Annotated in this window: 41 protein-coding genes, 1 tRNA gene and 1 pseudogene (1 of these 43 running past the window's edge); 15 read left to right on the forward strand and 28 right to left on the reverse strand. The window is 46.3% G+C overall.

What is annotated here, in order from left to right; genetic code table 11:
- Positions 1–239: 239 nt before the first annotated feature.
- The 4 genes from NC994_RS13755 to NC994_RS13770 form a co-directional block, all read right to left on the reverse strand.
- Positions 240–410, reverse strand: coding sequence for a hypothetical protein (locus NC994_RS13755; RefSeq protein WP_190667726.1), 171 nt, complete (start codon positions 408–410; stop codon positions 240–242).
- Positions 411–423: 13 nt separating this feature from the next.
- Positions 424–495 (reverse strand) — tRNA-Gly (locus NC994_RS13760).
- Positions 496–612: 117 nt separating this feature from the next.
- The gene (locus NC994_RS13765; RefSeq protein ID WP_190435575.1) at positions 613–2,271 is read right to left on the reverse strand and encodes a DUF1565 domain-containing protein; all 1,659 of its coding nucleotides are present in this window, start codon (positions 2,269–2,271) and stop codon (positions 613–615) included.
- An 87-nt stretch (positions 2,272–2,358) separates the two neighbouring features.
- Positions 2,359–2,505 carry a hypothetical protein gene (locus NC994_RS13770; protein ID WP_190427467.1) on the reverse strand — a complete coding sequence of 49 codons (147 nt, stop codon included), beginning with the start codon at positions 2,503–2,505 and terminating at the stop codon, positions 2,359–2,361.
- Between the two features lie 170 nt (positions 2,506–2,675).
- Here NC994_RS13770 and NC994_RS13775 point away from each other — a divergent pair, with 170 nt between their 5' ends.
- Complete coding sequence (locus tag NC994_RS13775) at positions 2,676–3,230, forward strand: alpha/beta hydrolase (RefSeq protein ID WP_190413334.1); 555 nt, start codon at positions 2,676–2,678, stop codon at positions 3,228–3,230.
- A gap of 50 nt (positions 3,231–3,280) precedes the next feature.
- Here the strand turns inward: NC994_RS13775 and NC994_RS13780 are convergent, their stop codons facing one another.
- The 7 genes from NC994_RS13780 to NC994_RS13810 form a co-directional block, all read right to left on the reverse strand.
- Positions 3,281–3,487: a hypothetical protein gene (locus tag NC994_RS13780; protein ID WP_190413336.1), complete on the reverse strand. Its 207-nt coding sequence runs from the start codon at positions 3,485–3,487 to the stop codon at positions 3,281–3,283.
- A gap of 337 nt (positions 3,488–3,824) precedes the next feature.
- On the reverse strand, positions 3,825–4,490 hold the full coding sequence (locus NC994_RS13785) for a low-complexity tail membrane protein (RefSeq protein ID WP_190435578.1): 666 nt from the start codon (positions 4,488–4,490) through the stop codon (positions 3,825–3,827).
- Between the two features lie 112 nt (positions 4,491–4,602).
- Positions 4,603–7,665, reverse strand: coding sequence for a translation initiation factor IF-2 (infB, locus tag NC994_RS13790; protein ID WP_190435581.1), 3,063 nt, complete (start codon positions 7,663–7,665; stop codon positions 4,603–4,605).
- Positions 7,666–7,940: 275 nt separating this feature from the next.
- Positions 7,941–8,285: a YlxR family protein gene (locus NC994_RS13795; protein ID WP_190413342.1), complete on the reverse strand. Its 345-nt coding sequence runs from the start codon at positions 8,283–8,285 to the stop codon at positions 7,941–7,943.
- A gap of 50 nt (positions 8,286–8,335) precedes the next feature.
- On the reverse strand, positions 8,336–9,664 hold the full coding sequence (gene nusA, locus NC994_RS13800; RefSeq protein ID WP_190413344.1) for a transcription termination factor NusA: 1,329 nt from the start codon (positions 9,662–9,664) through the stop codon (positions 8,336–8,338).
- 118 nt (positions 9,665–9,782) lie between these two features.
- On the reverse strand, positions 9,783–10,244 hold the full coding sequence (rimP, locus tag NC994_RS13805) for a ribosome maturation factor RimP (RefSeq protein WP_190428614.1): 462 nt from the start codon (positions 10,242–10,244) through the stop codon (positions 9,783–9,785).
- A 615-nt stretch (positions 10,245–10,859) separates the two neighbouring features.
- Positions 10,860–12,275 carry a hypothetical protein gene (locus tag NC994_RS13810; RefSeq protein ID WP_190435584.1) on the reverse strand — a complete coding sequence of 472 codons (1,416 nt, stop codon included), beginning with the start codon at positions 12,273–12,275 and terminating at the stop codon, positions 10,860–10,862.
- A 398-nt stretch (positions 12,276–12,673) separates the two neighbouring features.
- Between NC994_RS13810 and NC994_RS13815 the strand changes: the two genes are divergently transcribed.
- Positions 12,674–13,375 carry a peptidoglycan-binding protein gene (locus tag NC994_RS13815; RefSeq protein ID WP_190435587.1) on the forward strand — a complete coding sequence of 234 codons (702 nt, stop codon included), beginning with the start codon at positions 12,674–12,676 and terminating at the stop codon, positions 13,373–13,375.
- A gap of 163 nt (positions 13,376–13,538) precedes the next feature.
- Here the strand turns inward: NC994_RS13815 and NC994_RS13820 are convergent, their stop codons facing one another.
- Positions 13,539–14,429, reverse strand: coding sequence for a hypothetical protein (locus tag NC994_RS13820; RefSeq protein WP_190435590.1), 891 nt, complete (start codon positions 14,427–14,429; stop codon positions 13,539–13,541).
- Positions 14,430–14,606: 177 nt separating this feature from the next.
- Positions 14,607–15,998 carry a malic enzyme-like NAD(P)-binding protein gene (locus NC994_RS13825; protein ID WP_190435592.1) on the reverse strand — a complete coding sequence of 464 codons (1,392 nt, stop codon included), beginning with the start codon at positions 15,996–15,998 and terminating at the stop codon, positions 14,607–14,609.
- Positions 15,999–16,150: 152 nt separating this feature from the next.
- On the opposite strand from NC994_RS13825, the gene NC994_RS13830 reads away from it, so the two are divergent.
- Positions 16,151–16,585: an SRPBCC domain-containing protein gene (locus tag NC994_RS13830; RefSeq protein WP_190413358.1), complete on the forward strand. Its 435-nt coding sequence runs from the start codon at positions 16,151–16,153 to the stop codon at positions 16,583–16,585.
- Between the two features lie 340 nt (positions 16,586–16,925).
- Entirely contained in the window at positions 16,926–19,517 is a 2,592-nt protein-coding gene (locus NC994_RS13835; protein WP_190435595.1) for a CHAT domain-containing protein, read from the forward strand.
- 31 nt (positions 19,518–19,548) lie between these two features.
- Here NC994_RS13835 and NC994_RS13840 read toward each other — a convergent pair whose 3' ends face one another.
- Positions 19,549–20,295, reverse strand: coding sequence for a DUF6816 family protein (locus NC994_RS13840; RefSeq protein WP_190435598.1), 747 nt, complete (start codon positions 20,293–20,295; stop codon positions 19,549–19,551).
- An 86-nt stretch (positions 20,296–20,381) separates the two neighbouring features.
- Positions 20,382–20,789 (reverse strand): ChuX/HutX family heme-like substrate-binding protein, encoded by a 408-nt coding sequence (locus NC994_RS13845; RefSeq protein WP_190435600.1) that lies wholly within the window; start codon positions 20,787–20,789, stop codon positions 20,382–20,384.
- Positions 20,790–21,485: 696 nt separating this feature from the next.
- Here NC994_RS13845 and NC994_RS13850 point away from each other — a divergent pair.
- The 6 genes from NC994_RS13850 (at position 21,486) to NC994_RS13875 (ending at position 37,645) form a co-directional block, all read left to right on the forward strand.
- Positions 21,486–23,783: a filamentous hemagglutinin N-terminal domain-containing protein gene (locus NC994_RS13850; protein ID WP_190435603.1), complete on the forward strand. Its 2,298-nt coding sequence runs from the start codon at positions 21,486–21,488 to the stop codon at positions 23,781–23,783.
- 317 nt (positions 23,784–24,100) lie between these two features.
- Positions 24,101–26,599, forward strand: coding sequence for a CHAT domain-containing protein (locus NC994_RS13855; protein WP_347276943.1), 2,499 nt, complete (start codon positions 24,101–24,103; stop codon positions 26,597–26,599).
- Between the two features lie 471 nt (positions 26,600–27,070).
- A complete protein-coding gene (locus NC994_RS13860; protein ID WP_190430016.1) occupies positions 27,071–27,844 on the forward strand; it encodes a DUF928 domain-containing protein in 774 nt (257 codons plus the stop codon).
- Between the two features lie 218 nt (positions 27,845–28,062).
- Positions 28,063–33,669 (forward strand): PAS domain S-box protein, encoded by a 5,607-nt coding sequence (locus NC994_RS13865; protein WP_190435607.1) that lies wholly within the window; start codon positions 28,063–28,065, stop codon positions 33,667–33,669.
- Between the two features lie 4 nt (positions 33,670–33,673).
- Positions 33,674–35,647: an adenylate/guanylate cyclase domain-containing protein gene (locus NC994_RS13870; RefSeq protein WP_190435609.1), complete on the forward strand. Its 1,974-nt coding sequence runs from the start codon at positions 33,674–33,676 to the stop codon at positions 35,645–35,647.
- 15 nt (positions 35,648–35,662) lie between these two features.
- On the forward strand, positions 35,663–37,645 hold the full coding sequence (locus NC994_RS13875) for a diguanylate cyclase (RefSeq protein ID WP_190435625.1): 1,983 nt from the start codon (positions 35,663–35,665) through the stop codon (positions 37,643–37,645).
- 59 nt (positions 37,646–37,704) lie between these two features.
- Here NC994_RS13875 and NC994_RS13880 read toward each other — a convergent pair whose 3' ends face one another.
- From NC994_RS13880 to NC994_RS13890, 3 genes are all read right to left on the reverse strand, one after another.
- The gene (locus tag NC994_RS13880; RefSeq protein ID WP_190435756.1) at positions 37,705–39,249 is read right to left on the reverse strand and encodes a GH3 auxin-responsive promoter family protein; all 1,545 of its coding nucleotides are present in this window, start codon (positions 39,247–39,249) and stop codon (positions 37,705–37,707) included.
- A gap of 102 nt (positions 39,250–39,351) precedes the next feature.
- On the reverse strand, positions 39,352–39,960 hold the full coding sequence (locus tag NC994_RS13885) for an acyl transferase (RefSeq protein ID WP_190435628.1): 609 nt from the start codon (positions 39,958–39,960) through the stop codon (positions 39,352–39,354).
- Positions 39,961–40,019: 59 nt separating this feature from the next.
- Positions 40,020–40,751 (reverse strand): sterol desaturase family protein, encoded by a 732-nt coding sequence (locus NC994_RS13890; protein WP_190435631.1) that lies wholly within the window; start codon positions 40,749–40,751, stop codon positions 40,020–40,022.
- A 139-nt stretch (positions 40,752–40,890) separates the two neighbouring features.
- Here NC994_RS13890 and NC994_RS13895 point away from each other — a divergent pair, with 139 nt between their 5' ends.
- Entirely contained in the window at positions 40,891–41,076 is a 186-nt protein-coding gene (locus NC994_RS13895) for a hypothetical protein (protein WP_190413389.1), read from the forward strand.
- A 33-nt stretch (positions 41,077–41,109) separates the two neighbouring features.
- On the opposite strand, the gene NC994_RS13900 is transcribed toward NC994_RS13895, so the two are convergent.
- The 7 genes and pseudogenes from NC994_RS13900 to NC994_RS13930 form a co-directional block, all read right to left on the reverse strand.
- Positions 41,110–42,132 (reverse strand): Rieske 2Fe-2S domain-containing protein, encoded by a 1,023-nt coding sequence (locus NC994_RS13900; protein ID WP_190435634.1) that lies wholly within the window; start codon positions 42,130–42,132, stop codon positions 41,110–41,112.
- 55 nt (positions 42,133–42,187) lie between these two features.
- A complete protein-coding gene (locus NC994_RS13905; RefSeq protein ID WP_190435637.1) occupies positions 42,188–42,487 on the reverse strand; it encodes a 2Fe-2S iron-sulfur cluster-binding protein in 300 nt (99 codons plus the stop codon).
- 158 nt (positions 42,488–42,645) lie between these two features.
- Positions 42,646–43,653 carry an aromatic ring-hydroxylating dioxygenase subunit alpha gene (locus NC994_RS13910; RefSeq protein ID WP_190435759.1) on the reverse strand — a complete coding sequence of 336 codons (1,008 nt, stop codon included), beginning with the start codon at positions 43,651–43,653 and terminating at the stop codon, positions 42,646–42,648.
- A 139-nt stretch (positions 43,654–43,792) separates the two neighbouring features.
- Positions 43,793–44,995: a P-aminobenzoate N-oxygenase AurF gene (locus NC994_RS13915; RefSeq protein ID WP_199299619.1), complete on the reverse strand. Its 1,203-nt coding sequence runs from the start codon at positions 44,993–44,995 to the stop codon at positions 43,793–43,795.
- Positions 44,996–45,024: 29 nt separating this feature from the next.
- Positions 45,025–45,942: a ferritin-like domain-containing protein gene (locus NC994_RS13920; RefSeq protein ID WP_190435640.1), complete on the reverse strand. Its 918-nt coding sequence runs from the start codon at positions 45,940–45,942 to the stop codon at positions 45,025–45,027.
- Positions 45,939–46,787 (reverse strand): SDR family oxidoreductase, encoded by an 849-nt coding sequence (locus NC994_RS13925; protein ID WP_190435641.1) that lies wholly within the window; start codon positions 46,785–46,787, stop codon positions 45,939–45,941. Before NC994_RS13925 ends, NC994_RS13920 begins: the two co-directional genes overlap by 4 nt.
- Positions 46,788–47,062: 275 nt before the next feature.
- Positions 47,063–48,079, reverse strand: a pseudogene (locus tag NC994_RS13930) (aromatic ring-hydroxylating dioxygenase subunit alpha); the annotation flags it as partial.
- Between the two features lie 393 nt (positions 48,080–48,472).
- Here NC994_RS13930 and NC994_RS13935 point away from each other — a divergent pair.
- Positions 48,473–49,942, forward strand: a complete 1,470-nt coding sequence (locus tag NC994_RS13935) for a hypothetical protein (RefSeq protein ID WP_190435649.1) — start codon at positions 48,473–48,475, stop codon at positions 49,940–49,942.
- Between the two features lie 155 nt (positions 49,943–50,097).
- Here NC994_RS13935 and NC994_RS13940 read toward each other — a convergent pair whose 3' ends face one another.
- Both NC994_RS13940 and NC994_RS13945 read right to left on the reverse strand, forming a co-directional pair.
- Entirely contained in the window at positions 50,098–51,729 is a 1,632-nt protein-coding gene (locus NC994_RS13940; RefSeq protein WP_190435651.1) for a cyclic peptide export ABC transporter, read from the reverse strand.
- 105 nt (positions 51,730–51,834) lie between these two features.
- A complete protein-coding gene (locus NC994_RS13945; protein WP_347276578.1) occupies positions 51,835–53,574 on the reverse strand; it encodes a phospholipase D-like domain-containing protein in 1,740 nt (579 codons plus the stop codon).
- Between the two features lie 292 nt (positions 53,575–53,866).
- Here NC994_RS13945 and NC994_RS13950 point away from each other — a divergent pair, with 292 nt between their 5' ends.
- The 3 genes from NC994_RS13950 to NC994_RS13960 all read left to right on the forward strand — a co-directional run bounded on the left by NC994_RS13950 (position 53,867) and on the right by NC994_RS13960 (position 56,487).
- Positions 53,867–54,247 (forward strand): hypothetical protein, encoded by a 381-nt coding sequence (locus NC994_RS13950; protein WP_190413403.1) that lies wholly within the window; start codon positions 53,867–53,869, stop codon positions 54,245–54,247.
- 66 nt (positions 54,248–54,313) lie between these two features.
- Positions 54,314–55,504 carry a cysteine desulfurase family protein gene (locus NC994_RS13955; RefSeq protein ID WP_190435654.1) on the forward strand — a complete coding sequence of 397 codons (1,191 nt, stop codon included), beginning with the start codon at positions 54,314–54,316 and terminating at the stop codon, positions 55,502–55,504.
- Between the two features lie 230 nt (positions 55,505–55,734).
- A complete protein-coding gene (locus NC994_RS13960; RefSeq protein ID WP_190435656.1) occupies positions 55,735–56,487 on the forward strand; it encodes a DUF1995 family protein in 753 nt (250 codons plus the stop codon).
- On the opposite strand, the gene NC994_RS13965 is transcribed toward NC994_RS13960, so the two are convergent.
- Positions 56,484–57,671, reverse strand: partial view of a diguanylate cyclase gene (locus NC994_RS13965; protein WP_190435659.1) — the end only. The gene runs 1,323 nt beyond the window's last position; the window shows 1,188 of its 2,511 coding nt (coding positions 1,324–2,511); its start codon lies beyond the right edge, outside the window; the stop codon is at positions 56,484–56,486. The two genes, NC994_RS13960 and NC994_RS13965, sit on opposite strands and share 4 nt — an antisense overlap.

The raw sequence follows: 57,671 nt of genomic DNA on the forward strand, positions 1-57,671 counted from the left end.
GTTCGACAATGAATATGATTTAGCCCTTGCTGTAATGGACGGCATGGAATCACGGAGTGAACAAGGGGGATATACGTTAGAGCGTTTTAGGTTTAAATCATCCTAGCTACTTATCAATTATTGACTGTCTAGATAAAAAACTATACTTAAAATAGCCCTAGCAAATTCTGTACTATTGAAGCAATAACAGCAATCAGCATTTATAAGCCACTTTCCGGCGAATCCTCAAACCTACTCATCTACCGCTCAAAGCTTTTGAGGTTCTCAAGGCAAGCGTTGATGAATGCGATCACTCCAAAACGGCACAACAAGCGACCACTGATCGTTTTCATTGCCAAACCCCTGTCAAAATCCACCAACTCAAGCAGTTGCTTCTGAGAATCTGGCAGCAACATCAAGCAGTTGTACATAACTTTATATAAAAGCGGGTAATCGGACTCGAACCGACGACATTCACCTTGGGAAGGTGACGTTCTACCACTGAACTATACCCGCATGTCGAGGTTAACCATCAGCAGACGGCTGAAACCTAACGTCTATTATACGACTTATAGAGCGCCAGCATCCAGTAGTTGGAAAACTGGCGCGATACATCTTAACGTTGAGTCGCGATTATGGAGCCTTGACTAGATAAGGTGAAGAAATCGCCTCAGCACGACCGGCATTCACCAGCGCCTGGTAGACAAAAGCGGCGACTTCAGCACGGGTGGCATCACGACTAGGATTGAGCTGAGCCAGTGTGGGATAGTTGACCACCAGCTGTTTCTGAGTTGCGCCAGCGATCGCTGTGCTGGCCCAGCTAGGAATCTGGGTGGCATCGTTGTAAACAGACAGCACATTTGTATCCTCAGAGCGCAACTTCAAACCACTCGCTAAAGAAACTAAAACCTGCACTCTGGGAATGCGCTGTTCGGCTCTAAAAACTTGACCCGGATACCCAGACAAAAAGCCTCCCCGGTAAGCGCTTTGAATCGCTTGATAAGCCCAATAATTAGTTTTGACATCGACAAAATTAATCCCAGGCTGTATCTGTGCTGGTGAAAAAGCCTTGTTGATAATCGCGGCAAACTGAGCGCGGGTGACAGGTTCGTTGGGGCGGAAAGTCCCATCAGGGAAACCAGCAATTACATCTTTAGCAACTAAAGCTTCGATATAGGCTTGCGCCCAGTTCCCTTGAACATCGGCAAAACCACCGCTAGGTATCGACGTCGCCACAAAATCCACGCGCCCGGAAATCTTCTTAGAATCAATATCGTTGCCGACCGCGATGATAGTATTCGTGCGCGTTAGGTTGGCAACATCGAAACGAACATTGTTGCGAATCCGATTTTGCCCAGGATTCTCTTGAGTCCCTAAATTGGGCTGGGCATCTCCGCTTGCTACGACTCCATACCGCGTGTTTGCCTCAATAATGTTGTTACGCAGGACTGGGGCAGCGGAGTTGGAGGCGACGATTCCATCAACGTTTTGGACAATGCGGTTGTCTGCGAGCAAAGGCGATGCCGTCTCAGTTAGGACAATCCCATTCCCCGTCTCTTGAAACAGATTGTTGCGGACTTCTCCTTGCGCTGTCTTAGCGACTGAAATGCCATTCCCCTTATTTCTGGTAAAGATATTGCTTTCAATTTTGGGGGTAGCTGTCCCGGTGACGAAAACTCCTTCCCGGTCGTTGCTCGAAAAGGTGTTGTTGCTGACTGTTGCATTGGTAGATTCAATCCACAGTCCAGTTCCCCGACGATTGGGGTTAGTGATGGTCAATCCTCTGACTTCACTGTCTTTCTCTGCTCGTATTGCAATGTTCTGACCGGAAAAGGTGGGACTAACATAGCCGCCGCCGCCAATAATCGCTACAGTCTGCCCCTTGCTTTGCTCGTCGCCGCGCAGAATGACGCCTTGTTTGACCAGGAGGGGGAAAACTTCACCCGTATCAGCCGTGTAGGAACCTGGAGCTAATTGTACGACTGTGCCAGAGCGGGCTTGCTGGAGAGCGTAGGTGATAGTGCGATAGGGTGTGTTTTCACTGGTGCCAGCACTGGCAGTATCGTTGCCCGTGGATTGGTTGACGTAGACAACGTTCGCGCTTGCAGGAAGTTGAGCTATCTGCGTTGATGGCGGGGTAAGGGCAGCCGCAGGAAGTGCCATGACCCCGCCAGACCAAAGTAACAAAGCGCTTAGCAGGGACGCCCGGACGGGTACGACACCAGCGAAACGTTTGGCGAAACGGATGCTAGAAGAATGGGAGAAACGATCGGGAAAACCCTGGGGTGTCATACGTTTGATGCTTTTGATGTGCATTATTAACTGTACGATTTAGTAACTTAGAGACTCACCAATTGGGATATTTTTTTACGCTGGAAGCTATACATACTTGGTGTATGCACTTGCGTCGCTAATATTAATATTCACAATTACGTTTGATGACAAGTTGCGAATATTATCAGTTCCCAACATGGCAACTTGCCCCTGCAAAGAAAATTCAGGCGATGTAAACCCTGAAATGCTCATAGGGCTGAGGTTTTATAAATTTAAGAGCGTTGGCTTAGGCTAATCCAGGCGAGAGGGATGATTCAAAAGCAGTTGTTACTTGAGCAGGAGGATGCAACCCATCGGCATCCAGTATCGTCAAAGTAGAGATAGCACAACTGTGCTATCTCTAAGCTGTTTTCAGGTTCCTTATGCGCTCTCTACTGCTGCGATCGCTACCTTTCGTGTTCTCTTTAGCCGCCGCTACGGGTATTTTGTTTAGCCCCTCTCGTGCGGATGCTGCCAATACAGTCGTGCTGAAGTACCGCTTTCTAAGGGAATCGGTATCTGTTCCCGAACTCACAACTTTTGCTGAAACGGGTGAACTTTCGCCAGCGCTACGTGCTTATTTGGCTATGGCAGGAAGAAAACCTGAGGATTTGCGAAAAACCCTAACGCAAGAAGTTAAGGTGAATGCCCTCATTTTAGATCGGGTACTCAATAACCAGATTGGGGAATTAGTCTTGGGTCAAGTCAGTGACGTGGTTCATACTCCCGGAAATGGCGCAAACATCCAGTCTTTGCGAGGAGCTGTGATGAGTTCAGCGCTTCCAGACAATCAGATTACCTTGATTGAAATTTTAGAAAATTACCCAACCTCAGAAGTTCATGTGGAGGGCGATCGCCTTGCTGAGGTTTTTGGCAAACTCAAGCGACTGGGACAGGGCTTGCCCAATCTAGGTGATTTAATCAGAATTGGTCAGTAGTGATTAGTCATAAGTCATTCGTTCTTGGCTACCGAACGAATGACTTATGACTAATAAGCAAGAGTTTCTAGGGTTTCGCGCAGATACCGGCGAACCCGATAATCAAGGTTGAACTCCTGAAGGCGGTCGTTATCCAACGGGTGTTCTATCTCCCAGCGCTGAAACCCAGAACTGGATGCGATCGCTTGTTTGAGGCTTTCCCAGATTTTGGTATTGCCGGAGAATTGGCTGGTTGATGAAGCAGGAAACCTGATCATATGCACCTTAAATTAAGGGAACAAGGAGTTTTCAGCTATCAGCCTTCAGCAATTCTATTTTAGATTTTGATTTTAGATTATGGATTGACAACCCACTCTAAAATCTAATCTCTAAATCTAATCTTTAAAATTGACTGCCCGCTGATGACTATTTAACAAATTTCTATGTCTATTCTTAGGATAACGCAGTTAGGTTGGGGGGATTTGTGCTGTCAGTAACATCTCGCTAGTCAACCAGCCAAAACTTTTTGGGGTACGCCAGTTGCTGAAAGCTTTTCTATATAGACACCCATGTGCTGAAAAACCAAGAACCTTGAAGAAAAATCTCTTTTTTAGATTAGTCGGAGGACGCTGGGGCTTCTATTCCTGCATTTATTGGTTCTACAGAGTTGGCTGATATCGCCGATGTCTCGGAAATTTCCGAAGGCAAGATTTGATTTACCTGTAGTCCCGGAATTGTAAATTGTTGCGGAATTTCTTCTACTGAACAGGGTTGCGTAGCAGAAAATGCTGCTTCGTTAGTCAAAAGGACTCGCGCCACGCTCAGCGGTATCTGCAAGAACAAATTGCTTGCCAGAAATGCCAGTGCCGCTACTAGCAGTCCAGCGAACCGCCATTCTGGGGGAAGTGGTGTAACAGTTGCCACTAGCGGTGCTGCCTGATAGATTAGCCACAATACCCACAGCATGAAACCAGCTGCTAGAACGGCTACTAATTGGTTTGTAGGTGACTTGAACTGTGACAACAGGCGTCGCTGGTTAAGCGTCAGTTGACTTGGCTTCAGGGCCACTGCCAGGATGCTAAAAATGTTAAAAGGACGGCTCAACTGCATCCACAGTATGGGTGCAATACCTACAGTTGCAACCAAAAAAAATTCCAACCACACCGGCAACACGGGATCGCCAACTGCCAAACCCAGCCAGCATAGTTCCAACCAAATGGGAACTGTCGCCAGACCAGCAAGATGAATCCACAAGAACGGTTCCAACCAAAAAGAGCGCATATTACAAGTAGTAAAAAGGCAAAAAGCAAAATAAAAGGCAAAAGTCAGAAGAAAGGCAAAGGAGATTATTTCCTTTTTTCTTTCTTTTGACTTTTGCCTTTTGAGTTTTGCCTTAATTTGGCGAGAGAGTACGGCGCTTGCTTACCATTTGATAAGCTTCGATAATGTCGCCTTCTACCCAGGCATTGAAACGATCGACTCCGATGCCGCATTCGTATCCAGCATTGACTTCCTTGGCATCTTCCTTCATCCGCTTGAGGGAATCTAAGACGCCATCATGAACTATCTGACTGTTGCGGCGCACCCGCACTCGGCAGTTACGAACCACTTTACCCGACAGCACATAGCAACCAGCGACGGAGCCACGACCGACTGGGAAGACAGCCCGGACTTCGACTTGACCCAGAGGCTCTTCCACCTGCTCCGGTTCTAGCAGACCTTCCATTGCGCCTTGAATATCATCTAACAGTTTGTAGATGATGTTGTATTCGCGCACATCGACTCCTGCTTGATCCGCTGCTTGCCGCGCACCACTAGCAAGGGTGGTATTAAATCCAACAATTACAGCGCCACTGGCAGCCGCTAAGTCAACGTCTGTCTCGGTGACTTCTCCAGGAGCCGCTAACAGCACCCGAACTTGTACCTCATTTTGTGGCAGCTGTCCGAGCGCGCCCAGAAGAGCTTCTACGGAACCTTGAACGTCTGCCTTCAGAATCAAGTTGAGTTCTTTGAGATCGCCTTCCTGCGCTTGAGCTGAGAGGGTATTCAAAGTGACTCGGCGCGATGCCATGACCTGTTGCAGGCGTGACTGGCGTTGCTCGTCGGCTCTGACACTTGCGATCGCGCGACCTTCTTTTTCGTTTGGATAGACTTCAAACTCATCGCCAGCCGCTGGGACATCGCTCAAGCCCAACACTTCCACCGCGAACGATGGTGCCGCTGCCGTTACTCTATCTCCCCGGTCATCGATCATCGCCCGGACTTTGCCCAATACTGAGCCAACTACCAGGACATCACCAACTCGCAACGTACCATTTTGCACCAGCAACGTAGCAACTGGACCTCTCGACTTATCAAGATTGGCTTCAATCACCGTACCCTTAGCTGCCCGGTCTGGATTTGCAGAGAGTTCTAAAACTTCCGCTTGGATCAAAATCATTTCCAGAAGGGTATCCAAGTTTTCCCCTTTGATGGCGCTCACGGGAACCATGATGGTATCGCCGCCCCATTCTTCGGGTTGCAGACCGTACTGGGTCAACTCTTGCTTCACGCGGTCTTGCTGGGCATCCGGTTTATCAACTTTGTTGATCGCCACAACAATTGGCACCTCAGCGGCTTTCGCGTGGCTGATTGCTTCAATTGTCTGGGGTTGGACGCCATCATCGGCAGCAACTACCAGAATAGCGATGTCGGTGACTCGCGTTCCCCTCGCCCGCATTGCTGTAAAGGCTTCGTGACCGGGAGTGTCTAGGAACACAACTTGCTGAGTTTTTCCTTCATATTCCACATCCACATGGTAGGCACCAATGTGCTGAGTAATTCCCCCAGCTTCTCCCTGCGCTACCTTGGTTTTGCGGATGGAATCGAGCAGAGTTGTTTTCCCGTGGTCTACGTGACCCATAATCGTCACCACTGGCGGACGGCGTTGCAGGTGATCGAGGTCTTCCTCTGTCACCATTTCCGTTACTTTTGTCGCCGCAGCTTGTTCTTCTTGCGTCTCCACTTCTACGCCCAGTTCTTTCGCCACCATTGTGATGGTTGGGATATCTAGGGTTTGGGTGATATTGATCGCAAAGCCTTTAAAGAACAGAGTTTTGATAATCTCTGTTTCCTGAACTGCTAAGGCTGTAGCAAGTTCTTGAACGGTCATACTGCCCGTTAACACCAGATTTTCCGGACGTTCTGCCTTGGCAGCAGGTTCGCGACGGCGATCGCGATCGTTGCTTTGCCCTTCGCCGCGCTGCATTTGAGGCTTCCGCTTCTCTCTTTCCGCTGCCACCACGACTGGGCTGGCTGGACGAGCTTTCTGCTGCTTGGGAGGACGAGCTACAGATAGACTCACCTGTAATGCTGCTGGCAATTCCTCTAAATCCGTGTCAAAGTCTTCGTCGTCATCAATGAGGGGTTGAACCCGACGCTTGGCTTTAGCACCTGCCTTGCCTGCTTTATCTGGGTTTTCTTCTTCCTCATCTTCCCACTCAGGTTTTCGCTTATTGGGACCAACGAGACGGGGGGGATTCGGTTTTCTTGCCTCTTCTCCCAGAGTATCGGGCGTTCCCAAACCTTCATCATTTTCGTCCCGTAGTAGCTTCGAGCGACTGGAACCAGGTTCTAGTTGCGTGTCACCAGCACCGCCTGGGCGTCTACCAACAGGCATGGAAGGTCGCACCGGCCTTTGGGGAGGCGAGTGCAGTTCTGGAACTCGGGGTGGAGCCGGGGGGGCAGGTCGCTCCGTTCTGACGGGGGCAGGAGGAGCCGAGGCGTTAGTTCTTTCGGGTGCCCCGCTCGCTGGTCCTACTCTTTGGGGTGCGCTGACAGGCGAGCTAGTAGCTGTTTCTACCTTGGCACGTTTTAATACAGGCCGCTCCACATTACTTGGCGCAGGACGCTCCCCTGCTTGTCGCATGGGAGGTTGAACCAGATGGGGAGCTGGTTCAACAGCTTTCGGAGCTGGAATAGGAGGAGCCTCTACTGGGTCTACCTGTAGTTTTTCTGCTTCTACTACTTCTACTACAGGAGGATTATCCCGCTGGCTAGGACGCACTGGTTTATTCAGACTTGTCGGCTTCATGGGTGATGGCGTCTGCTGTCTTACTGGTGGTTGGGGAGGAATCGCGACCTGTTCTCCCGGCTGTTGTGGTGCGTTAGAACCAGACCCAGATTTATGCTGACGAATCTCCAGAATTTGCGGCTTGTTTTCTAGCCGGGGTCGCACCGATTGAGCGGCTGGCGGTGCTGTTTTACGTTGATCCATTGGAGCCCGCGCACGTGAAGCTGGTCGGGCTGCTGCCTGTTTTTCTGCCGCCGAGCGAATACTCTCCGCCTCCGATTCAGTTATTGTGCTGCTGTGGCTCTTGACTGCAATATTGAGCCGCTCACAAATTCCTAGAATATCCTTATTCTCCAAATCCAATTCCCGCGATAACTCGTAAATTCTTACTTTGCCGTTGTTCATCCAGTCTTTCCCCTCGAATCCTACCAGTTTTTACACCATAACCATCTGCTTGAACGACAACTTGTTGATCATTTGCTTACTGCCTAATGGGTGTGAAGCTTTAACTTGCTGCCTATACTTCTACTAATGATATCCAAGCTACTTATGGGAAGTCTGTTTATCACCAAGTAAATTGACTATCCCTAAGGATAGTGAAACACTTCTATTTCTAATTTTGCACAAATCTTTACAATTTGGGGCACGTCGCTTTTTTTGGGCTTCTTTCCTACAATATCTCATTCGGACGGCTGTTTTAGGTCTGATGCGGATGGGAGGCAACGTTCTTGAGGGCTGGATTCGCTTCTTGACAAGGAGCGATCGCAGCCTTCAAGTTTAGTAGCTAGGCGCTGCCACAGGGTTTGGTACAGTGCTTCTGGAACAGGTACTTTGAGCGCTCTGCCCAGCCTATTTTTTTTTTGAGCCGCTACCAGACAACTTTCTTGGGGACAAAGATAGGCAGATCGCCCCATCCCCCGATCTAATTGTAACTGCTGGGACGGATAGACTCTGACAATTCGCCAAAACGCCGATTTTGGCGCGACTTGGCGGCAACTCACACAACGGCGGTAGTTTGGTTCCATCTCAAGCAAGGGGGGAGTTTAGATTTTGAATTGAGGATTGAATCTCAAATCTAAACTTCCGTGGTTTCCACCTCATCTACATCTACATCATCAAAATCGTCACCGTTCTGCTGCCAGCTAGGAACTGCTGTGGGTCTTTCCAGTTCGTCTGGCTCATCGTATTCTTCCTCATATTCAGCTTCCTCTTGGGCTTGCCGAGCGGCTGCGATCGCTGCCATATTCCGAGATTCCGCTTCGTAATCGTACTTGGCAATATCTTTAATATCAATTTTCCAACCCGTCAGGCGGGCTGCTAGACGGACATTCTGACCTTCTTTACCAATCGCCAAACTTAGTTGATCCTCCGCCACCAAAACATGAGCCTGACGAGCATCTGGGTTAATCAGACGCACCTCATCCACTCGGGCGGGCGATAGAGCATTGGAAATATAAGTAGATGGGTCGGGCGACCAACGAATTACATCAATTTTTTCGCCGCGTAATTCATTCACTACCACTTGAATCCGCGATCCTCTAGCACCAATACAAGCTCCCACTGGGTCTACATCGCGCTCCAGGGTATCGACCGCGATTTTAGTCCGCGGGCCAACGTGACGAGACGGAGGATTTGCTTCCCGCGCCACTGCCACAATCCGCACCACTTCATCCTCAATCTCTGGGACTTCGTTGGCAAAGAGATAAACGACTAAACCTGCGGCAGCTCTAGACACTAGCAATTGTGGCCCCCGCGCTGGGCCTTCGCGTACTTTTTTGAGAAATACCTTGAAGGTTGCATTGGCACGGTAATTATCGTTGGGTAGCTGTTCCCGTTTCGGTAAGTCGGCTTCTACTTCTGGCTGACTAAACCCACTACTGACAGCTAGAATCACGGATTGCCGCTCAAATCTCAGTACCCGCGCCTGCAAAACGGTTCCTTCCAGTTCTTGGAACTCTTCTGCGACGAGTTTGCGCTGCTGATCTCGCAGTTTTTGCGATAGCACTTGCTTGGTCTGAATTGCTGCCATGCGACCGAACTCAGTTTGATCGGGGGTCACATCTAAAACCACCGTGTCGCCAATCGCTGCTTCAGGCGCGACTTTCTGCACTTCTTCTAGACCAATTTCATGATCGCCACTACTCACCTTTTCAACGATGGTCTTGGTCGCCAAAACGCGGAAGCCTTCTTCTCCTTCTTGTTCTAGGTCGAGTTCGACTTCAAAGTTTTGAAAGTACTCTTCATCAAAATGATGCTTGTCGAGGTTCTGGGTACGACGATATCGCTCGTATCCTTTCAATAAAGCTTCTCGTAGGGCTGCTTGTACGGCACTTTTGGGTAAATTGCGCTCTACACTAATTTTATCGATTAGCTCTTTAAGTCCGCGTAGACTAACCATTGACATAAAAAAACCTCGCTAATTGCTATTGGTAATTGGTAACTGGTAATTGGTAATCGGTCAGTGGTCAAGCGGCAACTTCCTTGCGAACCACTGAGGACTAACTACTAAGCTGACAGCTCAATTACCGTTTTTCATCCAGCTGCACTCGGCTGACCATTTGGCGGGGAATGGCGATCGCTCGACCTTTCTGGTTGAGGTAAACACCCTCTTCATCCCGACGAATCAGTTGCCCCGTCCACTCTTGCTGACCTTCGTAGGGTTCGGATGTGGTGACAATTACGGGAAATCCCTTGAAGGAGATGAATTCCCGATCTGTCGTCAACTGACGCGAAATACCGGGACTAGAAATTTCCAGGACATAGGCATCAGGAATGAAATTCGCTGCATCCAAAGCAGCCTCCAATGCCCGACTCATTCGTTCGCAGTCATCCAGCCCTGTGTCAGCGTTGCAATTCCGGATGTCCACGCGTAGCACGGGTGGGCGTTGGTTGGTGTGAAAAACCGCCCCGACTACTTCCAAGTCCAAGGCTTCTGCCACTGGCGCTGCTAAATCAATAATTTGTGGAATCAGGGGATGAGTCATTGGAAAACTCCAATAAAAAAAGTGGGTGCTGCCCCACTTCCTGCGAACACTATATTCCAAGAAGTCTCTGGACGAATCCTGATGGATTCGCCTTCCTAACTTTGAGTTTAGCTCAAGCGGTATGCCAGTGGCGAGTCGTCAACCGAGCGCTGAGGGAAGATAAGAAAAAAGAGATAGGCACCGATGCTCGGTGCCTGAAGGGCTAGGAAAATTGGACTGAGGATTATTAGCGTAGGCGCGTGCAAGCGCGGGATGAAGACTCTGTAGAAGAACAACTTTTCTTCTGAGTGGCGGCGCGAACGCGATCGGAAACTCTCTAGAAACATCGAGGAAAGAATGCTAGAAATTGAGATTAGTAGAGAATGTCTGAAAAATTGGTTATGACACTCCTTATCTATCGGGAATTTGGTGCTTTTGCGGCAGTTTTTTAGAATTTGTGGCAGGTAGTTTACTAAATAAATAACCCTTCCCAGATGCCAATACTACTTTTCAAACATTTTCTTATCCAAGCTAAGCAGTCTCAGTACTGTCCTAGCAAAATCCAAGACTAAATTTGAATCCTTATTGAGGATTCAAGTTAGAGATTGACATCAGCAATTGACATACAAATTTAAATTATTGCTTGACAATCTGACGGATCGCCCGTGTTTCTTCTAACACTTGTTCCAAATCTTGATCGGACAAGCGTTGGACGTAGTTGAGTTTCATCTCCTCCAACATATCGAAAAGTAAAGATTGAATTTTCTGAGCAGTCTGCTGTCTTTGCACCTCCGATCCTAAGGCTTCAGTGAAGTGTTCTATCAGCTGTTTGGAAAGTTCTGCGCCAACCGGATCGCCTTCCAAAGAGGCAGTGAGGGTGTTGTAGGCTGCAAGTGAGATTTCTTTGACCAGTTTTTCAGTTATCTGCGTGGGGATAGTACCCACCCCAGGTACTTGCTGGAGTCCCCGATAGAGGGGAGATTGGCTGAGAATTTTTTCAATGTTGTGCTGTAGAATTGCCTCTAAATCTGGCTGAATTTTTGGTAGAACTTGATTGACAGTTACTTTCATCAATAAGGTAGCGATCGCTTCTACTTCATTAACATTGTTGATGTCAACATAGGGACGAGCCTCCCGTCCTGATAACCACCGAGTCAGTTCTCCGCCACGAATCGACCCTTGTAGCTGGTTGATTACCCGGATCACAATGACTTCTGCTAATTCTTCTGCAAAGTTAGCCGCAAATCCTCGGTTAATTTGCACCCGTATTGATTCTAAGTTTAATAATTGTGCTTGGTGTAAGCGCATGAAAACTGAAATGACGCGCAGCCACCGCCAAAAAGGTAGCAGCAAGAAAATATCATACCAGCGCCACATCATTGCTTCGAGCCAAGTGAGACTATGGTGACGTCGGTGGATATAGTAGGTACGAAGTAGAAACTCAATGCCAAAGGGAATGATAAACCAGAGATCGATTTTCCAGAAATAGTCAACGAAATTACCTGTTTCCCCAACTGGGCGAAAATAATTTCTTGCCATCAAAGGCTGAATTTCTTGGTTATAAAAGGTAATTTCTTTTTCCACGCCAGCTTGGGATAAATAAGGCAGACTCCAAAAGGTGCTAAAAGATTGTTTGGCAGAGACATTGCCAACGCGCTGACGTATCCGATTTTTGATTTTTTCCAGAGTCCCTGTCTTATTCGCCTCTGCAAACGGGTTTGTCTCAATCATTTCCACACTTTGTTGGCGCAGTTCCTCCAGTAAAGTTGCCACCTCAGGCGACTGCAATCCTTCTGCCTGTTGCAGCTGTGCTTTGAGTTTTTCTACTGTCTCTAGGTACTGCTGGGTTTCTCGATGGGGTTCAATACCTTTGATGGGGTCATAGATTCGGGTAATGCTGCGAAATTCCCGCAGGTAGAAATCGCGCAGCGGAATGTAAGTTAAGTCGAACAGCACTAAGCCCAAGTTAGCCACTGCCAAAAGTGCCATCACACGTTCAAACCACAAGTTACGGCGGGATTGGGGAGTCTTTGCCAATTTTTGAGGTGACATGGAAAGGAAGATGAGGTAATTGGTAATCGGGAATCGGTAATGGAAAAAAAGGGAATGGCAAAAAGGTAATGGCAAAAAAGCTGCTACCTGCTACCTAGCTAGCATCCATCACAATCTTCAATTACCAATTATCAGCTTGACAGACCCTCTGAAGCTTTAGTCATATTTGATACCACTAATTGTTCACTAATTGCTGATGTTGCCTTCAAAATAGAAGGATTCTATCGGATATCAGCATAGTGAAAGGTCGAACCCGGTAGCGCACGCGACGCGATCGCAATTGGCGGTTGTAGCGATCGCTTGCGAAAAATAAACGGTAGAATGCTCAATTCAGCTTAAACTGTAACTGTTCAAATCGCTATCGCGCTTAATCAGTGAGTGAGTGAGGAGATTGAGCTATGTGGAATAGGTTTGGAATGCCTTTAGCTGCGGTGATAACCATAACCGCCAGCTTAGTTAGTTATCAAGTAGCTATAGCCGAACGCAGCCGCGATTACACGCCAAGGGAATTTCGTTCCTTGTTGCGCGGCTTTGGGTATAACGTCACGATTGGAGATACTCTGACGGATGAAGCCACGATAAGGGCTATCCGCGAGTTTCAGCAGGGATATAAGCTAACACCTGTTGATGCTACAGCGGGGCCGAAGACACAGGATTATGCCGCAAATATCGTTAGAATTCTTCAGGCAAACTTGAATCTTGTCGTTAAGCCAAATCCGCCCCTTCCCCGTAACCAGTTTTATGGTCCGCGCACTGAAGATGCTATCAGGCAGTTTCAGAGACAATTTAATTTGCCGGTAACTGGCATTGCTACGTTACCAGTTCGTCAGAGACTCGACCAAGAAGCAAGAAGAATCCTCGGATTTGAACAGCAATCGCCAGCGCCAGCGACAACACCAACACCCCAATCAGCGCCAGAACCAACACTAGCGCCATCGCCAACACCGAGTCCCGCGCCAACGCCCCGCGCCACCCCAACGCCGAGTCCGAGTCCATCGCCATCCCCAAGACCAAGTCCTAGTCCTAGCCCATCGCCAAGACCAACGCCGAGTCCAAGTCCATCCCCGGCTCCCAGCCCAAAACCATCGCCTTCAAGCTGATAAATCTTTAAGGTGCTGTGGGTCTAAATCGCATAGCGATCGCGCTGAGTTGGGAATAGATAATGGATCGCTAGTGAGCAGTCATTATTTAAACGGTTAATGACTGCTCACTACTGACAATTATCCAGACTCAACTTCTAGGAAAATTCAATCTCAGGGCAGCTTAAGACTTTGCATTCTCTGGGATCGGTCTGCCCTTTGGCGCTGGGGGTAAAATTGGGGGACGTTCGTAGGGCATGGGAATGTACTGCACACTTGGACGTCCTCCTTGGGGCTGCGGATAGAAATCCATCAAGTTATAGATTGACATCGGCAGCCCTACCGTGATCGGCATACCGAGTTCTGTAGCTTCCTCGACTGTAATCGGATAGTCATGGGTGACGCGCCCTGTAGTGATAGCGTCCACAATCCGTTCGATGTTTTCGGGAGCAATTTTCGGTTGGGGAATATTGTCTTTCAAGAGGGTTCGGACAAAGCGCTGCACCTGATCCATCGCTTTGCGCGAGAGGTCTGCCATGATGATCGTGTTGTCGTCGATTTCGCTAATTGGCTTCTGTTCGATGACTTTGAGGACACTCGCCGCTGCCATATTTCCCAACTGGGGATCGACTGGCCCTAAGACAGCGTTGGCATCCATGACGATTTCATCAGATGCTAAAGCTAACATGGTGCCGCCGCTCATGGCGTAGTGGGGTACAAACACGGTGACTTTAGAAGGGTGGCGAATCAACGCTCTAGCAATTTGCTCGGTTGCTAGCACTAAACCACCTGGGGTATGCAAGATCAGATCGATGGGAACTTCGGGAGGTGTGAGGCGAATTGCCCGTAGCACCTGTTCTGAATCTTCAATGCTAATGTAGCGGGAGATGGGAATTCCTAGAAAGCTAATCGATTCTTGCCGGTGAATTAGCAAAATCACTCGACTATTGCGCGATCGCTCAAAATTCCGCAAGGCTTGCACTCGCTGAAAAGCCAAGCGGCGTTGTTGGAAGGCGGGCAAGATCGAGCTGACAGCCAGAAATACCCAGAAGAGGTCAAAGAAACTAAAGCTCATTATTCCCTAGCAAGAACGCAGTATTTCCCCTTATTCTTCCAATATCTAGAAAATTGAAACTCTATCTGTAGAGCAAACTATTTCAAAGATGAAAATGGGGAGTCGATTGTTGGTCGCTTCCCCGCTTTCCAGTTCCAGACGCGATAGATTGCGCCTGGAACCAGCTGCTTTTCTCGCTTAATGGCGGGCGATGCCCTCTTGACGGGCGGCGGCTTGCACGGCACCGGCGACGGCATTGACAACGCGCGGGTCGAACACGGAGGGAATGATGTTTTCCCGGTCGAGGTGGGAGGGTTTGACTAAAGAAGCGATCGCGTAAGCGGCTTCTAGATACATCGTGGTGGTAATGGTCTGTGCACGACAATCGAGCGCCCCGCGAAAAACGCCAGGGAAGGCGAGCACATTGTTAATTTGATTCGGGTAGTCGCTGCGTCCGGTTGCCATGACCGCGACATCTTCTGTGACTAATTCCGGCTGAATTTCAGGAATGGGGTTCGCCATTGCAAAGACAATCGGATCTTTTGCCATCGAACGCACCATTTCCGGCGTTACAACTCCAGGCGCACTGACGCCTAAGAAGACATCAGCTTGCTGCATGGCATCTGCCAAGCTACCGCTGGCTTCGACAGCAAATTCTTGCTTTTCCGGGGTGAGGTCGGTACGTTGGCTGGAGAGAATGCCTTTGGAATCGCACATCCAGATGGATTGTGCGCCCGCTTTCTTGAGCAACCGAGCGATCGCTACCCCAGCAGCACCCGCCCCATTGATCACAATTCGGACATCCGCTAAGGATTTTTTCACTAACTTGAGGGCGTTAATCAATGCGGCAAGGCTAACAATTGCGGTGCCATGTTGATCGTCGTGAAACACCGGAATATCGAGTTCCTGCCGCAGTCGCGCTTCAATCTCAAAACAACGGGGGGCAGCAATATCTTCCAAGTTAACGCCGCCAAAGACTGGGGCAAGATTTTTTACCGTGCGGATAATTTCATCCGTGTCTTGGGTATCCAGGCAAATCGGAAAGGCATCAATCCCGGCAAATTCTTTAAACAACATCGCTTTGCCTTCCATTACCGGCAACGATGCGGCTGCGCCCAAGTTGCCCAATCCCAGTACGGCGCTACCATCGGTAACAATCGCAACCGTGTTTTGTTTAATCGTGAGAGTGTGAACTTGTTCCGGGTCAGATGCGATCGCCATACAGATGCGACCGACGCCGGGAGTGTAAGCCATTGCTAAATCGGCTTGACTTTTCAGCGGAATCTTACTCTGCATCGCGATTTTGCCGCCGCGGTGCAAGTTAAAGGTGCAATCGTAGACATCGATTACCTTGACATCTGGCAATCCTTTCACGGCTTGCACAATTTGTTCGGTGTGTTCCGTGCTGGCAGCATCGACGGTGATTTCTCGCACCACGATATTGCGAGTCCGCTCGATTAAACTAATTTGACCGATGTTACCGCCGACACTAGCGATCGCGGTGGTAATGCTTGCTAACATCCCAGTGCGATTGGGAATCTGGAGGCGAATCGTTAAACTGAAGCTAGAGTTGGGTGTTAGGTTGACCATGCTGACTAAGGATTTTAGATTTAAGATGATAGATTTTGGATTGGGAATCTAAAATCCTTTCCTCCAAAATCCAAAATTGTTCGCTCCTAGCCTAAAGGAGCTGCAAGTTTCCAATTGTACCCAGTTACACTACCGGATTAGCTGCCGCGATAATGGCGAGTCTCTATACCGAAATTGAAATTAATGCTCCTAAGCAGGAAGTTTGGCAGGTTCTGTTGAAAAAAGAAAAGTGGTACAAGTGGAACACTTTTTTATTTGACCTCGATCCAACGGTGCCATTTAAGCAGGGGGAAGAAGTTTTACTCTCTGTGCGGCGCGTACCGGGTGAGGAGGAAACAGAGTTTCAGCCGTTGATTACTAGAGTGCAGTCTGGACTATGCCTCGCTTGGGTTTCCTCGATTCCTGGCTTTAAAAATGAGTATGTCTTTGAGTTGCAAGAGATTGGTATTGGGCGGACTAAATACTTCCACCGCAACACCTTCTCAGGGGTGCTGACTCGTGTATTTATGCCTTTCATTCGGGATGATGAGCAGCAAGGCATCAAGCGGATGGCGCGGGAGTTGAAGCGTTATGTGGAACGGATGTAAATTCTGGGAACACCTTGCCTTGGCAATTAAAAATTGCGGCGACATAAACTTCAGTCTCCCGTTGCGGACTGATGAAATTAAAACCCGCGCACCATCCGGGTTTTGGCTATATAGCCGCAGCTTCTACTGGCTGGGGCAACTCGGTTACAAAAACTGTTACCAGCCCTTTTCTATAAGTTGCTACCGAATAAGATTGTTTTAAGATAAGACTCCTTCAGAAGCCGTGGAACTCCAACTCCCACGGTTTTTTACTTTATGTAGGTGGGAACTTCTCGAAAGCAAAGAAGTAGGGCTAGATTAGGCGAGAAATTGTCTAGCTTGCTTGTGGAGCCGTCTATCCATGTACCCACACCTGAAATCTCCTAAAGACACGATATCTCTTATCTCTACAATCGCTGTAACGCTGCTCATTTGCCTGAATTCATCCATTGATGGGCGCTCATCCCATCCCTATGCGCCCCAACTAGCATCAGCACAGGCACAAACAACTCAAGAGCGAAAAGCCGAGGCATTGCGGCTGAACCATACAGGTATTCAGCAGTTTAATACAACTAAGTTCCGAGAAGCGTTACAAACGTTTGAGCAAACCTTAGAGATTTTCAAAGGGATCGGCGATCGCCAAGGCGAAGGGGCTACGCTCAACAATATTGGAGCAGTTTACGACAATCTGGGACGGTATGCGGATGCCTTGAAATCCTACGAGCAAGCTTTGGTCATTTTCAAACAAATCAGCGACAAGGCGGGGGAATGGTCTACTCTCAACAATATTGGAGGTGTTTATAACAAGCTGGGACAGTATACCGATGCTTTGAAGTCTTATGAGCAAGCTTTGGTCATTGCTAAACAAATTAGCGATAAAAAGGGGGAAGGAACTGCTCTCAACCATATTGGAGGAGTTTACGACAATCTGGGACGGTATGCGGATGCGTTGAAGTCCTGCGAGCAAGCTTTGGTCATTTTCAAACAAATCGGCAACCAGGCAGGGCAAGGGAATGCTCTCAACAATATTGGGTTAGTTAACAACAAGCTGGGACAATATGCGGATGCCTTGAAATCCTACAAGCAAGCTTTAGTCATTTTCAAACAAATCGGCGATAAGCAGGGGCAAGGGGCTGTTCTCGACAACATCGGGCAGGTTTACGACAATCTGGGACAGTATGCCCAAGCCTTAAAGTTTCATGAGCAAGCTTTGGTGATTGTCCAACAAATTGGCGACAAGGCGGGGGAATGGACTACTCTCAACAATATTGGGGAAGTTTACCGCAAGCTGGGACAATATGCCCAAGCCTTAAAGTTCCATGAGCAAGCTTTAGTCATTCACAAACAATTAGGTAATAAGGCGGGGAAAGGGACTACTCTCCACAATATGGGGGCAGTTTACGACTCTCTGGGACAGTATGCTGATGCCTTGAAGTCTTACGAGCAAGCTTTGGTCATTCGCCAACAAGTGGCCGACAAGGAAGGGGAAGGAACAACTCTCAACAATCTTGGGACAGTTTACAACAAGCTGGGACTGTATCCTGATGCGGAAAAAGCTTTATTTGCTGCGATGGAAGTTCGGGAGTCTCTGCGACCTAGATTAACAGATACGGCTAAAGTCTCAGTCTTTGAGACGCAAGCGAATTCCTACCGCTTGCTGCAACAGAGTCTTGTTGCCCAGAATAAGATTAATACTGCCTTAGAGGTTGCCGAACGAGGTAGAGCCAGAGCCTTTGTGGAGTTGTTAGCCTCACGGCAATCCTCTAAGTCCAACGATCGAAGTAGAGACGCGATAACCCTTGTCTCTAGCAAACCACCAACAATTCAACAAATCCAGCAAATTGCTAAAGAACAAAACTCTACGTTAGTTCAATATTCGATTGTCTATGATGCCCTCAAAAATCAGGGGAAAGAGGAATGGCGTCAATCAGAACTCTACATTTGGGTCATCAAGCCTACGGGTGAAGTAGCGTTTAAGAAGGTTGACCTCAAATCGCTAAAAACATCGTTAAAAGACCTTGTTACCAACAGTCGTGATTCTATTGGTGTCAGGGGACGCGGTGGCATTGGAGTGTCGCTGGTAGATAAAGTTGACCAAAAACAACGCTTGCAGCAACTACATCAACTGTTGATTCAACCAATTGCTGAATTCTTGCCAAAAGATCCAAGCGATCGCGTTATCTTCATTCCCCAAGAATCGCTATTTTTAGTTCCCTTCGCAGCACTTAAGGACGCGAATGGTAAATACTTAATCGAAAAACACACTATCCTTACAGCACCAGCAATGCAAGTGTTAGAGTTAACACGCCAACAACGGCAAAAGGTTTCAGGAACAGATGTGCTGGTAGTCGGAAATCCGACTATGCCAAGGATTATTCCTAAAACAGGAGAACCGCCTCAACAACTGTCAAGCTTACCGGGTGCGGAAGCAGAAGCTAAAGCGATCGCGCAACTCCTCAATACCAAACCCATTATCGGCAACGCCGCCACCAAAGCTGCTATCTTGCCACAAATGTCTAAAGCTAAGATTATTCATCTGGCAACACACGGGCTACTGGATGATTTTAAAGGGTTGAGCGTACCGGGCGCGATCGCGCTGGCACCTGCCGGAACAGATGACGGTTTGCTGACTTCTGCTGAAATTTTCGACTTGAAGCTAAACGCCGAATTAGCCGTCCTGAGTGCCTGTGACACGGGAAGAGGCAAAATTACTGGTGATGGCGTCATCGGGTTATCTCGTTCTTTGATTTCCGCAGGAGTTCCCAGCGTAATTGTCTCCTTATGGTCGGTACCAGATTCTCCCACAGCAGCCTTAATGACCGAATTTTATCGCCAAATGCAGCAAAATTCCGACAAAGCCACTGCACTCCGTCAAGCCATGCTGACAACAATGAAACAACACCCCGATCCCAAAAATTGGGCTGCATTTACCCTCATTGGCGAAGCACAATAAAGTTTTGAGAGACGCCATTTATCGCGTTTAGCTATTCAACTGGCAAAAGTTGTAGTTGATAGCGATAAAGTGCAACGGGTCGAGCGACAGCTTTGAAATAGTCTGGATCTTGAGGCGAGAGGTAAATTGCTGTTACTTGATCGGCTTCAATGGATGAGTGAATCCGGTGATAAGCAGTTGTGGTTTCCACTGTATTGAAATACGGCTGAGGGGTGCCGCGAAAGACTTGCTGAGACACTTCTGTGGCAATAAATCGATCTGGGGCGAGTGTTTCGGTGCCTCGACTCGTGACAATTGAGACTAGCTGGCGATCGCCTCGCAGTAAAGTCACCTGACGATTGGGAGAATTGGGATCGACTTTGACCGATAAGATCGCGCGATCGCCTAAATATGCCTTCCCGATACTCAACCCATTAAACGCCCGATCTGCCACTACCAGATGATTTTTGCCTTTTGTAGAGACAGCTATCGCGTCTTGATTTTTGAATCGCACTGGGAAACTAACAGGCTGATTCAGCTGGCGACGATTGCTTTCAAACCCTGGCGTCACAATTTCTGGCGCTAAGGGTGCCACTAAATCCACTAATGTACTGGTGACGTTCCAAGTACCTTCCATCCAGTCAGGATAAACTAAGTCACCCTTCGCGGCGCTGACGAGTGGTTTACTGTCCCAGTGAGGAAACTGCGCCAAACGGTCAGCCAAACCCCCCGCCTGCGCTTCCCCTCCCCACAGCAGCAACCCCAAAATTAGGAAACAACCCCAAAAGACTCGTCGCATCAAGGTAAGCGAGGGTTTGTTTGTAGGTTTAGATAGCTCTTAAACACAGAAAGATCCTCAATTTACCGAGTTTTCAAACATTTCGACTACACCGAATCAACGGGTACTGGTTCCCAAACTTCTCCATATTTCTCCTGAAGAGACTGCCATGCTTCTACTTGTCCTGGTTCGTATTCTCCTGGTTTGCCCCACTGGAGAAATGCGCTCAAGGCAGGTTCATTTTTCTCATCCAAAAAGCGAATAGCATAGGTAGTAAAGTTACCGCGTTTTGATTCGCCCATCTCAAATTTTACCTGCTTAATAGCATCCATATTCAGGTGAAACTCGAATATGTCAGCGTGCATATTAGCGTACTTACCCTTAGGTAATTCTGCATAAAACAGCTTTTTCAGCGGGCCGCGGACTTCCAAAACAGCAGCACTGCTGGTCACAATCAGACGCAGTGTTCCTAAATTTTCGCAGGCTTCTAAAAATTCTTTCAGATTAGCTTTCATGGTAAATTTGAATGTTGGAAAAAGTAAAGCTTTGTTGACATTAATGTGACATTAGGATAACTGATTCTCTAAGTAATCCTGAGATTTTTGGCAAAAACCTCATGTTAACCTCATGTTAGATAATCAATTTCCCTCATTTTAAAGCATACAAAATCATCCACGCATCAAATTAGCTATTTATTGAAACTCCGAACAAAGCCACCAAGCAACTAAAACCCAGCACAATTGTTTTCGGTTTTCTTTCTTCCCTTGTTCTAGCTTTTGCATGGGAATGCTTTTGCATTCAGCGCAGCGGCACAGGCACAGTCGATTGTCTCTGCGACCGATGGCACTGGCATCCATATTATACAGAAGGGCGATGTCCTAAAAATCTCTTTCATAGCTTTAGCCAATTCAGCCTTAGCAAGAACCAAATTGCCAACCTTCTCTTTAATCCGTCTATTTATCTTTTGACTAACACAACTTAAACCTCTCCATCTAAATTCCTGTTGTTGTACTCTTTGAGCGCAAATCCCTTTTTTTAATAGGTCATCTATTCAGGAAAACACGGTAATGATAAACTATTTTATAGGAGCTATCCATCCCACATTTTGTATTACAATCTACCTTTCCCTAGAAGTTTAGGGTGTATTTTCTCTAGGGCAAGTTGTAGATCGCGTATACTGTAGGCAAGCGCTACCTTTGAGTTTAAAAACTGTGAGCCAGCCTGGTCATTTCCTCTGGGTTACTGGTACGATTTTCCTTTTATGGTTAAATAATTCTAGCTGCACCTTAGCACAAATTATTCCGGATGCTACGCTGCAAAATAATACCATTGCTATCCCCGAAGGCAACGCCATCCGAATTGAGGGCGGCACGCAAGTAGGCGGCAATCTATTTCATAGCTTTACAGAATTTTCCATTCCTATAAATACTGAAGCTTTCTTCAACAACGCCGTAGAGACTCAAAACATCTTCAGTCGCGTTACAGGTAGCAATCTTTCTCATATTGATGGATTGATTCAAGCGAACGGCACAGCTAATTTGTTTTTTATCAATCCCAACGGCATTACTTTTGGTCCAAATGCCAAACTTAATATAGGTGGTTCCTTTCTCGCTTCGACTGCTAACAGCATTCGATTTAGCAATGGAACTGAGTTTAGCGCTACTAAGCCTAGCGCCCCCCCATTGCTAATGATAAATGTTCCGATAGGCTTACAATTTAACGCTTCAAACGCAGGAGTTATTCGCATTCAAGGATCGGGACACAATTTCAGGTTCGGACAAACAGGCGGACTAGAGCCGAATACGAAAACCGAGGGTCTAGCGGTGCAACCTGGGAAAACCTTAGCTTTAGTCGGGAGAGAAATCGCCTTAGATGGCGGTAATTTAAGGGCAGAGTCTGGAGCAATTGAACTTTGGTCGGTTACTCGTGGCTCATTGGCAATGCAAGTCAGCAGCGAACAAATCAGCTTCAACAATGAACAACAACTTGCAGAATTAGGAAATATTAATTTATCGGGTGCTGCTTCAGTGGATAGCAGCGGCGCACAGGGAGGTTCGTTTCAGATACAAAGCCGAAATCTGAAACTAGAACAAGGTTCGCTCATCGTATCCCTCACAGAAGGATCTCAACCGGGGAGAAGCGCCACCATCAATGTTTTGGATACTATAGAACTGATTGGTAGAACAGCCGACGGCAGAATCGGTAGCGGCTTTTTTGTTCAGACGAATGGTGAGGGAAAAGGCGGCAATTTAATAATTACAACAGATCGGTTGCTACTAAGAGATGGAGCATCCATTGGTATGGGGACTAACGCTTCAGGGAATTCTGGTACGTTACGAGTGCAAGCCAGGAATGTTCACTTGGGTGGTCTTTCAGCAAATGGATCGCGTCTGACGGGTATTTTTTCTAATCCTACTTTTGCCTCAACTGGAGTTGGCGGTGATGTCATTATTGATGCTAAACAACTATCTCTTGAAAATGGAGCGGTGATCTCTGTGTCTACCTTTGGCGCAGGTCAAAGTGGCAACATAACAGTTCGAGCCAATGACGTACAAATACGAGGAACTTCTGCAACTGGGGGAATTGGTAGCGGTTTTTATGCTAGGACTAGCTTAAGCAATATTGCGAGTTCTCCACCGCCGTTGACGGGAAATTCGGGCAACGTAACAGTAATTGCTAACAGATTGAGCTTTCGGGAGCGGGCAACAATTAATGTTGCTAATTTTGGGAAAGGCAATGCTGGTAATATTAATATTCGCGCTGCCATAGTTGAGCTAGATAATAACTCGATTATTAGAGCGACTCAGCGACAGGCGGAACAGGGAAATATTACGATTGAATCTCAAGATTTGCGATTGTGGCGCAACAGCCTAATTACGACTGATGCCAGTAACATCATCCTGTTTGATACGGGTCAGACAATTGCAAATAATGATATCAGTACCAATGGTGGCAACATCATTATTAATACAAAAACGTTAGTCGCGTTAGAAAATAGCGATATTACTGCCAATGCTCAACAAAGCTTTGGGGGTCAAGTAAGAATCAATGCTAGCGGCATCTTTAAAACTTCAAATAGCGATATCACCGCCACTTCTAGTCGAGGAACTCAGTTCAGTGGGATTGTCCAAATTAATACTGCTGATGTGAACCCTTCTTCTGGCTTAGTTGCACTACCAGAAAATTTTACTGACATTAGCAAACAAATTTCCCAAGGTTGTTTGGCTTCTAGGGGGAATAGTTTTGTTGTCACTGGACGCGGCGGTTTGCCAGCAGATCCCAATGAAACTTTGTTAGGAAGTACAGTATGGCGGGATTTGCGCCTCCCTAGGGGTAATACCTCCTTACCTGTCCCCGTTTCCAAGACTGCCTCTGCACGTACTCCAATGGTGGAGGCAACTGGATGGGTAAAAAATTCTAATGGTGAGGTAGAGTTGGTTTCCAAATCTATCAATGGTGTGGCTCAAAGTTCCTGGGATGAAATTGCTAGTTGCAGTGTTTCTAAATAATATAACAATCTTCAATTATTCATGGAATCTTCCGTCTCTTTTCTTTAGTGTCCTTTGCGGTTTATTAAATTTTAAAACTAACTTTAGATTGCTAGAGACTTATTGCAAAAGAATTTTTATCTTTTGAACCGCAGATAAAAACAGAGAAATATGAATAACCTTTTAATTTTGCAAAAACTTTTATGCTAAAAACAAGGTGGCTTATAAAAAGTATTCATTATCGGATTTTGCTAAGCTTGTTGACACTTTTTTTGGTGACAGCATTTTTACCGGCACTAGCGCAGACTAATCTTAAATTTTCTTATTTTGATTCACAATTGGTATCAATTGTTAAAAATATTCCGGATTCTGATGCTCCTTCAGAATCTAAACAGAATGATGCCTTTGTACTAGAACAAGGCAGAACCCTGTATGAAGCAGGACGATTTGATGAAGCGATCGCATTCTGGCAACAAGCGCTCGAAAACCTGGAGGCGCAGGGCAATCGCCTCCACGCTGCCCTCGTTTTAAGCTATCTGTCGAACGCTTATCAAGAATTGGGTCAATGGGAGCAAGCGAAAAACGCGATCGCTCAAAGTCTCAACTTATTGCAAACCCAACCCGATGCAGCCACTCTTGCCCAAGTTTTGAATACTCAAGGCAGCCTCCAGCTAGCATTAGGACAAACGGAAGCGGCTTTAGATACATGGAAACAAGCTGAAAAAGCTTACGGTTCAGCAGGCGACGACGTTGGGAAATTAGGCAGTTTGATAAACCAAGCTCAAGCTTTGCAAGCATTAGGACTCTACCGACAAGCTAAAACAAACTTAGAACAATTAAATACTCAGTTGCAAAACTTGCCAGATTCCTCGCTGAAAGTATCAGGATTGCGAAGTCTGGGAGTTACCTTACAAGTAGTCGGAGATTTAACTCAGTCCCAGCAGGTTTTAGAACAAAGTTTGTCACTCGCCCAAAGGCTAAACTTTCCCTTAGAAATTAATGCCAGTTTATTTAGTTTGGGAAATACTCTTAGAGCTTTACAAAAACCGAGGGAAGCGCTGGAAATCTACCGAAAGATAGTAGAGAGTTCTCCCAATTCTTTAGTTTTAGAAGTCCAACTGAACCGATTAAGCCTTTTAGTAGAAACTGGACAACCAGCCGCAGCCCAAGCATTATTACCCCAAATCCAGTCTCAATTAGAGAGTATCTTACCTAGTCGCGCTGCTGTTTACAGTCGAGTGAACTTGGCTAGAACTCTCATAAAATTGGGAAATCGGGGAGAGCGATCGCAGATTGTCAATTCTCAAGAGATTGCCCAGATATTAGCAAAAGCTGTCGAACAAGCGCGAATGCTTAAAGACTCGCGTGCTGAATCTTACGCGCTGGGTCAACTCGGATACCTGTACGAACAAACGCAGCAATGGAAACCAGCGGAGGAGCTGACGAGACAAGCACTCGCGATCGCGCAAGAAATTAATGCTTTTAGTATTGTGGCTCGTTGGGAAGGACAACTCGGCAAACTTCTCAAACAGCAAGGCGATATTCCGAATGCGATCGCGGCTTACACCAAAGCTGTTAATACCTTACAATCCCTCCGCAGCGACTTGATCGCGCTGAATCCCGACGTTCAACTTTCCTTTCGCGAAAACGTCGAACCCATTTATCGTGAGTTAGTAGAGTTACTGTTAGAATCCAATCCCAGCCAAACCAATATTAAACAAGCTCGCGAAGTCATTGAAGCGCTACATCTAGCAGAATTAGATAACTTTTTTCGAGAAGCTTGTTTAGATGTTCAACCCCAGCAAATCGATCAACTCGATCCTCAAGCAGCAGTCATCTACCCCATTATTTTGTCAAATCGTTTAGAGGTAATCTTATCTTTACCCGGAAAACCTCTCAGCCATTACTCGACTAGGCTAGTGAAAAATGATATTGAAGAAACCCTGGAGCAGTTATTAGAATCTCTTAATCCATTTTTTTCAAGTGAAGCTCGTTTGCGTCTGTCTCAGCAAGTTTATCGCTGGTTAATCCAACCTGTTGAAACAGAATTAACCAAAAGTAATATCGCCACTTTAGTATTTGTGCTAGACGGTTCGTTGCGAAGTTTACCAATGGCAGCGCTGTACGACGGTAAACAATATCTCATTGAAAAATACAATATAGTAGTAGCTCCGGGTTTACAGTTGGTTGCACCACGAGTGGGAAGTGCGTCGTTAAGCCAGTTACTTGCCCAAAAGCGAAACAAAATTTTAGCAGGCGGAATTACCGAAGCTCGACAAGGTTTTCCAGCATTGCCAGGAGTAGGAGCTGAAGTCAGCCAAATCGCGTCTGAAGTTCCTTCCAAAGTATTTATAAATGAGGATTTTACCGAAGTAAACTTACAAAACTATCTGAATAAAAATTCTTTTACGGTTGTTCATTTAGCTACTCACGGGCAGTTTAGCTCTAGCTCAGATTCTACATTTATTCTGACGTGGAATGGTAGGATAAATGTCAAAGAATTCGAGAATTTATTACGTTCTAGAGATCCGAGTACTTTTAATCCGATTGAACTATTAGTTCTGAGTGCTTGCCAAACTGCAACTGGTGATAAGCGAGCGGTATTAGGATTAGCAGGAGTAGCCGTGCGGTCTGGCGCACGCAGTACTTTAGCAACTCTCTGGTCAGTGCAAGATGAATCCACTGCTAAGCTTATGGGCGAATTTTATCAGCAACTCTTACAAGGAGAAAGCAAAGTTAAAGCCCTTCGTCAGGCACAGATAGCTCTGCTAAAACAGCCAAAATATGCTCATCCTTTTTACTGGTCATCTTTTATTTTAGTAGGAAGTTGGCTTTGAATAGGTAGGAGTTTTCAGTCCACTTACTTCGCAATTTTTGGAGGTTCTGTTTCTAGGAGGCTAACAGAGAGTTACCCCCAGGTAACATAGCAATCGCAAAACGGTTCGGATAAGATGATTCCTTAAACAGCAATAGATTAAAAAGCCTCGATAGCCCTTGTTCCTAGGCGGCGAAAATTATTGCATATTTCTACTAATTGAACCGTATTGATGGCAATCCTATTGGAGTTATGAGCTAGCGGTTCAGATTCCGAACTTCTTAACCAAGTCGGGAATCTCGCATTCACGAACCCTTTATCTGCCTATTTTTAGCCTTAACTTTCGATAGAAACTCTAAAAGTCCATAAACATGATTACTGTTCGCTGGGGAACTTCTTACAACAACCAAGTATTTCTACTGAAGAAATCTACGTGTTATTACAGTAATAATTAGGTGTAAATTCAGTACAATATTTCTTTTGAGGTAAGAAAATGGTACAGCACAAATCTTTTACCACTCAAACGCTAGTTGCATTTTTTTTATCACTAGGACTGATTATTGCTCCTAGCTTTTTGACTAAAGCGATCGCCCAATCCGAGTCGGTTAACCAATCTCAAACTCTAGCCGGTACTTCGATAGGTCGCGTAACCTTTGAACCTCCAGGAAGTGGACAACCAGATGACACCGCAGGAGGTGCATCTCGTGGTGATGAATGTCCTCAAGCAGTAATCGCTACAGGCGAGTGCGTGACTCCGCTGGTGCCAATAGCTACAAGCAAGTTGACAGTAGCAGAGCATCCAACATTCTTGGTTTATGTACCTCCAACTTCTGCTAAGGAAATATTTTTTGGATTAGTAGACGAAAATAACAATTTTCATTACCAAGCAAAAATTCCGATTTCGAGTCAAGAAGGCATTCTTAGTTTCAAACTTCCAGATAATGCGCCACCTCTAGAAATTGACAAGAAGTATCGGTGGACTTTTATCATCATTGGCGAACAAGGACTCAGACCCGGTAGCCCTGGGGTACAAGGAGAAATTCGACGAGTTAAACTCACTTCCGAGGTAATGAGCCAGCTTCAGAATCAACCTCTACTAGAGCGTGCTGCTCTGTATGGAAAACACGGGATTTGGTTCGATACCGTAGCAAGTTTAGCTGAAGCTAGACGCTTAGAGCCGAGTGAAGCAACTTTGGCTTCAACATGGCAGGAATTGTTAAACTCGATTGGGCTACAAGCGATCGCTACAAAGCCATTCTTAAACTAGGCTATGAGAAAATCTAAAGTTTTGAGGATTTAAGAGTAGGGCAGAAAAGGATTGAATTATTTCAGTAAATATACTTAGGACGGAAAGCAGGCGAGTTGAGTCGGATGCTGCCAAATCAAATTCAAGCATCAATCAATTGCCAAAATCGATAAGGGGAATAGGGAAAGAAGAAGCATTTTCCTTTTCCCCTTCCTCTTATTTTTGATGCTCATAAATTAATGGTACAAAAACTTAAAAACCAAGTTCGGCAATGGCGCGGGCTACTGATTACAGCTCCGATTGTGGCTTGCACAGTCATCGCTACAAGTTCTTTAGGCGTACTGCAAATATTTGACTTGGCGATATTGGATCAATTTTTTCGCTGGCGACCTCGTGAACCAATCGATCCCCGTATTGTAATTATTACTATTGATGAATCAGATATTGAAAAGGTCGGACGATGGCCTATTTCTGATGCTCTGTTAGCTGAAGCGATCGCAAAACTGAAAGTTCAGCAACCCAGAGCCATTGGCTTGGATATTTATCGAGATTTGCCAGTCCCTCCTGGTCATCAAGCACTGGTGAAAGTATTTGAATCTACGCCTAATCTAGTGGGTGTCGAAAAAGCGGTAGGAAATCCGGTTGCTCCACCCCCAGCGTTGAATCGTCTGAACCAAGTGGGACTCGCGGATTTGGTGTTAGATGCAGATGGCAAAGTCCGTCGAGGGTTGCTGTCTATTAGAACATCTGATGGTAAAACTCATCTGAGCTTAGGCGCAAAGCTGGCTTTAATGTATCTGGAAAAAGAAAAGATTAGCCTCCAGAGCATTGGTGCTAATAAATTGCGATTAGGGAACGCTGTATTTACCCCATTTACGGGAGATGAAGGCGGTTACGTTCGTGCCAATTCTGGTGGGTACCAGATTTTGTTGAACTACCGGGGGATGTTAGAAAATTTCTCCACGGTATCGATGACGGATGTTCTAGAGAACCGCATCCCGCCCAATCTTTTACGCGATCGCATTGTCTTAATCGGCGCAATCGGCTCTAGCTTCAATGACCTTTCCTTCACCCCTTATAGTAGTAGTCTCTTTGCGACTCCCAAACGATTACCGGGCGTCGTCATTCATGCCAATTTAATCAGTCAAATTTTGAGTGGTGCTTTAGAGGGTCGTCCTTTGATCCAGGTTTGGTCTCAACCAAAAGAAGCCTTATGGATTTTGGTCTGGTGTTTGATTGGTGGTGGAGTGAGTTGGACGTTACTTCGCTTCAACCCCTTGAAACAGAATGTTGCTGCCAGATGGATCGTCTCTGGGGTTAGCATTTGCTTAATCGGGGGAATTCTGACAAGTGGCAGTTACCTAGCTTTTTTAGCCAGCTGGTGGCTCCCTGTCGTTGCCCCGCTAATCGGCATGACTGGCTCTGCGGTTGCGCTGATCGCTTATCGGAGTCTGGAAGACCAGCACATAGCAAACCTGGAGCGCAAACAAGCAGAAGCCGCGCTGCGGGAAAGCGAAGCGAAGTTTCGCCATCTCGCGGAAAATGTACCGGGCGTAATTTTCCGGTACATCCTCCATCCAAACGGCAGCCATGAGTTTACTTACATGAGTTCTGGCGCTCGTGATATCTATGGATATGAACCAGAAGCGATCGTCCAAAATCCTCAGATTGCCTGGAATGCGGTGCATCCCGATGACCTGCTTTTGCTAAATGAAACCATCCTAGTTTCTGCTAGAGACTTGCAGCCTTGGTACTGGGAAGGTCGCATTACCTCGCTTTCTGGTGACTTGAAATGGGTGCAAGCCACTTCCCGCCCGGAACAGCAAGCCAATGGTGACATTATTTGGGATGGCTTGCTCGTTGACATCACCTGGCGCAAGCAAGCAGAACATCTGCTTGCCGACTACAACCGTACTTTAGAAAGCCAAGTACAAGAGCGCACTGCTAAACTAGCCCAAACCAATGCCCAGCTAGAGCAGGAGATTGCCGAACGAAAGCAGGTAGAAGCAGCCTTGCATCAGAATGAAGAACGAATGCAGGCGCTTTTGAGCGCGATTCCCGATGCAATGTTCCGGCACCGGATAGACGGCACTTATTTAGACGTAAAAGCAGGCGAAGAAGCCTTTCAGATGCTGCCTGAAGCTTTAATTGGCAGAAACTTATGGGATTTACCGTTGCCCGAACAGGTTAAAAATGACCTGCTAGAGTATTTTCGGGTAGCAGTTGAAACCGGAGAGCGACAAACCTACGAACACGAGGTGGAAAAACCCGATGGCATTCACAACTACGAGACACGCATCGTCAAAAGTGGTGCTGATGAAGTGGTTTGTATCGTGCGAGATATCACAGAACGCCAACGTTTCACGGCTGCTTTAGAGGAAAGCGAAGAACGCTATCGTTCAGTCGTGACAACGATGGCAGAAGGCATTGTTTTGCAGGATGCCAACGGTGTTATCCATACCTGTAACGCCAGTGCTAACAGAATTCTCGGCTTGTCTCGCGAGCAAATGATGGAACGAACTTCCCTCGATCCCAGCTGGCGAGCCATTCGTGAAGATGGTTCGCCCTTTCCAGGGGAGGAACATCCAGCAATGGTGACGCTACGAACTGGCGAACCTTGCTCTGATGTAGTAATGGGAGTTTACAAGCCAGATGGTAGCTTAACCTGGATTTCTATTAACGCCCAACCTCTATTTCGGGCTGGCGAATCTCTGCCGTATGCAGTGGTATCTTCATTCGCGAATATTACGGCTCGCAAACAGGCAGAACTGGCATTAAAAGAAAGCGAAGCCCGTTTTCATGGGTTCATGGATAACAGTCCGGCGGCTTCTTGGATCACGGATGAAAATGGGCGAATTGTTTTCTCTAGCAAAACCTACCGCCAGATACTCCAAATCCCAGAAGGCTATGTAGTTGGAAAAACTGTTACAGAGCTTTATAGCGATGAATTCGCGCAACAGTATCTGGAAAACATTCGGAAAGTCATCCAAACGAATCAGTCAGTAGAGGCGATCGAACAAGCTCCCAGAACGGACGGCACAATCGGGGATTTTCTGGTATACAAGTTTCCGCTGGCGAACCTCTCTGGAGAACGCCTTGTTGGAGGTGTGGCGATTGACATCACCGAGCGCAAACGGGCAGAGCAAGCGCTCAAAGAGAGCAACGAACGTTTTCAGCTAGCGGCATCGGCAATTAAAGGATATGTTTACGACTGGGATCTGAAGCAGAATATTGTTCTGCGGACGCAGGGACTCTATGAAACGAGTGGATATCGTCCCGAAGAAGCCGGACTCACAGGTCAGTGGTGGGTTGATCGCGTCCATCCGGAGGATTTGCCGCAGGTTTCGCGAACGTTTTCCCAGGCGATCGCTCATCAAAATGAGTATATGCTTGAATATCGGTTCCGTCACCGAGAAGATCGCTACACTCACATGGTGGATTATGGGGTGGTTGTGCGAGGCGCAGACGGACAGGCACTTCGAGTTGTCGGTCATGCTATCGATATTAGCGATCGCAAACGAATAGAAGAAGCTTTACGGGAGAACGAAGCTCGCTTGCGAAGCCTTGCCGATAACCTTCCCGGTGCGGTTTTCACCTACACTTACTGTGCTGACGGCAGACATTTTCTAGACTACATCAGTGAAGGGTGTGGCGAACTTTTAGGGATTTCCGCTCACGAGGCGATGGAAAATTTCTCTGCCATATTAGCTCGATATCACTCAGAAGACCTCCCTGGTTATAACGCCGCTTTAAAAATCAGCCTCGACAATTTAATGCCTTTCTATTATGAGTGGCGGTATCTCCACCCAGATGGGAGCGCTCGTTGGCTGGCAGCTAGCTCTCGTCCGGAATCCCAAGCTGATGGCAGCATAATTTGGCGGGGGGTACTTCTAGATATTAGCGATCGCAAAATTGCTGAAGAAGCTCTTCGGCAGCAACAAGAGTTCCTGCGAAAGGTAATTGATAATGACCCCAACACCATTTTTGTAAAAGACTGGGAAGGACGCTTTGTGCTGCTTAACAAAGCTGCTGCCAAGCTCTACAACACGACTGTCGAAGAACTGGTGGGTAAACGGGATGTAGACTTCCATCCATTCTTAGAGGATGTTGAGCATTTCCTCCAAGAAACCCGCTCTATCATTGAAACGGGTCAAGCCTTATTTATTCCCGAAGAAAAAGTGACAGGCGCAAATAACCAAGATAAATGGTTTCAGTGGCAAAAGATTCCTCTGCATCCACCTGCAAGCGATAAAGTCTGCGTTTTAGGAATCGGAGTCGATATTACCACTCGTAAAATAGTAGAAGCTGAACTTGAACGAGCCAAAGAAGCTGCTGAGGCTGCTAACCGCGCCAAAAGCATCTTTCTCGCCAACATGAGTCACGAACTCCGAACCCCCCTCAATGCCATTTTAGGCTTTTCCCACCTCATGAGTCGTGCCCCCAATCTTTCAACAGAACAGCAAGAAAATCTCACGATCATTCGTCGCAGTGGAGAACACCTGCTGACACTGATTAACCAAGTCCTTGACCTGTCCAAAATTGAAGCTGGACGCATGACGCTGAGTGAAAATAACTTCGATCTTTACAGCTTGCTAAATGATGTCGAAGCGATGTTTTCTTTGAAAGCTACAGAAAAGAGCTTAAACCTAAAATTTGATTGTGATGTTGATGTTCCCCGATACCTCCGCACAGATGAAGTTAAGTTGCGTCAAGTGTTGATTAACTTACTAAGTAACGCCGTTAAATTTACCGATTCCGGAACAGTCTTAGTTAAAGTGAAATTAGGGACAACGAATTCCGAATTTCCTTCTTTCTCTCCCCTTTCCTCAATTATTTTTGAAGTTTCCGATACGGGAGCCGGTATTTCTTCCGAAGAACTTGACAAAGTATTCAAACCTTTCGAGCAAACAGCCGCTGGTCAACAAGTACAAGAAGGAACTGGTTTAGGATTGACAATTAGCCGTCAATTTATCCATTTAATGGGAGGTGAAATCACCCTCATTAGTGGTGGCAAAGTTTTCACTCCTGGAACCCCTATCAGGGAATTTAATGACGATGCGAGTGCTTTATTTGCAAAAGGAACAACGTTTAAGTTTAACATTCAAGCAAATATTATCGCTGCCAGCGAGATTGCAATCCCCCTCCAAAACCGCCGCGTTATTGCACTCGCACCCCAGCAACCTCGCTATCAAATACTAATCGCAGATGATAGCGATTTTAATCGCCAACTGCTGCTTAAACTCCTCCAGCCTCTTGGCTTTGAATTACTAGAAGCCTCTAATGGCAAAGAAGCATTAGAAATCTGGGAACGTAGTTCACCTCATCTAATTTGGATGGATATACGAATGCCGATAATGGATGGCTATGAAGCCACTAAACAGATTAGAAAGCGAGAGAATCAGAAACCTTCAGTTCAAAAGACATTAACCAATTTTCGTACCGCGATTATTGCCCTGACTGCCAGCGCCTTAAATGAAGATCAAGCATCTGTTATTGAAGCTGGCTGTGATGATTTTATACGCAAACCTTTCCGAGAAGAAGATATTTTTAATGCTATCCACAAGCATTTAGATGTCTCTTTTACTTATGAGGAAATGGCCGCTACATCTGAGAAAGAAATACTAGAACTGCCAGCCTTAAATACTGCCGAGTTGGCTGATTTACCTAAAAGTTGGTTAGAAGATTTATATCAGGCTCTTGTTGAGGGAGATTTAGAAATTATCGCTACACTGATTGAGGAATTGCACCCCAAAAATGATGTGTTGTCAAAAACTTTAATGACATTAGTTAATCAATACCAGTTTGAGCAATTGTTGATATTGATTCAATCTGTGAAAGACTTATAATCCGATGGAAGCACCTATCGCCAGACCTAATATCCTAGTAGTTGATGATAATCCCGCAAATTTAAAACTTCTCTTCGACATCTTATCTGAAAAGTCTTACAAAGTGCGAGTTGCACCTAGCGGTCAACTCGCACTCAACGCTTGCAATTCAAATCCTCCTGATTTGATTTTGCTTGATATCAATATGCCAGAAATGAATGGATATGAAGTTTGTCAACGTCTAAAAGCTTCTGAGAAAACTCGCGACATTCCAGTTATTTTCATTAGTGCTTTAGATGATACGAATAACAAAGTGAACGCCTTTACAGTTGGTGGTATTGACTATATAACAAAACCTTTTAAACGTTTAGAAGTATTAGCCAGAATCGAGAATCAGCTACGCATTCGAGAGCTAAAAATGCAACTAATAGAGCAAAATAAGTTATTGCAAGAACACCTGGACTCACGGCGAAAAGCAGAAGTTGAACTTCGTCTTTTACTGGCAACGACTCAAGCGATTAGTCGTAAAAATAATGTTCCTTCCGTGTTACAAGCTGTACTGCGCTTAGTTGGGATAACAATTCAATGGGATTATGGCGAAGCTTGGTTGCCCACCGAAGATAATAATATTTTAGAATGCAGTCAAAATTGGTATTCTAGCCACGCTAGTTTCTGGGATTTTAAAAAACAAAATAGAACAGTTACCTTGGCTCCTAATCTAGGGTTACCAGGTAAAATATTTGTTTCTAAAAAACCAGAATGGGTAGAAAAGATTCTAAATTCCGGAGATTTGCCGATTTTGGGCGAGGAAATAGGAAATGCTAGTTTAGCATCTGCTTTTGGAGTTCCTATTATACTAAACGAACGAGTATTAGCTATTTTGGTTTTCTATAAAAAAGGTTCGGTTCCGATTAATTTACATACCATTAATTTAGTAACCGCAGTAGCTACACAATTAAGTCCTTTAATCTATCACAAGCAAACTGAAGAAATTCTCAGGATTACTCAAGAACGCTATCACAGTATTGTTGAAAATGCAGTAGAAGGAATTTATCAAACAACACCTTGCGGGCGTTATTTGAGCGCTAACTTAGCACTGGCGAAAATTTATGGGTATGAATCTCCAGAAGAATTAATAAACAGTAGTCAAAATGTTGAAGAACAACTTTATGTTAACTCGAATCGACGGCGTGAATTTATAGAAGAAATGAATTCTAATCATGCTGTCAGGGGATTTGAGTCTCAAGTTTACCGCCGAGATGGGACAATTATTTGGATTTCTGAAAACGCGCGTTCAGTCTGTGATTCAAAAGAAAAACTTCTCTATTATGAGGGAACGGTTTCTGATATCACAGAGCGAAAATTTGCTCAAAAGCAAACAGAAAAACTTTTATTAAATATACTACCTAAACCAATTGCCGAGCGGTTACAACAAAAGCAGCAAGTTATTGCCGATAGTTTTTCTGATGTTAGTGTTTTATTTGCTGATTTAGTAGGGTTTACTAACTTTGCATCTACAAAGACTCCAACTGAACTCGTAGAAATTCTCAATCAAATTTTTATTGAATTTGATTTGTTGTCTAATCGACATGGATTAGAAAAGATAAAAACAATTGGAGATGCATATATGGTAGTAGGAGGACTACCAATACCAAAAGCGGATCATGCTTCATCAATTGCCAAAATAGCGCTAGATATGCAAAGTTTTATTGCTAGATTCAATACCCAAATTAATGAAAAGTTCAGTCTTCGTATAGGAATTAATATTGGACCTGTAGTTGCTGGAGTAATTGGTTTAACAAAATTCAGCTATGACTTATGGGGAGATACGGTGAATGTGGCTTCCCGGATGGAGTCAAGTGGGATTCCTGGTCAAACTCAGGTAACGGCTGCCGTTTACGAACGCTTAAAAGAACAGTTCCTTTTCCAAGAACGAGGGACTATTTCAATAAAAGGGAAGGGTGAGATGATGACTTATCTGTTGATTGGTCAAAAATAACGATAAAAACACTTTATGGATCAGGGTCAAGATTTAAAATTAAAAGAGAAAATACTGGTAGTAGACGATACTCCAGCAAATGTTAGTTTGTTAACTAAAATTTTGTCAAATCATGGATATAAAGTGCGTGTTGCTCTGAGTGGTAAGCTAGCGCTGCAATCAGTTCAGGCAAGCCCTGCCGATTTGATTTTGCTCGATATCAAAATGCCGGATATGGATGGGTATGAAGTTTGCCGACAGTTGAAAGCCTCAGAGCAAACCTGTAGTATCCCAGTTATTTTCATCAGTGCTTTAGATGCAACCTTTGATAAGGTGAATGCTTTTACATTAGGGGCAGTAGATTACGTCACCAAACCGATTGAGCCGATTGAGGTTTTAGTACGAATTGAACATCAATTACGGCTGCGGCGGTTTCAGTTACAGATGCAAACTCAGAATACACAATTACAACTTTTACTGACTACAACTCAAGCAATTAGTTCTGCTGCTGATGTAGAAGAAGCATTAGAAGTCATTTTAATCAATCTTTGTCAAAATCTCGGGTGGGATATTGGGGAAGTATGGATGCCTTCCTCGAAGAGGACTGTACTTGAATATTGTCGATGTTGGTACCAGGATATCCGTTTTGATGAATTTCGACGCCAGAGTGAGGCGTTTCGTTTTTCTCTTGGGGAGGGATTGCCAGGACGAGTGTGGCTGTCCCAACAAGTGGAATGGATCGCAGACATAACGCAGGAGAACTCGACCCTTTTTCTGCGGAGTCAAATTGCCAAGCAAGCGGGACTTAAAGGAGTCTTAGGAATTCCAATCGCCTTCGACCATCAAGTGCTGGCAGTTTTGATATTTTTTCATGAGCAGGAAATCACGCCGGATGAGCGATCGCTCCAACTCGTCAATGCAGTCGCGACCCAATTAGGCTCGATGATTCAGCGCAAGAAAGCAGAGGAAGTGTTGCGACAACAAGCAGCACGGGAACGGCTAATTGCTGAAGTTACCCAACAAATTCGCCAATCGCTGAATTTAGACGAGATTCTGGATGCGACAGTCAACAGCATTCGACAGTGTTTGCTTTCGGATCGGGTAGCTATCTACCAGTTCGCCGCTAACAATAACGGCACCTTTGTAGCAGAATCAGTTGGTAAAAACTACCCTCACATGTTAGGACAGACTGTGAATCCATCCTGGATTCAAGAAGGTTTTAGCACTTTTTTTCAGGGATTCCCAATCGTTTTGGACAATATTGAAAAGTTTAATTTTACAGGTGATGGGATTGAGTTTTTCCAACGCTATCAGGTCAAAGCTGTTGTAGCAATGCCGGTTTTGAAAGAAGAACGTCTGTGGGGGTTACTGATTGCTCACCAGTGTGCTGCTCCTCGTGACTGGCAGCCATTTGAAGTGGATTTGTTGTCTCAGTTGGCAAATCAGGTAGCGATCGCAATTCATCAATCCCAACTCTACCAATATGTGCAGTCTGCCAACCGGGAACTCCGGCAACTCGCTAACCTAGACGGCTTAACTCAGATTGCGAATCGTCGCCGATTTGATGAGTGTCTGAATACTGACTGGAAGCGACTAAGACGCGAACAAGCACCGCTGTCTTTGATTTTGTTAGATGTGGATTTTTTCAAACGCTACAACGATGCTTACGGTCATCTGGCAGGGGATGATTGTTTGCGGCAGGTGGCTGGTGCGATTAAAAGTGTTGTCCGTCGTCCAGCGGATTTAGTGGCGCGATATGGTGGAGAAGAATTTGCCGTAATTCTTCCCAATACTGATATTGAAGGAGCGGTTTTCGTAGCAGAGGCGATTCGACAGGCAGTCAGTAACTTGGCGCTTCCCCACAGTCAGTCTAAAGTGTGCGGCTATGTAACCGTCAGTTTAGGCGTGGCGAGTAGTGTACCCAATTTAGAACTGTTGCCGCAACATATAATTAATGCGGCTGATGCGGCACTTTATGCAGCCAAAAAAGAGGGGCGCGATCGCGTAGCGCGAGTGTAAGCACTCGGTTTTTCCTTTCTTTGTATGCAACTCCTGACTCAAAATCTCTAGAGAAGATGTCAGCGAAAACAATTGTTCTGAGAGGCTTTTTCTAGTTCGACGAGTAATTCTTCCTCAAGGGGTGCGATCGCTAACAGAGGATGTTTCAAGTCTCCCCATTTCTTGCCAGCTCGCATCCCATACAGGGTGAGAATTTCCGGGATTTGTCTTGAGACCAGCACCCGCGCTGGAGCCAGCTGTCCTAAAAGTCGAGCTTGTCGATACTGGTGCGATCGCATCAAAGCATCATCTAACCGTTGAGCGATCGTATCGGGTAACTCTTTGGTAGTGTCGAGCAAAAGAATATAACGATCTACTGGCTTTCTAGAAGGCACCAAACTCTTGAAAAACGTTCCTTCTAGCGCCAAATCCTCAATGACAGAACGCACGAATTCAGAATGCAGCTTCTCACCCACGAGATCGCTTGTTGCTTGATTTCTCCCCAAAAATTCCAGACACGGCGTTCCTTGATAAAAGTGGCTGACGCGCACGCGATCGCCAATTCGGTAGCGGTATAATCCCCCTTTCTGAGAAATAATTATCTCGTAGTCAATCCCCGCCACAATCTCGTGGAGTCGGTGGATTTTCCCCTCTTCATCCTCAAACTCAAAGAATACCTGATCGAGCATCGGGACGCATCCCTTTGCCTCAATTAGGGGAATCGTCATCGGTGCTTCGGTGGCGAGGAGTCCTTTTCCCTGCACCATGACACCCGGAAACAGCGATCGCAAAAACCCTGCACCATCCGCAGCATTCGCGCTATCCCAGCAGGAAATAAGCTTCAATTCTTGCCAAAGCAGCTTCCACGGAATCTCTGGCTCCAAGAGGAGTTTAGAGCGCTTTGCTGACATTTTGTTTTTGAGTTCTTTCCACAGTCGTACTCGATGCGTCTGGATGTAGTCGAGTTGTACGCGAAGGAAACTTGGACTCCAAATCGAGATAACTTCCAGATTTTCTTCGAGTAGGAGTGCGTGGGCAAGTTTCTCCTTGAATTCCTCTGCGTTGCGAAGGCGATTCAATCCGGGAGGAGAAACCAGAAAAGGACGAAGAAATAACATTAACCATTCGTCCAGATATTCCGAATCATCCTCCAATGCGACGGGAATGCTATTTGGGCTTGCCGTATCAAGCCGGGGAGAGATGCAGAAGTATATCTTACCCGTAGAAAATCCTGGGCCATGCTGAATCAGATCATGTGCCCAAACACAGAACATCTGGTTAAAGGTAGCTCGAAGAGATTTGGTGTAAGGAATGGATTTTGCCGAGCCACTACTTCCGGAAGTCTTTTCGTAAAAGAGAATCGATTCTGGTGTCAAGATTGGCTGCTGGGTTGTTTTTTGCCGCTCGATCCACTCTTTGAGATCGTCGTAGTTAACAATCGGAATGCGATGCCAATCTGCAACCGATCGGATACCTAAAAATTTGCCATATTCACTCTTGGCAAGATTGTCTACAATTTCCTCTTGAACGGATTGCTGGGTTCTTTGGGGATTTTCTAGTGCTTGCAAGAAGCCCTTGGCGTAGGGGGAAAGAAGTTGTCCGAAAAGCTTGACAATAGGGCGCATCATATCAAATTTGTTTCGATTATTTGGAACCTCACCCCCAACCCCTCTCCGCTGGCGGAGAGGGGAGCCGGAAGCGGGGTATTAGCTGTCTTCAGTTGAAGATTATTTGAATTTTTTGTTGGGATAAATGTGGGTAGCAACCGGAACGTAGGTTCCTTCCTCAACTACAACTCCGGGGCCAATGTGATTCCAGGCTCCTAGGAAGACGTTGCTGCCGATTTTCACCTTCTTGACATACAGCATCAAGTCCTGTTTTCTAGGTTTGATGATGTGGGAGTAGATGCCAACTCCGTGACCGAAAACTGCGCGATTGCCTACCTCAATCAGTCCGCGATCGGCAATTTCTAACTGCGGTGTCCAGTAAACGCCTTTCCCAACCTTGGCTCCCCACAATCTCAGCCATAAAGAAAAAGCACCGGGAATTAGGCGTATCAACGTTTCCAGCGCTGGAAACGCAATGTAGATAAGTTGAATCTGATGACTTCCCCACCAAGGTGAATACTCTTTGCTGCCGAGATAGCTGATCCCTTCCTTAACTGGGTAAAAACGCTCGTGGAGGCGATACACCAACAGGGGAAACCCATACAGAGAAAGGAAAAAAGCTGAGATGCTGAAGATTCCTGGAAAGAAGCAGATCCCCAGAAAAGACGCGATCGCAATTAGGATAACTAAGGCGGGAAAACAGGAGAGTATTGTTCCGAGGAAAGTCATAGTGAAATTAAAAATGCTTGCATTAAAAATGAAGAAGCCAATTTTTTAATTTTTAGTTGCTAATTCTTCCAAGGCCACAGTAGCTTCTGAGTTAAGGTGAGGTTGATTTTGACCCCCAAAGAATCCGGTACGCGATCGCTTTTGTAATACGTTCCGTGCATCCAATCCCAAAGCTTAAAGTTGGCTCCGTAATTGCCACAAACTGAGCTGCTGGCGTGGTGCCAAGCATGATCTTGGGGTACTATCAGCCAAGCCGATAGCCAGCGATACAGCGAAGAGTTTGGTGTTGGAGTTATGGTGCTGTGACGCCACAAGTCTAAAGCTGAGCTAAGACTGACACCGGCGATGTACCATGTGGGATCTTGCAGCAGATAAATAAATAGAGCGTGAACCCATAAGTAGACGATCAAAAAGCTCGTCCACAGAGTATTTCTAGAAGTAGACAAGACATTCATTTCGGTGCTGGTATGATGAACCGCGTGGAGAGACCAGAGCCACCGACTATGGAGCAAGCGATGGTTCCAGTAGTAGATGTAATCCACAAACACGAAGCTCAGCAAGAATGCCGCGACTGGAGGCAGAGCAAGCAAGGCGCGATCGCTGGGTAGAAGATAGTGGTACAGATGGTAAACTACTGTCAGCTGAAGAATTGGGATGAGAACACCCTGAAAAAACAGACCAACAGCATCTAAAATCCAGTCCTCATAGGTTCTCATTCGCAAGGCGGTAAAACTGCGCTGATTCGCCACAGTCAGCGTCATTAAGATCGCAAAAGTAAAGAATACTCCCATCGCTAATCGCTCAATTTAGGGAATGTTGCCTGATATTGAATTCGTTTGAATCGTCATCATTTGGAACCTCACCCCCAACCCCTTTCCGTTAACGGAGAGGGGTGCCGGAGGCGGGGTGAGGTTCTTCGACGAATTTGAGATGACTTCCGAAAAAACGCGATCGCTCTCTTATAGTTCCCAATCCAAAATTCAAAATCGGATTGGGAGCATCTCAATTGTGAAAATTTGCACAGAACCCCCCTTATCTCCCATTAACGGAGGGAAGTACGATCTCTCCCTTCCCGTTAACGGGGTGGGTTGGGGTGGGGTTCCGGATGCCAAGTGATGTTTTTACAAGCATTGATATACTTCCACCGAATTAAACCCAGAAGGTTACTTGAACAGACTTATCCAAGAGAGTTCTAGGATCTTCTCCTGCTTCAATCTTGCTCCGAATCGATTCAACTAGGACGTGGATTGTGTCAGCTGGCGTATTGGCAAACTGGGTGCCGTACTTTTCGATTACCTCTTGCTGAATACCAAGCGCTTCCACATCCTGACGGATAATATATTGGGCAGTCCAGCGAACAAACGGACGCGCAATCTTGTTCCAAATGCCGTAGTTAAAAGTGACGTCGGTATAGACGAGAGTAGAGTCCTCCGCTTCCGGAATCGATTGGCTAGTAATAAAAAGCCTTCTTTTCGGTGCCATATCGTATTCCACGCTGGTAACGTTTGGCATATGAAAGCTATCTGTGTGCCGGATCTCGTAACCTTTCCGATTTAGAAAGCGGGTATACCAGCCGAGATTTGTCGTTTCGTTGCGGTATTCTGCGAAAACTGAGCCGTCTCGCCTCTCTACCATCATTTCCAGCTTTTGCTTGCGAGAGGTGCGAAATACCCCAGGGTGAACCGAGGCGGTGTGAGGAATATCGATAAAATTTTCCGCACAGTTGGTAACGTTGTTCCGAAAACGGTTAATAACCCGTACCGTCTCCCATCCAGGCTTTCCGTAGTAAGGCATTTGAAAAGGCTCAAACTCCTCACTCGGCTTTTGTGCCAGCCTCACATAGACGTATCCATCCTGCTCTCTAGTGTCATAATGCTGAGTGCGACGAGCATGAGTCACCTTAAAATCTTCTCCCTCTGCGGGGACAGCGACTACCTTCCCAGTTTTGTCGTAAACCCAGCCGTGGTAGGGACATTGGAGCATTCCCTGACAGACTTTTCCTTTAGAGAGACGGCTATTTCTGTGCATACAGCGATCGCGCAACGCCACCGGCTTTCCGTCATCTCCTCGAAAAACTGCCAGCCATTCCCCCAAAACCGTGCGTTCTAGCACAGTATTCGGCTTTAGTTGTTCGCTGAGTGCCACAACATACCAGAAATCTTCAAATTTCACTAATCCTCCACAATAAATTAAAAATTAACAATAAGAAATAGAAGATTTTTTGGCTTCATTCTTTATTATCAAAAGCAAAGATTTCAAGGTCACTGCTGAGATCCAACTGACAAGCCAACCTTACTTGATTATTTCCTGGCGCTAGAGTTTCCAACACCTCCTTTTCATCTTCACTTGGAGCAGGAATCTTCCCTTTTATAACTACAAGACACGTCCCACAAATCCCGGTACGACATCCAAAGAGTACCGGAGAATTTTGCACCGTCAGATGCTCCGAAAGATTAGAGTGCTTCTCCAAGGTTAGGGGAGAATAATCTGTCCCTGGAAAGCGGATGATACAGCATTGCTCATTCATATTTAATTCAAAATTTGGAATTAAAACTTAATTTGCTAACAATAAAAATAATAACTAACCTCTTCTTTCTCTTCTTCTTCCTTCGCGTACTTCGCGTCCTTGGCGGTTCGCAAACAAAATGTTGTTGTAGCTAACAAAGTTACTATATTTAAAACCGTTTATTTTGTAATATTAAAATCTTTAGACCATATAGAAACTTTAAGTTGATTCACATAATGCATATACTTAACCAATGGCGTATCAAGACTCAGAAGTGCGTTGGGATTATAACGAATATTGTCATAAATTTGTCCATCTTCCCCTTTCAAAGCATAGTATCCCAGACGGGTAAACAAGAGTAATAGTTGCGTCACCAACCAACCAAACAATCCTGTTCTTTTCTCTGCCACATAAATCGGTTGAATACGAGTTCTTCCAGGTGCAACTGGAGTATAGGCATAAATCATGTGCAGCGAAGGAAAAAGCCGAACATTCTTCATCATCGTTAAAAGTCCGATGCAGCCATCGGCATATCTCATAGAATACTCATAAGTATCGCCGAGAATTTTTCGCCCCAGGCGTTCTCTTCGAGTAGTTTTAGGAAACTCCCCTTGAAGAGTAAAATCTATCACATTGCCAGATTGATTCTGACGCAAGGATAGATTCATATTGATGTCTACTTTGTGAACAGTTTGTAAATGTTGAGCATCAATTCCATTCATCATACAAATGTGATGATGACAACTCCGCTCAAATGCTTTGTCGTGTACTGTTACAATTGATTTGCCTTTAAGTTCATCAAATTCTGCCACACCTTCTGGTGCTTTTGAATCTGGATACACCCAAATCAAACCGTATTTTTCATCAGTAGCATAAGATTGAAGGAAAGCTTTTTCAGGAATCGCCGATTGGCAGGGGATATCTTGACACTTTCCTTCTCCATCAAATGCCCAATGATGGAAAAAACAACGAATCGAATTTCCATCAACCCGCCCAATTCCTAAATCGGTTCCCAGGTGAGGACAATAGGCATCTAAAGCACGAACTTTTCCATCTTGTCCGCGAAAGACAACAATTTTTTGTCCGCATATTTCCAAGGATTTTGCCTTGCCTGGATGAAGTTCTCGGCTAGGGCAAGCAATATACCAGCCTTTAGCAACAACATCCCAATTGTTAAATATTTTCATTTTCAAAAGGGGTTGCGTGTTTAGATTTTGAGACTCGTCCATATAAAAAAGTAGGAAATATGCACGGTTATTTGTCAAGTCGGTAATGGGTAAAATTTTTCCTAAGCCCAATTACCAATTACCAATTACCAATTACCAATTACCAATTACCAATTGCCTTCTTTTGAATAGCGAGGTACTGGGGAATAGAATTAGCAGCCATGATGGACATCTCCCGGTTACTTGCCCAAGCGTAGTCAACTTTTTCGAGGTAAACTTTGTAGGAATCCATCGCTTCTGTACGGGTTTTGTAGCTGAGGTGCAGCCCTTCAGATTCCTCTGTGAAGCACAATCGCATCATTTCTTTGGCTTCTGGGTCGCTCATTCCAAAAATAGGCGATCGCAATACCTCGTAAATCGCCGAATAGAGGGCGGGGTCGTACCAAAAGATACCGTTAATCGCGACTGAAAAATGATAGTGATCTCTCTGACAGCCGCGTATCCCCAAGTTTGCCACTAACTTCTCGAAAGCAGTTGGCGGCTTAAGACACTTCACCACGTCATGGGAAAGAATCGTAGAGCTGTTAAAGTGAAAACTCTCATCCATGAAGTGATAAAAGGAAATTTTCGAGGGAATGGGAGCGTTTTCTGAGTTGGGATGTTTTTGATAGTAGTTGCTGAGCTTATGCTGTACCAGCTTACCGTTTAGCGTTCGCAGACCCCGAACGGTGAAGTATTGGCAAGCGAGGAAAGTATTCCCTGCTGACAGCATTCCAAAGCTTTGCAACTGGAGCTTTTTCCACCACGTCTTCAGAGCGTTGGTGTCCGCAAAAATCATTGTCTCTGCAAATGGCCCGCGCATAGGATAGCTGAAGACACGCTTGCCAAAAAGCTGTGCTTCTACCTCGCTAGAGATTTTTCTGAAGGCGCTGATATGTGCTCTTTCCTGAGCAGATTCTAAGTCGAGGGTATCGCAAACTAGGCGGAAGTCCTCCTGGGCGTAAAGTCCGGCGGCGCTAGTCTGATTAAAGTAAATCGTGGCAATTTCTGCGGAAACGATCTGCGAATAGTAAGCCACCCAATAAAGTTGGTTTAAGATTACTCTTTGGCTTACGCTCGCTTGTTCCCACAGCGGAGTTCCGTAGAGTAAGGAAAATTCTTCCGGATTCCAATACTCATTTTTGCAGTCTTCATATCGGAAAGATGCTGCGGCTTCGTCGAGCAGTTGGGTATGATCCTGCTGTTTATTGCGCGTGTGGTTGATCTGAAGCTTGCGATAGACTTTTGAGTTCTCTAGAAGGGTGTTCCCTTTGGTTTCGTTAATCTGAAGTTGCTGGTCAACCTTTGGGTCTTCTAGAAGCATGTTGTCTTTGGGTTCGTTTAGTGTTTTATTCATACGCATTTTTCTGCGGGGAAAGGCTGGAACGCCCCCCGATCCTCTAGTTCTTGAACGATAATTCCCGCCTCTTCTCCCCGCATCAGGGAACGCAGGAGATTGAGACGGATTCCGCTATGAGTCTCTGTGTCGAGTTCCTGGAAGATATTCAGCTTTTGTTGGCGGGACAAATGACCCTTCACTTGCTCAATGGCAGTGACGACGCTTTGAGGCCCTACCCGAACCATCTGCAAAAATAGGGCTAGGGTTTCGATGATGGTTGCTCGACTTGCTTGGGAGACGGATATCTGGTTGAACAGAGTGACTCCGGTGCCGTGGTGACGGCTCTCGTCTTGCAAAAATCCCTCAAGTATTGCAGCCATTTGAGGATTTACACAGTCTTTGGCGAGGCTTCTGTAATGGCTCAAACCCCACCCCTCCAGCACTACCTGAAGCACAAATAGCAGGACTGTTTTATCCGGGGTTTCCACCAAATCTGCCAGGAAGCGTAAGAAGGGGTCGTCTGTCCCCACGAGGTCTTTTTCCGGCAAAAAGCGACTAATCTGGGCAAGGTGAGTCACTTCGTCGGAGCTGAAGAGTGCGTAGAGCATTCGCTCCTCGGTGGTTTCTGCCAGCAGCACCATTTTTGCCATGTAACCGACTCCGGCTTTTTCGATGAAATAGGCTTCTTCTAGAAGCCCGCCACTACATCGCCGCAGGATTTCTGATTGCTCTTTTTGGCTGGAATCTTGGAAAATCTGGACTTTCTCAAGACCAAAGTGAGCGGCGTCCCAGTAGGAATTGCTCATAAATTCTGGGGAAATCGGATCGGCACCCAGCCGACTCCTCAAGGCTGAGGAGAGTACGCGACGCAGCTTGTCGTCAAAGGAGATATGGGGCAAATCGAAGCCTGCTGTTTTTTGGTATTGATTCATCGGCTTTGTCTCCCCATAAATAGCCGTCGATAAATCATTTTTGATAACGGTAGGCGCACCCTATCTGGCAAGATTTGTTGATAAATATGGGTAAAATTGGCATCCCAGCCGACTCGACGGCGGAGTTGGCGATCGCTTCCTTCGGCAATATCAGCAACCCGTTTGGCGACCAGATGCGTATTATCCTGAGCCGTTGAGATAACTCGCTGATTCAACCTCCGGTAGTTTTCCGTCTGGATTCGATAAGTTTCAGCGTTTCCTTCCCCCCAACTCATATTCTTGCCATTATTCGTCGTCTTGCTGGCTCCAGGTTCTACCAAGGCGACACGAACCCCGTGGGACTCAAGCTCGTAATAAAGACTCTCTGCTAAGCCTTCCAGAGCATACTTGCTGGCGCAATGAGCCGAGGTTAAGGGAAAGCCCGTAAAGCCGAAGGTGGAGGAGATAAAAATCAGGGTTCCCTGTGCTTCCCGAATCAACGGAAGCAAAGCGCGAGTCAGGAACACGCCACCGAAGAAATTTACCTCAAATTGACGGCGGATTTGCTCCTCGCTCAAATCCTCCAAAGCGCCGTAGAACCTGTAGCCTGCATTATTTACCAAACAATCCAGGCGACCTATTTGGCGAACTGCCTCAACTACGGCATCTCGTTGGCTGGATTCGGTGATTTCCAGGCTGAGAATCGTCAAGCGATCGCTATATTTTTCTAGGGATTCCGTGAGGATTTCCCGTCGCTGCGGTGCGTTCCGCATCGTACCAATGACGTGCCAACCCCGCCGAAGAAACTCATCAACCATAGCCCGACCAAAGCCGGACGAACAGCCTGTAATCAATACAGAACTCATCTCGCCTCCGTGGTTAGGGAGAGAGGAGGAAGGACTGAGGACTGAGGACTGAGTGCTGAGGAGGGAGGACTGAGGACTGAGGGCTGAGGACTGGGTGTTGAGGAGGGAGGACTGAGGACTGAGGAAGAATTCTCCTTTACCTCTCGGCTTCCCGGACCTTCTGCTGCGAGAACAGGGGAGTCTTGCACCTCCTTCCCTTGCAGGGAATGGGGTTGGGAGGTTAGGTCTGCCTTATTCAAATCATATTGCCGATGCTCCTCCTCCGGCAAAGCCGCCTCCCAAGTTCCCCACGCGATCGCTCTCTGTTTCTCGACGTGCTGGATGAACTGGATAATCGACTTATCCTCTTTCGTCGGAGTCTGAAAGTCAAACTTAATCGTTTGGAAAACTTGGGTGTCTCCTTTGGCAAAGTAATTCCCCACCATTTTCGTCAGCCAAAGCACGATTCGGTTAAACATCCAGCCGAGTACACCCGGACGCTTCTTAGTAATTAATAAAGTCTGTCCTTCAGTTTTTCCGGCTTCGGTGAGGCGAAGGGCAAACATGATGTAGAAATGGAGGAAGTCTGGCCCAAGTGTCACAGTGCCAGTGCTGCCGTACCAGTAGCACATACTATAAGTAACTTCATTTTTATATAAGGGGCGGATTAGTTTTACAAACAGAGATTCGTCCCCTCCCCGCGTGGTGTTACCGAAGGCGATCGCGTTTCCGTCTTCCTGCTTCTCGAACACTATTTTCAGTGGCAGGTTGTGAACGGTATTGAAGTGTTGGGCGTCGATAGCGTTGATCATCACCACGTTGGGGTGACAGTTCTTCACAAAGCGAGACGCGATCGCCGCATCGCATTCTTCGTCTTTGAGTTCTGGAGGACACGGCAAAGGCTGTCGTGGCGCTTCTCCAGTCCAAACCCATACCATCCCGTACTTTTCCGCCGTAGGCCAACTTTGCACCTTTGCTGGAAGCGGCTTTTCCAAACACGGAATATCGATACACTTCCCCACTTGGTCATACTTCCAATTGTGGAAAAAACAGCGAATCCCATTGCCTTCAACTTTTCCCTCGGCAAGGTGTGCGCCCATGTGCGGGCAATATGCATCGAGAGCGATCGCTTTCCCGTCCTCGCCCCGATATATCGCCAGTTCCCTCCCCAAAAGGGTTACAGGCTTTACCTCACCCACTTTGAGATTGTGAGAGGGAATCGCCCAGTACCATCCCTCAATGAAACAATCGGGATTGTTAAAAGTTTTGGTTTTGCGAAGAGAATTGGACGCTTGCAAATTAAAATTCACCATAATCTATATAGTAATAACGTTCAAAACTTCATGCCTGCGTGAATGTGCCGATTCAGAAAGCTTGACATAGGGAAATTTACCTCATCCATCCAACCCTAAAATCAGCTTTGGGTTCCTATTTCTTTATTACACTAAGAATTTGCGAAGCTCTGGAATCCATGACTTAATTCAGTAAATTTTTGTTTCAAGATAATTTAATCCGTTCAATATTTCATTAAGCAATATCTAAAAATTGTTCAATTTTTAGTTTGTCTTATAGTACTCTGCGTTTAGCGTTAGAAATTTAAGACTTATTTATAGACTCTTCTTGTCTTCCCTCTGTTTCCTTCGTGTCCTTCGTGCCTTCGCGGTTCGTAAAAAAAGAAAACTTTCCAACTTCTTTAGCACTACTCCATGAAATTTAAACCATTCATAAAAAACTCTTTAGGGTCGGAAAGATTAGCCGAAAGAGTGTATCAACGTGCCCAACGAGGCGTACCCGCTTACAAACAGTTTTTAGGAACTCAAGGAATTAAAGCACGAGTTCCATTTAACCAACTACCTTTGTTAGATAAAAAATATTATGCTTTAGCTTATCCATTTGAGGAATTGCTAGCAGATAATGCTGATAAAATTTATGCGATCGCTCGTTCTTCCGGATCATCCGGAAACTCATTTTATTGGCCTATTCTAAAATCAAATAGCCGTTTTGTCGGTCTTAAAACCCGGATATTTCTGGAACGAACCTTTGCTGTACACAAGAAAAAAACGCTGGCAATTGTTGGACTTAGCTTAGGAAGTTCTCTCGGAGGAGTATCGTTTTCCTGGGCGTTAAATAATATGGCAGCGAATACGCCTTATCCTTTCTGGGTATTCTGCCCAGGTATCCAGCAAGATGATATTATTGAAATGATCTGCAAGATGAACCAATTGGTAGATCAGATTATTCTATTGATTGTACCATCTGCGATCGCGCATCTTCATCTAAAGGCAAGTGAGCAAAAGCAATCGCTTCCATTAGAAAAATTAAGATACATCGTAATTGGTGAACCTTTTCCAGAAAGTATCCGCACTTCTTTGCAAAATCGGGCGGGGATAGCAGAAGATATTCCATTTATGTTTTCCATGTACGCCAGCGCCGATACTGGGGGACTGGGAACTGAATCTCTCGCTTCGATCGCTTTGCGAAAACTACTGTATCGTAACCAGAAACTTGCTAATTCGCTAGGTCTAGAATCTCCCATTCCTCACTTCTTTCATTTCATTGCTTCTGACACTTTTGTGGAACTTGTTGATGGTCACTTTTGCGTAACTCGTTGGCAAGGAATTCCGCTAGTGCGCTACATTCTCTACGACCGTGTTGCCTTATATAGTTGGAGCAAATTAAGAAAAACAATTCTTACTTCGGACAAGCTAGATTCTCAGGATGAAGCTTTAGTTAAGATTATTGCAAAATCTAGCCCTTGGCTTCCAAATATTTTAGCAGTCACGGGTCGCTCAGATAGTTGTTTAATTCTTTTAGGTACTAATCTGACCGAATATATGTTGGATGCAGCGGTAAAATGCGAAGAACTCAACGATATTCTCACCGGACTATACCGCGCCCGAATTGTTTACGAAGAAGATCAACAGTATCTAGAGTTCGATTTGGAAGTTCGGCAAGGCGTCACATCCGATGAAGCAGTAAGCGATCGCGTCTATTACTCTTTAGTAAAAACCTTAGGGCAAGTTCAACCCGAATTTCTTGATGATTGGAAGCGCGTTTTTAGCGCTTGGGACAACGTTCCGAATAAACGTATTCTCCGGCTGAATTTTTTACCTTGGCCTGATTTATCTCAGAACACAGAGAACACTATCAAACAAAGAGGAATTGTTAATCAGTAATTATAAAGGATAAAAAAATTTACCCTCATCTTTACTTACGAAAATTCTTTCAATTCTCTCATAAACGAGAAAGAAGCATATTTCCTCCTCCCCGTGAACGGGGAGGGCTGGGGTGGGGTTCCGAATTATAAGTAAGAATTCAAGAAAACATATCATTAACAATGTAAGTTTTTATCATATTGCACCTTCCCATAATCTAACTTCACAATCCTATCGGCAACTTCAAAGTACCGGTCATCGTGACTAACAACTAAAACCGTCTTGCCTCTACTTTTTAACTCTGGCAACAGTTGAGTGTAAAAAACTTCTTTGAATACAGGGTCTTGATCTGACGCCCATTCGTCAAATATATAAATAGGACGATCTTCCAAATACGCAGTTAATAAAGCAAGACGCTTGCGCTGTCCTTGGGATAAGGCAGTAGTGGAAAGGATACCGTCTTTTACCTGCACTTTACGATCTAATTCCAGCTTTTCTAAATACTTTTGGGTTTGGTTAGTTAGTGATGGAGTGTCTAATCCTAGAAGACGGTTGAAGAGATAGAAGTCAGAGAAAACAACTGAAAACTGTTGGCGATACCACTCGCGATTTTTATCTGTAATCGCTTTACCGTCAAATTGAATTTCTCCTGATTCCGGAATATAGAGTCCAACTAGCAGCTTCACAAGAGTAGATTTGCCACTCCCGTTCCCACCCACAATAAACACTAATTCTCCACGATGAAAAGTTACGTCGAGTGGTCCCAAAATGAAGCGATGTTCTTCCCGTTCGCCACGGTAAGCATGAGTCACTCCCACTAATTTTAAAGAACTCCACTCAATCTGTGAATCTAGCGTCGTTGTCAGATGCTCCTCAGTTCTCTGGGCTACCAACGATAAGCCAAGCGATTCAATCTTATCTAAAGCAACATTCGCTCTACTTAAATCGGGAAGAGTGTTTAAAATCCCCCGCAACGGAGTAATCATAAATACGATTGTTAAGGCGTAGCCGGATAGAACAGAAACAGGAATATTTCTTAGTAAAGGTAAACCAAAAATCAGCAACCCAATGGGAACGAAGAACAACAGTAGCCCCCAACTTCCAGCAAAAGCGAAAATACTCATTGCCGCAACTCGGTAATGGCGCGAAGATGCAGCGGCAGCCTGGAGGTCTTGAGAGAGAAACGCTTGGCGTCTAGAGTGGTGCAGCTTGAGTTCCTTCGTCCCCTCCGTGGTAGTTCGAAAATGCTCGTATAACCTATCTCGCACTTCGCGGGAAAGCTTGAAAGAATCCCTACCCTTCGTCACCAGTAGAGTATGACTCAAGATTCCTAACGCCATGAAACCTAGGATGAAAAAGAATAGAGGTACAGATAGCCAGCTCAAATAGAGCAGGCACCCCACTAAAATGGCGAGATTTACAAATAGTCCGGAAACGGAAATAGAGGCACTAGAAATTACCTCAATATCTTCTGTGAGGGTCGCGAGAAGCCGGGAGGAACCAATTTCTTCTAAGTGACGCAAGGGACAAGCCAGAATGCGTTGATTTAAGAGCATTCGCAGATTGAAGATGACCTCCTCAGCTAATCGGGCAATCAGGACTTGGGACGCAGTCATCGTCACAAACAGAAGAAAGCACAAACTAACAAAGCTCCAAGCCAGGGTCGTTGTTGGTAGTTGAATATCTCTTAAGGTGAGGTTAATCAGGGCTATTAGACCTGCACTACTCCCACCACTGAGAAGACCCGTCAATGCAGCCAAAATGACTGTTACCCAAGAATTTCTGAGGAGAAGGCGGATTAGCTTCATGGAACAACACCCCAGTACATTAAGACCAGCACTATCCTGTCAGATGCTAGTCCACTTGTCGTTAGCGTCAGCAAATTGTCCCGATCCGGAAAGAAGGAGTAGTTGCTACCAAGTCACGCGATCGCTTAATTTTTCGAGCAAGCTGCGGCCAACTCCTGGCACTTTGTCAAGGTCTTGTAACGAGGTAAAAGATTTCTGCTGACGCGCCTCAATAATGCGTTGCGCTAATTTTGGCCCGACTCCAGGCAATGCCTCGATTTCTTCTTGAGTTGCAGTATTGAGGTTGACCAGATAGGGATCGGGCTTAGGGCTAGGGACAGAGGATTGAGGAGAATTAGAGAGACTTTTCGGTGGTTGCGCCTTTTGGATCGGAAGTTTGGCTTTTGGATTGGCATCTGGAGTGGTTTGGGAGGGTTGAGAAGCTGTTGTTTGCTGGGAACATTGTTTCTGTTGTGCTTGTATTTTCTGCCCAATCCCATCAGGGACACCTAATACAGCATTCTCATAAAGGCGGTCAAATTCGCGCTGATAATGGGCAGCAACAGTCGGACTTTCAATGACTAACACCGTCTCATCATTGCCGCTATTGGCGGCTTCTGACCAGTTGTGGGAGCCAGTGATGACGTTTTTTTTATCCACCACCCCAAATTTATGATGTAATAAATCGCCCTTTGGCAGCAGAGGCACGCCAACCGTGGTAATCGGTTCTTGCCAGGGGCGGTTATCAGCTTCAGACTTGCATTGATTGCTCAAGGCGACGCCCATCATGTCCAAAGCTTCACTGTAGGGGCGATAGACAAAATCGGGGTCGATTAAAGCCCGCACCTGCACCCCATTTTGATGGTCGGTTTCTAGAATATTCGCTAAATGCTGATCGGAGAAGACAAACAACGCCATATCAACAGATTGGACAGCGGTACTTAAGGTTTTGCCAATTAAGCCGTTACTGGTTTGATTCCAGGGTTGAGTGGTCGAAGTTGGAGAAAACTGGACGGTGACGGTGGTATTGACCAACTTGACTTGCTGTGGGGATCGATAGGGCTTTTTGATGCCAAATTTACTATCCGGGTTGCCTCCTGGCCCATCGCCCCACATCACGTTAAACTCTTGGGTGAAAAGGGTTGCCAACTCCGGACTATCGATTTTTAGCAAGTTATTGGCATTGCCCAAACTGCTAGGCTTGGCAAAATCACCGTGAATATCCGACGTTGTAAAGTTAGCGGAAGTCACGATAAGTTTTGCGTTATCGACAATCACAAATTTGTGATGCATCAGGCTGCTGCCTTTGGAACCGTCAGCGGTATCGTCAATTGTCGGAATACCCGCATTGCGTAACATGACCAAGGCATCTCCTTGGTTAATTTCCGCTGGACTGAGCTGATTATCGCCGTTGCGGTCTACTAATTTGAGAAATTCTTGATAGCGTTGCTGTTCTCTTTTTGGCAGTTTCGCTAACTCTGCTGGAGCGATCGCACTCAGAGGACGACTGTAGGTATTTTCTAAGATTACCCGGACTTTTACCCCAGCTTTCTTGCGATCTACCAGCGCCTGTGCAATCTTCGGTAAGCGCAACTCCTGCACCGCCACATCAACGCTGGATTTCGCAGACGCGATCGCATCGACAATCTGTTGCTCTAAATCATCTCCCTGTCGTCGTTGCTGGCGATACGGCTCAGTATATTCTGCCGTTTGGGCGTGGTTGAAATATACCTGAACAAAAGGATCTTGCGGCAGAGGCGTGAGACGGGAATTCTGCGACTGCACTCGCTGACACGCGCCGAGAGTTAGCGCCAGCAGTAACGTGAAGCCCAGACGGATTGTCGGCGGGGAAAAAAGAAGATGCACGGGAAGTTGGATTCGCTGATAGATAAGAGAGGATAGGCGAACTCGCCATCCCTTTTTTACGTCATCGAAGCATAAATTTCTTTCATCACCCACACGATAACCTGACGGATTCGTGGTGTCATCACCGATTTTTCGTCAGCAAGCGAAAACGATTCTCAAAGACTTGCCCCTCTTGCATTAACATAAACTGCAAGCGGACAAAATATTCGATCTTGTCCAACCGCCCACGGCGGTTTCCACAGGATAAAAGCTTTGTGGGGGTGGGAGGCACCAAGCCACACCACTATTTTTTATGCCAACCAGAAAAAAAACGTTTTCGTGCGGTCACAAAGGTCATGGTCAAACCTGCCATCGCTGCGTTCAAGAACGCGCCACCTGGATTCAAAGAAAACAGGAAAAACAGGAGTGGGAAGAATCTTTTTCACTCGATCCGATTAATTTAAGACATCTTCCCGCTCATTTGGTAGTGAAGGCGCGTGCCATCATCGCTAGATTGGAGGGTAGCCGGAACTATATCGAATTTAGGGGCAAGCGGATGCGCCACAACCGCTTGATTATTAGTATCCCTTTGAGCCGCGACTACCGGATGATTTGCCGCGACTGCGGGACAAAGCTGGTGCCAGAAGAAGTCATGTCTCACGAAGAATATAACGTCTGTAAACCGGGTAGTTAGGTGAGAGACGCTCTAGCGAGAGGCGCTATATGCTGAAAGAAGAGACAGCCTGTCGCTTAATCAACCATGCAAATTTATCTGGATTATAGTGCTACTACGCCCACTCGCCCAGAAGCGATCGCAACCATGCAAACTGTCCTCACCCAGCAGTGGGGGAATCCTTCCAGCTTGCACGAGTGGGGGCAACGGGCAGCAACGGTTCTGGAACTGGCAAGAATTCAGGTCGCTGGACTCATTAACGCACCGGCTGAGTCGATTATCTTCACTTCTGGCGGCACCGAGGCAGACAATCTGGCGATTATGGGGGTTGCCCGCAGCTACAGGACGCCCCAGCATATCATTATCTCCAGCGTCGAGCATTCAGCCGTGTCAGAACCGGCGCGTTTATTAGAGTTGTGGGGTTGGCAGGTAACGCGGTTGCCGGTAGATACTAAAGGATGGGTGAATCCCACCGATTTAGAAAAGGCGCTGCAACCGAATACAGTCTTAGTTTCGATTATTTACGGGCAAAGCGAAGTCGGCACGCTACAACCGATTGAGGAATTGGGCAAGATTGCCCACTCCCACGGGGTGTTGTTTCACACTGATGCCGTCCAAGTGGCTGGGCGCTTGCCGATTGACGTGCAGCAGCTGCCGGTGGATATGCTTTCTCTTTCCAGCCACAAAATCTATGGTATTCAGGGCGCGGGTGCGGTTTATGTCCGCCCTGGTGTAGAGTTAGCGCCTTTATTGTGCGGGGGAGGGCAAGAAATAAAACTGCGTTCCGGGACTCAGGCGGTTCCGGTGATTGCTGGTTTTGGCGTGGCGGCTGAGTTGGCGGCGCAAGAATTGGGAACAGAGACACCGAGATTGATAAAATTGCGCGATCGCTTATTTTCCCATTTAGCGGATGTTCCCCACCTCATCCCTACTGGCGACAGGCAGCATCGGCTACCCCACCACGTCAGTTTCAGCGTCATCGGTGAGAGTGAAAAAGTCACCGGAAAAACCTTGGTGCGGCAGATGAACCTGGCTGGAATTGCCATCAGTGCGGGTTCCGCCTGTCACAGCGGCAAACTCAGCCCCAGCCCCATCTTGCTGGCAATGGGATACAGCGATGCAGTTGCCTTGGGAGGCATTCGCTTCACTCTGGGACGGGACACAGAGGAAGCTGATGTAGACTGGGCGGCAATGGTGCTGAAGCAAGTTTTAGAACGATTGATGCCTGTTTCCAAGAATAGCTTTCAGCCGGAGCGAGTTTTGAGTTTAGAATTTTGAATGCTAACGACTCACAGTAATCAGTAGGTGGGAATCATCAACGACAACATTAAACCGAATCCCTAACCTTCTTCCCGTACTGCGCGTTCCTAACGGAGGCAAGCAGCAATCCCGACATAATTAAAACATTCTTTCTCTTGTCCCTTCTCCTCTTAGAAGAGGGTTAGAAAGAGGTTTTTTAATCAATTTGACATTTTGGCTGAATCCACTTAAATTCAACAATTTTCGAGATGGCAGAACTTCCCAAATCACTAGAAGAAGCGATCGCGCAATCCCGCGAAGCAACCCAAGCTGCGATCGCCAATGGTTACACCCGCATCAAGGTCGAGTTAGTCTTCCCAGAACTCAAACCGATGCCCGTCGCCTTGCAATTTATCGAAGCCTTTGAGGAGATGGCATCGGAGTTGAAAGTTTTCTTTCCCGACGCCGGGGCAGCTGCCCTTGCCCGCCGCGACTGGGGACAAGTACCCTTTAAAATTACAGATATTGGCAGTAGCCGAGCGTCCGTAGATGAGAAAATTCACCCAGAAGATCGTGTTTTCTTGTTCGTTGAACCTTCCGCAGTAGAAGTCTTGCAAGTGGAAAAACTGTGCGAAGCAGCAGGCGATCGCCCGGTGGTTCTCCTCAACCCTAATCTAGAAGACGCCGCCATTATTGGCATTGGCTACGCGGGACGACAATTGCGCGATCGCTTCCTGACTACCCTGGAATCTAGTTACTATCTCAGACCCCTCGACGGTGCTGCGGTGCTTCGCTGCTACCCTTCCCCCTGGCAAGTTTGGCAGGAAACAAACGACAACTATCAGCTGATTGCCGAAGTTTCTACAAAACCAGTGGGCGAAGAACTTGACAACATCCTGGCAGGAACAACTCAGGCTAAGGACGCCGCCAATCCCAGCAACCGCAGCAGCGAAACCCCAGCGCCGAAAAAACCTGGATTGTTCACCAATTTACAACGGTTCATTCGTACCCTGAGCCGTTAATTGTGTGCGTAATAGCGATCGCGCCCTGCGGCTTTTGCCTGATAGAGGGCGGTATCTGCTGCGGAAATCAGCATTGCTGGTGAGGATTCTAAAGTCGGAACTACACTAGCAATGCCTAAACTGAGCGATATCTGCTGACTAGCTTGAGAATTAACGTGCGCGATCGCTAACGCCTTCACTTCAGCGCGGATTTGCTCAGCAACTCGGATTGCTCCCTCAACTACGGTATACGGCAAAATTATCGCAAATTCTTCTCCGCCGTAACGAGCCACTAAATCCGTCGAACGCTTCACTGCACGCCGAATCGCACTCGCCACTGCCTTTAAACATTCATCTCCCGCTTGATGACCGTAAGTATCGTTATAGAGTTTAAAAAAATCGATATCGCCCAAAATTAATGATAAGGGTGCTTGCTCTCGCACCAGCCGTTGCCACTCACTATTCAGGTACTGGTCAAAGCAACGGCGATTCGCTACCTGAGTCAAGCCATCTAAAACGGCAAGGCGCTGCAACTCCTGATTCGCTTCCTCCAACTGTTGATAAAGTTGGGCTTGTTTAATCGCGATTCCCGCCTGTGTTGCTAATTCTTGGAGTAAATTAATCTCTAGCTGCTGCCACTGTCGCGGTTGCGAACAATGATGAGCAATCAATAATCCCCACAAATCCTCGCCTTGGAGGATGGGAACCACCAAGTTTGCTCTCACCTGAAACTGAGCCAGTAAATCAATGTGACACGGACTTATCTTTGCCGTATAAATATCTTCAATCGCTAGAATCCGACCGTTTTTGTAAGGCTCCACATAAGTTTGTGCAAAGCAATGGTCTGTCATCGTCGAGCCTAAAATTGGCGTCCACCGAGAATCGACCGACTCAACTGCGATAACGCCACTCCAGTCTGGATGAAAGCGGAAAATGACTACCCGGTCGCAGGCAAGAAATTGTCGCACTTCTGTCACCGTCGTGTTGAGAATCTCCTCCAGCTTCAGAGATTGACGGATTTGGTGAGTAATTACCCGAATCAACGACTCCCGCTTTGCCTGCTGCAACAATGCCTCTTCAGTAGCTTTTCGCTGGGTGATATCCGTGACCATTCCCAGGACTCCCGCATATTTCCCCGCTTGATCGAAGATGGGATTGGTAGAAACAATTGCCCAGAGCGCGGAGCCATCCTGACGGCAGAATTT

This window comes from Trichocoleus sp. AS-A1 (assembly GCF_039962015.1).
Lineage (GTDB): Bacteria > Cyanobacteriota > Cyanobacteriia > Cyanobacteriales > FACHB-T130 > FACHB-T130.

Excerpts from the sequence above, each read along its gene's own strand:
- NC994_RS13935 (WP_190435649.1), top strand. The coding sequence starts at position 48,473 with ATGAAATTTAAACCATTCATAAAAAACTCTTTAGGGTCGGAAAGATTA.
- NC994_RS13865 (WP_190435607.1), top strand. The coding sequence starts at position 28,063 with ATGGTACAAAAACTTAAAAACCAAGTTCGGCAATGGCGCGGGCTACTG.
- NC994_RS13885 (WP_190435628.1), bottom strand. The coding sequence starts at position 39,960 with ATGACTTTCCTCGGAACAATACTCTCCTGTTTTCCCGCCTTAGTTATC.
- NC994_RS13785 (WP_190435578.1), bottom strand. The coding sequence starts at position 4,490 with ATGCGCTCTTTTTGGTTGGAACCGTTCTTGTGGATTCATCTTGCTGGT.
- NC994_RS13770 (WP_190427467.1), bottom strand. The coding sequence starts at position 2,505 with ATGAGCATTTCAGGGTTTACATCGCCTGAATTTTCTTTGCAGGGGCAA.
- NC994_RS13825 (WP_190435592.1), bottom strand. The coding sequence starts at position 15,998 with ATGGTCAACCTAACACCCAACTCTAGCTTCAGTTTAACGATTCGCCTC.
- NC994_RS13940 (WP_190435651.1), bottom strand. The coding sequence starts at position 51,729 with ATGAAGCTAATCCGCCTTCTCCTCAGAAATTCTTGGGTAACAGTCATT.
- NC994_RS13880 (WP_190435756.1), bottom strand. The coding sequence starts at position 39,249 with ATGCGCCCTATTGTCAAGCTTTTCGGACAACTTCTTTCCCCCTACGCC.
- NC994_RS13890 (WP_190435631.1), bottom strand. The coding sequence starts at position 40,751 with ATGGGAGTATTCTTTACTTTTGCGATCTTAATGACGCTGACTGTGGCG.
- NC994_RS13905 (WP_190435637.1), bottom strand. The coding sequence starts at position 42,487 with ATGAATGAGCAATGCTGTATCATCCGCTTTCCAGGGACAGATTATTCT.
- NC994_RS13870 (WP_190435609.1), top strand. The coding sequence starts at position 33,674 with ATGGAAGCACCTATCGCCAGACCTAATATCCTAGTAGTTGATGATAAT.
- NC994_RS13910 (WP_190435759.1), bottom strand. The coding sequence starts at position 43,653 with ATGAAAATATTTAACAATTGGGATGTTGTTGCTAAAGGCTGGTATATT.
- NC994_RS13830 (WP_190413358.1), top strand. The coding sequence starts at position 16,151 with ATGGCGAGTCTCTATACCGAAATTGAAATTAATGCTCCTAAGCAGGAA.
- NC994_RS13895 (WP_190413389.1), top strand. The coding sequence starts at position 40,891 with ATGACTTCCGAAAAAACGCGATCGCTCTCTTATAGTTCCCAATCCAAA.
- infB (WP_190435581.1), bottom strand. The coding sequence starts at position 7,665 with ATGAACAACGGCAAAGTAAGAATTTACGAGTTATCGCGGGAATTGGAT.
- NC994_RS13780 (WP_190413336.1), bottom strand. The coding sequence starts at position 3,487 with ATGATCAGGTTTCCTGCTTCATCAACCAGCCAATTCTCCGGCAATACC.
- NC994_RS13820 (WP_190435590.1), bottom strand. The coding sequence starts at position 14,429 with ATGAGCTTTAGTTTCTTTGACCTCTTCTGGGTATTTCTGGCTGTCAGC.
- NC994_RS13775 (WP_190413334.1), top strand. The coding sequence starts at position 2,676 with ATGCGCTCTCTACTGCTGCGATCGCTACCTTTCGTGTTCTCTTTAGCC.
- NC994_RS13950 (WP_190413403.1), top strand. The coding sequence starts at position 53,867 with ATGCCAACCAGAAAAAAAACGTTTTCGTGCGGTCACAAAGGTCATGGT.
- NC994_RS13960 (WP_190435656.1), top strand. The coding sequence starts at position 55,735 with ATGGCAGAACTTCCCAAATCACTAGAAGAAGCGATCGCGCAATCCCGC.
- NC994_RS13835 (WP_190435595.1), top strand. The coding sequence starts at position 16,926 with ATGTACCCACACCTGAAATCTCCTAAAGACACGATATCTCTTATCTCT.
- NC994_RS13920 (WP_190435640.1), bottom strand. The coding sequence starts at position 45,942 with ATGAATCAATACCAAAAAACAGCAGGCTTCGATTTGCCCCATATCTCC.
- NC994_RS13915 (WP_199299619.1), bottom strand. The coding sequence starts at position 44,995 with ATGCTTCTAGAAGACCCAAAGGTTGACCAGCAACTTCAGATTAACGAA.
- NC994_RS13795 (WP_190413342.1), bottom strand. The coding sequence starts at position 8,285 with ATGGAACCAAACTACCGCCGTTGTGTGAGTTGCCGCCAAGTCGCGCCA.
- NC994_RS13755 (WP_190667726.1), bottom strand. The coding sequence starts at position 410 with ATGTACAACTGCTTGATGTTGCTGCCAGATTCTCAGAAGCAACTGCTT.
- NC994_RS13840 (WP_190435598.1), bottom strand. The coding sequence starts at position 20,295 with ATGCGACGAGTCTTTTGGGGTTGTTTCCTAATTTTGGGGTTGCTGCTG.
- NC994_RS13815 (WP_190435587.1), top strand. The coding sequence starts at position 12,674 with ATGTGGAATAGGTTTGGAATGCCTTTAGCTGCGGTGATAACCATAACC.
- nusA (WP_190413344.1), bottom strand. The coding sequence starts at position 9,664 with ATGTCAATGGTTAGTCTACGCGGACTTAAAGAGCTAATCGATAAAATT.
- NC994_RS13845 (WP_190435600.1), bottom strand. The coding sequence starts at position 20,789 with ATGAAAGCTAATCTGAAAGAATTTTTAGAAGCCTGCGAAAATTTAGGA.
- NC994_RS13860 (WP_190430016.1), top strand. The coding sequence starts at position 27,071 with ATGGTACAGCACAAATCTTTTACCACTCAAACGCTAGTTGCATTTTTT.
- NC994_RS13925 (WP_190435641.1), bottom strand. The coding sequence starts at position 46,787 with ATGAGTTCTGTATTGATTACAGGCTGTTCGTCCGGCTTTGGTCGGGCT.
- NC994_RS13875 (WP_190435625.1), top strand. The coding sequence starts at position 35,663 with ATGGATCAGGGTCAAGATTTAAAATTAAAAGAGAAAATACTGGTAGTA.
- NC994_RS13765 (WP_190435575.1), bottom strand. The coding sequence starts at position 2,271 with ATGACACCCCAGGGTTTTCCCGATCGTTTCTCCCATTCTTCTAGCATC.
- NC994_RS13810 (WP_190435584.1), bottom strand. The coding sequence starts at position 12,275 with ATGTCACCTCAAAAATTGGCAAAGACTCCCCAATCCCGCCGTAACTTG.
- NC994_RS13955 (WP_190435654.1), top strand. The coding sequence starts at position 54,314 with ATGCAAATTTATCTGGATTATAGTGCTACTACGCCCACTCGCCCAGAA.
- rimP (WP_190428614.1), bottom strand. The coding sequence starts at position 10,244 with ATGACTCATCCCCTGATTCCACAAATTATTGATTTAGCAGCGCCAGTG.